Genomic DNA, 56,375 nt, shown 5'->3' with positions numbered 1-56,375 from the left:
AGCCGGTAACTGAGGGGCCGTACCTTTCGAGGTGCGGCCCCTCAGTGTTTTTCCGGGGGGTGCGCCTTTGTGCGCATGCGCGGGCCCGCTGTGGCTGATCGCGCAGTTCCCCGCGCCCCTGGAGGGCGCTTCACTTCCCGTTCGCAGAAACGTGTGGGATACACGAGTAACCGCTGGGCCGTAACGCGGCGCTGGGACGCTTCCCCGGTCTTCGTTCAAGATCGAGAGAGGAGTCCAGGCATGGCACAGCCTCAGTACAGGTCAGGGACGAGCCGGCGGACGTTCCTGCGCAACGTCGGTCTCACCGGCGGCGCCGGCACCATGCTCGCCACCATGGGAGCCCTCGGCCTCGCGCCCACCGCCCAGGCCGCCCAGGGCGAACAGCCCTTCCGGGCGCCCGGCGCAAGCGACTTCACCCTCACCGGGCGCGCCGCGGCCAGGGTCGTCATCCTCGGCGGCGGCATCGCCGGCCTCGCGACCGCGTACGAACTGGGCAAGGCCGGCTACGACTGTACGATCCTGGAGGCCCGGGACCGTACCGGCGGACGCAACTTCACCGTGCGCGGCGGCGACTCGACCACCGACCTCTACGGCCATACGCAGACCGCGCGGTTCGCCGACGGCCACTACATGAACGCCGGGCCGGCCCGCATACCGCAGTGGATGATCACCCTCGACTACTGCCGCGAACTCGGCGTCCCCATAGAGGTGTTCACGAACACCAACGCCGACGCGTACCTCTACAACGAGTCCGCCGGCATGACGAGGCCCGAGCGCTACCGCACCGCCAAGGCCGACGTGTACGGCTACGTCGCGGAGTTGCTCGCCAAGGCCACCGACAAGGGCGCCCTGGACAAGGAGTTGACGGCCACCGACCAGGAGCGGCTCGTCGAGTTCCTCAAGGACTGGGGCGAACTCGGCGACAAGCTGACGTACGAGGGCGGCGAGCGGCGCGGATACACGACCGTACCGGCCGCCGCCGGCACACCCGGCGTGCTTCTCGGCGATGTCCCGGCCGCCTCCGAGGTGTTCGCGAGCGGTGTCGGACGCTACTTCTCCTTCGAGTTCGGCTTCGACCAGGCGATGCTGATGTTCCAGCCGGTCGGCGGCATGGACCGGATACCCAAGGCGCTCACCCGCGCGATCGGCGCCCACCGAATCCGTACCGGAGCCGTCGTCTCCAGGATCACCGACAAGGGCGACGGCGTCACCGTGACCTACACCCAGGGCGGCCGTACCAAGGCCGTTGACGCCGACTACTGCGTGGCCGCCATGCCGCCCAACATCCTCGCCAAGGTGCCGCACAACCTGGGCTCCGGCGTGCAGAGCGCCCTGGCGGCCGTCACCCCGTCGTCCGCAGCCAAGATCGGCCTCGAATACCGCTCCCGCTGGTGGGAACTGGACCACCGCATCTACGGCGGCATCACCGAGACCGACCAGGACGTCACCCACATCTGGCACCCCTCGTACGGCTTCCACGGTGAACGAGGCGTCCTCATCGGCTACTACAACTACGACGACGACGCCGACTCCTATGCCAAGCTCACCCCGGCCCAGCGCGAACAGCGCGCCGTGGCCGCCGGCGTGAAGATCTACGGCGACAAGTACCGCACCGAACTGGCCTCCTCCTTCTCCCACCACTGGCGCCAGACCCCCCATCTGGAGGCCGCCTGGCACGACACCCCCGGCGGTCCCGACGACGTGCGCTACAAGCCGCTCAACGAGCCCACCGGCCGCGTCTACTTCGCCGGCGACTGGCTCAGCTACATGGACGCCTGGCAGCACGGCGCGTTCAGCTCCGCGCGAAAGGCGGTCACGGCACTGCACGCGCGCGTGCTGTCCGCGTAGGGCGCGACAGGGCGGTGCCCGCACGGGCACGGGGCCGCGTTCTTCGGCACGAGAAGAGCGGACTCCGGCATGAGAAGAAGGTGAGTGGTCGGTTCATCGGAGCGGCGGCGGGAATGCCCGCCGCCCCTGCCACGTTGTCCCGTACGAACACGAGGAGGAGCGGTCACAGTGCTTGATCCGCAGGGTTTGTACGCATGGGAGCCGAAGGGCCTCGCCGTGGTGGACATGGCGCTGGCCCAGGAGTCGGCCGGTCTTGTCATGCTCTACCACTTCGACGGATACATCGACGCGGGCGAGACCGGCGACCAGATCGTCGACCGGCTCCTCGACTCGCTGCCCCACCAGGTCGTCGCCCGCTTCGACCACGACCGGCTCGTGGACTACCGGGCCCGCCGCCCGCTGCTGACCTTCAAGCGGGACCGCTGGACCGAGTACGAGGAGCCGACCATCGAGGTCCGGCTGGTCCAGGACGCCACGGGCGCACCGTTCCTGTTGCTGTCCGGCCCCGAGCCGGACGTCGAGTGGGAGCGCTTCGCCGCGGCCGTACGGCAGATCGTGGAGCGGCTCGGTGTCCGGCTGTCCGTGGACTTCCACGGCATTCCCATGGGCGTTCCGCACACCCGTCCCGTCGGCCTCACACCGCACGGCAACCGCACCGACCTCGTCCCGGGCCACAGCAGCCCCTTCGACGAGGCCCAGGTGCCCGGCAGCGCCGCGTCGCTGCTCGAATACCGCCTCATGGAGTCCGGCCACGACGTCCTGGGCGTCGCCGCGCACGTCCCGCACTACATCGCCCGCTCCGCCTACCCCGACGCCGCCCTGACCGTCCTGGAGGCCATCACGGGCGCCACCGGTCTGGTGCTCCCGAGCATCGCGCACGCGCTGCGCACGGACGCGTACCGCACGCAGACGGAGATCGACCGCCAGATCCAGGAGGGCGACGAGGAACTCACCGCCCTGGTCCAGGGCCTTGAGCACCAGTACGACGCCGCCGCGGGCGCCGAGACCCGGGGCAACATGCTCGCCGAGCCGGTGGAGATCCCCTCGGCGGACGAGATCGGCCAGGAGTTCGAGCGCTTCCTCGCGGAGCGGGAGGGCGACAACTAATCCCCCTCCGGGACCTACACCGGGCCCGACGGGCCTTGAAGCAGTACCGGTTCGGTGGGGTCCGGGTCCGCTCGGCAGCAGGGCCGGTCGGGCCCGGTGTCGGTGGCAGGGCCTAAGCTTCGGGGCATGCTGAAAGTGGGCCTCACCGGCGGGATCGGCGCCGGCAAGAGCGAGGTGTCGCGGCTGCTCGTCGGGCACGGCGCGGTGCTGATCGACGCGGACCGCATCGCGCGTGAGGTCGTCGAGCCGGGAACCCCCGGTCTGGCGGCCGTCGTCGAGGCCTTCGGGCCGGACGTGCTCGCCGCCGACGGCACCCTGGACCGGCCGAAGCTGGGCTCGATCGTCTTCACCGACCCCGAGAAGCTCGCCGTACTGAACTCGATCGTGCACCCCCTGGTCGGGTCCCGCTCCCGCGAGCTGGAGAACACGGCCGCCACGGACGCGGTGGTGATCAACGACGTTCCGCTCCTCACGGAGAACGGCCTCGCGCCGTTCTACGACGTCGTGGTCGTCGTGGACGTCGCCCCCGAGACCCAGCTCGACCGGCTGACACGGCTGCGGGGAATGGCCGAGGAGGACGCACGCGCGCGCATGGCCGCGCAGGCGACGCGCGAGAAACGCCTGGAGATCGCGGACATCGTGATCGACAACGACGTACCCCTGGACGTACTCGAAGAGCGGGTCGCCCAGGTGTGGGCGGACCTCGTGCGCCGGGCGCGGGAGGGCGGTACGGATTGACGGTCACGCGTCTTCGAAATAGCGGGCACCCGTCCGGGCGTTGAACCGCTTCAGTGAGGGAAGGACTTTGCCGTGCCCGAGACCAGCGGTTCGACCGGACGTACTCCGGAGACGCATGTCATCGACTTCCGTGCCGCGGAGCAACTGCTCAACGCACGGGACCCACGGGGTGCGGTGAAACTGCTCGACGGAGTGATCGCCGCACACCCCGAGAACACCGCCGCCCGGCTGCTGCGCGCGCGAGCCTTCTTCGCCGCCGCGCAACTGCGCCCCGCCGAGCTGGAGTTCACCATCGTCCTGGAACGCGAGCCGGACAACGCGTTCGCGCACTTCGCGCTCGCCCGCACCTACCAACGCCAGGGCCGCGCCGACCTCGCGATACGCCACTTCCGGCTCGCGGCCGCCCTGGACCCCAACCCCGAGTACCTGAAGGCGGCCCGCTTCGACGACGCCGGGTGAGCGGACAACTCCCCAGGGCAGCCGGGTCCGACGACGCGAGACCGAATGCTCTCCAGGGCCGCCCGGTTCGTGGGCACGTGAGCCGTGTCCGCCCGAGGCCACCCCGTTTCGAGGGCGCGGGAGCGGATGTTCGGCTGAACCGCCCGGTTCGTGGGCGCGTGAGCGGATGATCAGCCGGCTCGCCCGAGTCGGCCACCCGTGAGCGGACGGCTGCTCACGGGTGGCGGTGCTGCGGCGGGCGCCGCAGTCGCCGCGGGCCGCTGTCCGCCGGCCGGTACGGCGGCACATCACGGCCCGGCTGATAGTGCGGGCCCTGCCTGATGTGCCTGAGGATCATGGTCATGTCGGCGGTGGCCACCAGCCACAGCACCCCACAGGCGGCCGCCCAGCCCGGACGGCCGACGAACGCGAACGCCGCCGTGCCGAAGATCGCCCAGGTCACGCCCCACACACTCAGCCACAACCGCGCCCGCAGCGCACTGCGCGCGGTCGCCGGTTCACTGCCCGTACGCATCATGGATCACCACTCCTCCTTGCAACGTACTCTTCGACCAGGACGTTCACCAAGGGGGACCCCGCCGTGCTGCCGGACGCCGACGACCTGCCCGACCTGCTCCTCGACCTCGCCGTGCCGCACGAGGACATCAACGAGGTGGTGGCCCTGCGGCGGACCGTGACCGCCGATCCCGGAGTGCTGCGGCTGCTCGCCGAATGCGCCGACGAGGTCACCGGCGCCACGGCCGCTCCGGCTGCCCCGGCGGGGGCCGACGGCCCGTCCGGGCTCGGCGAGCTCACCGCCACCGCTCCGGCCGCACTGGACGGCTACTTCCTGGTCTACGTCTTCCTCGCCGCACTGCCCCACGCCCACGCGTACCACCAGGCGCGGGGCATCCCCGCCGACGTGTCCCGGCGCACGCTCGCCGACCTGGGGCGCGGTATGACGCTGCACCGCAGGCGCTACGGCAGGGGAGGACTGTCGGCCCTCCAGGCGTCCTGGCTCATCCGCCACTTCCGCGGCGAGCTCTACCAGCTGGGCCGGCTGCAGTACGAGCGGGCCCGGCTCGGCGAGCGCACGGCACGGGCGGTCACGGCGACCGCGTCGGGCTCGTCCGGGTCCGTGGCTCCGGGGCAGCCCTGCCTGAACCTGCACATACCCGACTACCGCGGGCCGCTGACCCCCGGCGCCTGCGACCGCTCGCTGGCCCTGGCACGGGAGTTCTTCCCCCGGTACTTCCCCGAGGAGGAGTACGCGGTCGCGACCTGCCACTCCTGGCTGCTCGACCCACAGCTGAGGCGGTACCTGCGAGCGGACTCGAACATCGTCCGCTTCCAGGACCGGTTCCGGGCCGGGCACGAGGACACCGAACCGGTCGACACCACAGCGGTCCAGTTCGTCTTCGGCGCCCCGGACCTGCCGGTACAGGACCTGCCCCGGCGCACGTCGGTGGAGCGGGCGGTCGGCGACCACCTGCGGGCGGGCGGCCACTGGTACCTCGGACACGGATGGTTCCCCTGGAGAGAGTGACGCCACGGCGGGAACGCCCTTACGGGGGTGGGCCGTTGTCCGGGCATGACAGTTGAAATGCGGGAGGGGTACGAGGGGACAGGTCCCGGTGCCATCACTCCGGACGGCTGCGCGGTGGAGCTCTACTCGCGGCTGTCCGTCGGCAGCGAGCCGGACATCATCGAGGCGGCGGTCCCGGCCGGCGCCCACATCCTGGAACTGGGCAGTGGCGTGGGGCGGATGACCCACCCGCTCCTGGAGCGCGGGTTCACGGTCACGGCGGTGGACGAGTCGGCGGAGATGCTGGCGCGCGTCCGCGGAGCACGCACCGTACACAGCACCATCGAAGGGCTCGACCTGGGCGAGAAGTTCGACGTGGTGATACTCGCGTCGTTCCTGGTGAACACCGGGGACGCGGAGGTACGCCGGGGCATGCTGCGCACCTGCGTGGCACATGTGGCGGACGGCGGCTGCGTGCTCATCCAGCGGGAGGGCGCCGACTACCACTCGAAAGTGCCGAGGGAACGGGTCGACCCCAGCGGCTACACGGTACGGATCGCGTCCGTGGAGCCGGTCGGGGACGGGGTGAACTCGGTGCGCGCGGAGTACGAGTTCCCGGACGCGGCCTGGACACAGACGTTCCTGGCCCGGCCGCTCACCCAGGAACAGTTCGAGGAGGCGCTCACGGAAGCGGGACTGGAGGTGACCGAGTACCTGACCGAGGACGGGGTGTGGGTGAGGGCGGTACCGGCGCCCTAGCGAGAAGCGGCGGGCGGCCGGGAAATCCCGGCGGCGGTCGATGAGTTCTCCGGCGGCGACGGGTCTACCCCTGTGACAGCAACAGGGACCGCTTCCCCTAGGAGAACCCCATGGCCGAGCCCACCGCTTCCGCCTCCCTCGCCGCTTCCGCCGCTCTCACCGCCCCTGCCCCGGCACCGGCCCCCGTCGTCGCCGAGTCGGCGACGGCTCGGGGCCGCCGGGCCCGCCTGGCCCTGCGCACGGTGCAGGTGCTGCTCGCCCTCTTCTACGCCGTCGCGAGCGCGCTGCCCAAGCTGATCGCGCACCCGTCGGCTGTCGAGTCCTTCGACAGGATCGGCTGGGGCAGCCCGGGCATGTACACCATCGGCGCGCTCGAACTGGCCGGTGCCGTCGCCCTGTTGATACCGGTGCTGCAGTCGGTGGCGGCGGCGGCACTGAGTGCGCTCATGGTGGGCGCGTTCATCGTCCAGCTCACCGTCTTCGACGGCCAGTACGCGGCGACCCCGCTGATCCTGATCGTGCCGCTGGCCCTGATCGCCTGGGCCCGGCGCGGACAGAACGCAAGGCTGTGGGGACTGGTGCGACGACGGGCATGACACCCCGCATTCGCCGAACGAGAGCAGAGCCGGAACCCGACCTGGCCGAGCCCTGTGGAGTCAGCCCCGGTGGATCACCGTCCGCCGGGGCGTCCGCCGTCCGGTCGGCCCATTCCGCTCGTTCCGCCCGCGCCCCCCATTCCGCCGAGGCCGCGCAGGCGTTCCAGATCGCGGCGGTCGCGCTTGGTGGGGCGGCCGGTGCCGCGGTCGCGCAGGCCGATGGGGACGAAGGCCCCGCGGGGCGGGGGCGGCGGCGAGTTGTCGACGTAGCACTGGGCGGCCACCGGGGCGCCGACCCGCTTGCGGATCAGGCGCTTCACGATGACGATCCGCTCCCGCCCCTCCTGGCGCAGCCGCACCTCGTCGCCGACGCGCACGGAGTGGGCGGGCTTGACCCGTTCGCCGTTCACCTGGACGTGCCCGCCCCGGCAGGCGGTGGCTCCCATCGAGCGCGTCTTGATCAGGCGCACAGCCCAGATCCAGCTGTCGATCCGCACGTTCTCACCGGGAGCGGGCCCCGCGGCCTCGGCGGCGGCGACGGCCGCGGCGACGGCGGCGGGGTCGGAGTCGGGGGCCTGGACGGCAGGCGCTACGGTGCCTTCGGCAGGCCCGGCCGGGACGGGGTTTCCCGTCCCACCGCTCTCGCGCTCCCTGCTCTCGCCCGCGTCCTCAGAAGCCATGCCCCGACCTTAGCCCCCCGAGCCGAGAGAAACGGAGCCGATTTCCCGGACGCCCATGTGCCCCGCTCGCGTCGACCGGATCGATCCGGCGCGGCCCGGTCCGCCCGGCTCTACCGTTGACCTTGTGCCCCACCCCCCGCCCTCCCCTCCCCCTCCTCCCTCCCCGCCCACCCCCCTCGACCTCCTCGACCAGCGGGTCAGCGCCTGCCGGGCCTGCCCTCGCCTGGTCGCCTGGCGCGAGGAGGTGGCGCGTACCAAGCGCGCCGCGTTCGCCGAGTGGACGTACTGGGGCCGGCCCGTCCCCGGCTTCGGGCCGCCCGACGCCCCGCTGCTGATCATCGGCCTCGCCCCGGCCGCGCACGGCGGCAACCGCACCGGCCGGATGTTCACCGGCGACCGCTCCGGCGACGTGCTGTACCAGGCGCTGTACGACGTCGGGCTCGCCTCGCAGCCGACGTCGGAGCGCATGGACGACGGTCTGGAGCTGTACGGCGTGCGCATCACCGCGCCCGTGCACTGTGCCCCGCCCGACAACAAACCAACCCCCGAGGAGCGCGACACCTGCCGGTCCTGGCTGGTCGAGGAGCTGACGTTGCTGCGGCCGACGGCGCGCGCCGCCGTCGTGCTCGGCGCCTTCGGCTGGCAGGCCACGCTGCCCGCGTTGGCCGCGGCCGGCTGGAGAGTGCCCCGGCCCCGGCCGGCCTTCGCCCACGGCGCCCGGGTCGACCTCGACGGCCTGGACCTCTTCGGCTGCTTCCACGTCAGCCAGCGCAACACCTTCACCGGCCGCCTCACCCCCGAGATGCTCCGCGATGTGCTGGCGACGGCGGCGGAGGCGGCCGGGCTGCGGTGACGGGCGGGGGCGGCCGGGCTGCGGTGACGGGCTGCGGGCGGCGGGCGGCGGGCGGCGGGCTCAGACTATGCGGGCCGCCGCCACCGGGCGGTCGGTGACCGGGCGGGTGCCGGTGGACGCGGACGAGTTGACGCTCCAGCGGTAGCGGGAGAACGCGCCGGTGGCGTTGGCGGCGTAGAACATCATGTGGGCGATGCCGACGCCCTGGAAGCTCTCGCCGTCCACGTTGCTGACCATGCGGGTGTCGGGGTACTGCGGGTAGTTGCTCAGGCCGTACACGCCGTGCGGGTCGGACGTGCAGTCGATGATCTCGACGGCGTACTGGGTCTCGTCCGGGAAGTCGGCGACCCCGCTGAAGACCCCCTTGACCTCACGGACCACCACGATGTGTCCGGTGCTCTCGGTGACCTGCCCGTTGTAGTCGACCGCGATCAGATCGCCCGGCCGTAGGTCGGTGACCTTGCGGACGGGACGGAAACGCGGGCCGCCGGTGTCCTTCAGGAAGGCCGCGCAGTAGTTTGCGGCCTCCGGGCCCCGCTGCCGGAAGTACTGGAGGAAGTAGGCGTCGGTCGCCCAGCCGTAGGTGTGTCTGAGCAGCGCCGTGACGAAGGACGCACAGCGGGCCCGGGCCACCCAACTCGCCAGGTCGTCCGGGCGGCCCCAGCCGACGGTCGCCGTCGCGTTCGTCAGATAGACGTTGTTGGCGCGTGCCGTGGCGCCGCTGACCAGGGCGACCTCGGCGGCGCTCAGGGCGCGGCCGTAGGCGCGGACGTCGTCGATCGCGCCCTTGAAGCGGTTGACATAGCCGCCGTCCCAGCGGGCCCGGCCGATGCTGAAGCCCTCGGGCGCGGCCCAGGACAGGGTCGTGTCGGCGCTGCCTTCCAGTACGCCGTTCACATACAGCTGGACGCGGGTGCCGTCCCAGACACCCGTGAGGTGGGTCCAGACGCCCGTCCTGGTGACAGGCGTGGCGGCCAGTGCGGAGATCTTGGCGCTCTGGTCCTCGCTGCGCACCTTGAAGGCCCAGGTCCCGGCCACGGCGTCGTACTGGAGCAGGAAGCGGCTGACGCTGCCGCCGTCCTGGCTGACTGCCGTGTACGTGTGGGTCAGCACGGCGTCGTCGGCCAGCCGGACCCAGGCCGCGACCGTGAACGGAGCCGTGGTGTCCAGCACCGAGCCGGTGGCCGCGTGGGCACCGGAGGTGCCGTCGAAGCTCAGCTCACCGCCTGCCCGCAGAGTGGTCCAGCCCGCCCCGGAGCCCAGGGCGACGGGATGCTCCAGGCCGGAGCGGTCGGTGCCGGAGCCGTCCAGCGGCCAGTGCCCGGCCAGTCCCGTCGGCAGATGGCCGGCCGCCAGCATGCGCTGGTAGTGCACCAGTCGCTCGGCCTCGGCCAGATGCGGTACGGCGACCGGGGCGAACGGCGTGTCCAGCGGGGTGTCGGCCGCGGCGGTCCCCGCGCCCGCCGCCAGGCCGCCCACCCCGCCCATCCCCACGAGTGCGGCTCCGCTCGACAGCCCCCGACTGTTCACCATGGTCGTGCCTCCCCGTGTGATCCGATCGGACCCGTTCCGATCTTCACTGGTGATGAGAAATCTAGGAGATCTCCGTGCGAACTGGTGTTCCTGTGGACAACTCGACGCGAGGTCAGAGCCGCTGCTCGGTCTCCTCGCCGAAGAGGTGCCGTACCGTCGACCGGTAGTTGGCCTGGACGTGGCCGAGGGCGAGGGCGCGGGCGCGGTCCGGGTCGCCGGAGGCGATCGCGTCGTACAGCTCGCGGTGTTCGGTGAGCAGTTGCGGCCACTCCTCGTTCCGCCGGGTGAGCCAGCGCAGCCGGCCGTCGACCGGTTCCATCACCGAGATGAGCAGGCTGTTGCCGGCCAGGGCCAGGACCCGGTCGTGGAAACGGGTGTTGATGTCGGTGATCGTCTCGGCGTCCCCGGCCCGCGTCGCGGTGGCGGCCCGGTCGAGCAGATCCCGCAGCTCGGCCAGGGCCTGCGGGGTCGCCCGCGTCGCCGCCAGCCCGGCCGCGTACACCTCCAGCGCCTCGCGCAGTTCGAAGAGCTCCTTGACGTCGGTCGGGGTCAGTCGGCGTACGACGGTCCGGCGGGCCGACTCGAAGAGGACGAAGCCCTCGGCGACCAGGGCCCGGATCGCCTCCCGGACCGGCACCCGGGACACCCCGAACCGCTCGGCCAGCTCGCGCTCGACCAGCCGGTCGCCCGGGCCCAGACGCCCCGCGATGATGTCCTGCCGCAGGGTCGCGAGGACGCGCTCGCGCACCGCGCCCAGGGGTTCGATCTTCGTCGTGGGGGATCCCATGAGGCCATCTTCGCCGACCCGAGGGGGCTTTTACGGAGCCGTAACGGGACGGACATCGGTCGGAACGCTTGACGGGAGGACCATGACGACAGTTTGGTATACCAAACGCGCGCATCATCCGGCAGTCACCCTCCGCCCTCCCCGTCCCCGTAGCCCGTTGCCCCCGCGGTCCTCGTAGTCCCCGCGGTCCTCGTAGTCCTCGCGTTCCTCGTAGTCCCTGGAGGCCCCGTGTCCCTGGCCGACCGCGCCGAAGCCACCGGCGCACCCGCGTTCGTCCCCGACCCCCGGCTCACCAACGAAGACCTCGCCCCCGCCGAGAAGCGGAACTGGAAGGTCTTCGACCTCTTCGCCATGTGGATGTCCGACGTCCACAACCTGGGCAACTACACCTTCGCCGCCGGCCTGCTGGTCCTCGGTATGAACGTGTGGCAGGTCTTCACCTCCCTCCTCGTCGGCTTCGTGCTCATCTACGTCGGCATGAACTGGATGGGGCGGATCGGCCAGCGCCACGGCGTGCCGTTCCCGGTGGTCAGCCGGATCAGCTTCGGCGTCTGGGGCGCCAACATCCCGGCCCTGATCCGGGCCGTGATCGCCATCATGTGGTACGGCATCCAGACCTACCTGGCGTCCGTCGCCGTCAACGTGATGCTGCTGGCGGCCTGGCCCGGCCTGGAGCCCTGGACACACCACTCCTTCCTGGGCCTGGACGCGCTCGGCTGGATCTCCTTCGTCTCCCTCTGGCTGATCCAGGCGGCGATCATCAGCCGGGGCATGGAGACGATCCGCAAGTTCCAGGACTTCTGCGGCCCCGCGATCTGGCTGGTCATGATCGCACTCGCCGTCTGGATCCTCGCCAAGGCCCACTGGACCATCTCGCTCACCTCCACCCCGCACCCGGTGTCGACCGGCGAGCAGTGGCGGCAGTGGTTCGGCGCGATCGGCCTGATCCTCGCCACCTACGGCACGCTGATGCTCAACTTCTGCGACTTCTCCCGCTTCGCACCGGACTACCGCACCGTCCGCCGCGGCAACTTCTGGGGTCTGCCCGTCAACTCGACGGCCTTCGTGGTCGTCTCGGTGATCGTCACGGCCGGCTCGCTGGAGGTCTTCGGCGAGGCCATCACCGACCCCGCCGAGCTGGTCGCCAAGGTCGGCAACACCTGGGTCCTGGTCGTGGCCGCACTGACCTTCGCGGTCGCCACCATGGGCGTCAACATCGTCGCCAACTTCGTCTCACCGGCGTACGACCTGGCCAACGTCTGGCCGCAGAAGATCAGCTTCCGGGTCGGCGGCATGATCAGCACGGTCGCCGCGCTGGTCGTCACCCCCTGGAACCTCTTCTCCAACCCCACCGTCGTCAACTACTTCCTCGGCGGCCTCGGCGCCTTCCTGGGCCCGCTGTTCGGCGTGATCATGGTCGACTACTACTGGGTCAAGCGCGGCAAGGTGGACGTCGAGAAACTGTTCGACGCGACGCCGGGATCGCCGTACCACTACCGCAAGGGCGTCAACCCCAAGGCGCTGTGGGCGTTCCTGCCGTCGGCGGCGGTCGCGGCGGTGCTCGCGCTGGTGAAGACGTTCAGCGAGGTGGCGCCGTACTCCTGGTTCATCGGAACGGCGCTGGCCGCCGGACTGTACGCGGCGCTCTGCCGCACCGACCGAGCCGTCGCACCCCGGGAGGCCTGACGACCGTGCGGATCGTCGTCACCAACTGCAACACCACGCAGGAGATGACCGAGGAGATCGTGCGAGGTGCCCGGGCCGCCGCAGGCCCGGGCACCACCGTGACCGGGCTGACCCCGGACTGGGGGCCCGAGTCGGCGGAGGGCTGGCTCGACAGCTACCTCTCGGCCGCGGCCGTCATCGACACGCTGCGGACGTACGACGGCCCGCCGTACGACGCGGTGGTCATGGCCGGCTTCGGAGAGCACGGGCGGGAGGGCGTAAGGGAGTTGGTGGACGTACCGGTCGTGGACATCACCGAGGCGGCCGCGCATCTGGCGTGCCTGCTGGGACGCCGGTACGGCGTCGTCACGACCCTGGAGCGGTCGCGCGGACAGATCGAGGACAGCCTGGAGACGGCCGGCGTGGCCCGCAACTGTGCGGCCGTGACGGGCACCGGACTGGGCGTCCTCGACCTCGCCGGGGAGCCCGGGCGTACGGAGGCCGCGTTCCTCGCGGCGGCCGAACGCGCCCGGGACGCCGGCGCCGAGGTCCTGGTTCTCGGCTGTGCCGGGATGACCGGACTGCAGCGCGCGGTGGGGGAGAAGCTCGGGCTTCCGGTGGTCGACGGGGTCGGTGCGGCGGTGAAGCTGGCGGAGTCGCTGGTGGCGCTGGGTCTCACGACCAGCCGGGCGGGCAGTTACGCGAAGCCGTTGCCGAAGCGACGGGCCTGGGGAGCGGCCGGGTCCGCATAGCGGGGGCGGCGCAATGGACTCACACCCTTCGAAGCCACGGCACGGCACCGGCGGCAGGTCCGGTACGCGGGTTCAGGGCCGCCACACGTACCGCACATCCGGCTCCCGCTCCTCGTTCCCGCTGCCGTCGGTGTACTCGGCGGCGACGAAACCGTGCCGCTCGTAGAACCGGTGGGCGGGCTTGTTGACCTGGAACGTCCAGAGCGTGAGCCCCTGAGGGGAGCGCTCCTTGGCCAGCGAGACGAACCGGTCACCGACACCCCGCCCCCGCCACTCGGGGGCCAGGTACAACTGGGACAGCAGATCCCCCGCGAGCACCATCACGCCCACGACGCGACCGTGCGCCTCCGCGAGCCAGGTCTCCCGCTCCGGCACCACGACATCCCGGAAGTACGCGCGCACCTCGTCGTCGGAGCGCGCCCGGACGACGGTGGGCAGGGCAGCGGAGTACGACCGCAGCCAGACGTCGGCGACGGCACCGGCGTCCGGTCCGACCGCCCGGCGCAGCACGGCCTCCTCACCCGCGCTCACGCACGCGCCCCGTCGGGCACGACGGCCCTGGTCGTGACCCCCACCAGTTGACCGGTGTATCCGAGGCAGGCCGCACCGACGAGCTTCCCCTCGGCCTTCAGCAGAACGGAACCGGCCGGGGACCCGAGCTGTGTGCCGGCCTTGCCTACCGACACGTGAGAGCAGGCGCGCGACGGGAGGAGTGCCGAGGTGGCGGTGCGTTGGATCACTGGGTCTCCTGGAGTGTCCTGGATCAACGACGGACAGCCTGCCGATCGTCCTCCCTCGCACCAGCGGCCCGCACGCGAATTTCCCGGAGCGTGTCCCACGGGCAGGGCGGCCGTTCATGCTGGAGGAGTGCGTGGACCCGGAGGACCCGAGTTCCTGAAGAACGGCTCCGGTCACCACGTACCCGGCAGCCGGGCTCCCGCGCATGAGGAGGCGGACCGCATTCAGTTGCGGGACGTGTTGACGTGTTTCCCCCGCTCGAAAATACGTGGGAATAGGCCAGTTCCCGCTGCTACCGTCCTTCACGTGGCGAAACTCAATCAGATCATCGCGGTCGAGAAGGGCATCAAGTCCAAGGCTCATCAAGACCTGACGGCAGCTCATCACGGGTTGCAGAAACCCGCGTTGCTGGCCGGAATCTCGCGGACGTATCAGCCGAAGGACGAGGAGGGCGAGCAACTGCCGCCCGAGTCCACGCGGGTTCAGGTGAAGGCCGAGGACGTGTTGCGGGAGACCTCGGCCACGCTGACGCGGCTCTTCGACGTGACCGCCACCAAGGACTGGGCCAACTGCGAGGCCAGGGCCGACGTGAAGGTGGACGGGCGGGTGCTCGTCGCCGCCGTACCCGTGGCCTATCTGCTGTTCCTGGAGAAGCAGCTCGTCGATCTCAACACGTTCGTGCGGAAGCTGCCCGTGCTCGACGCCTCCGAGTCGTGGGTGCAGGATCCGTCCACCGACGCCTGGAAGACCGAGCCGGTGCGGACCCTGCGGACCAGGAAGGTGCCTCGCAACCATGTGAAGGCCGAAGCGACCGAGAAACACCCGGCACAGGTCGAGGTGTACTACGAGGACATTCCGGTCGGGTATTGGACCACCGTGAAGTTCTCGGGTGCCCTGCCCGCCCGCCGCATCAACGAACTCCTCGACCGGGTCGAGAAGTTGCAGCAGGCCGTCAAATTCGCCCGCGAAGAGGCGAACGGCGCCGACGTCGTCGACCAGCGGGTCGGGGACGCCGTGTTCGGATACCTCTTCGGGTGATCGAAGACGACTGAAACAGAAGACTCCCCGGTCCTTTGCGGCCGGGGTGCGCGAGGAGCGCAAAGCTGAAGCTGAGGCTTGTCGTGACGAGCGGTCGTACCCCACAGAACACGGGGCGGACCGCGTTGAATCTCAGACTCTCGCTCCAGACTCAGCATTCGCCGCCGATCGCCGGATCGAACGGGCCCGGGCCCCAGCACGTCGAAATGCAGGTTCAAGTCCTGCCCGCGCAGCTCGATGCGTGGTGGTCCAAAGGAAGGACGCGGCGACCTCACGACTGACCCGGGTTCTCAAGTGTGCCGGCGTGTGACGATGGGCGGCTCTCCAGGGCCCGGGGGCAGGCTACGCCCCCGGGCCCGTTCCCGTTCGTCGTGAAATTGCGTTCATAAAGAACACGGCTCTTCGCCCCACTTGTCACACCTCGGAAATACGAACGGGCCTTTCCTTACGGGAACACGATCTACGGTGGGAACACCGAAGCCGACAGCCCGGCCACCGTCGTCCGAAGGCACACCCCGCCCTCGCCCGGACAGGAGCCCCGTGTCACCTCGTATCGCCCTGCCGCCCTGGCTCGCCCACGCCCTGCGCGCCCAGCGCGGGCCCGTGCCCTGGAGCGCCGTGACGAGAGGGGCGCTGGCCGCCGGGCCGCTGCTGCTCACCGCGGTCGCACTCCACCACACCTCTCTCGGAGTCGTCGCCGCCATCGCCGCGATGCTCGCCGGGATCAACGACCGGCCGGGCAGCCGACGGGCCGCCGTACGCCGGCTCGGGGTGCCCGCGGCGGCCGGGGCCGTGGGGCTGCTCGCCGGGACCTACGGCGGCGAACACCTCACCGCCGTCCCCCTGACCCTGCTGCTCACCGGGCTCGGGCTGGTCGCCGGCGGGATGAGCGCCGTCGGGCCGGTCGCCTCCGGGGCCGGGACGCAGTTACTGGTCGCCGCCGCCATCGGCGCCGGGATGCCGGTCGTCGAAGCGGGCTGGCAGCGGGCCCTCGCCTTCCTCGCCGGAGCCGGCTGGCTGCTGGTGCTGCGGCTCGCCCTGCCCACCCCGGGCGCCCTCGCCGGCGACTACCGCTTCGACGGGGAACGGGACGCCGTCGCCGCCGTCTACGACGCTGTCGCCGACCTGCTCGACGCGGTCGGCGGCGAGGCCGCCCTCGGCCGGCGCAAGGCGCTGAGCACCGCGCTCGACCATGCCCAGGACGCGCTCACCGGGCCCCGGTTGCGGCGGTACGCCAGTTCCGCCGCCGAGCGCCGGCTGCACGCGCAGTACGCCGCCGCGCTGCCCCTCGCCGAGGCGGCCACCGCCCTCGCCTGGGCCGAGGAGCCGATATCCGAGCGGGCCGCCGAGGGGCCCCGGCGGCTCGCCGTCGCGGTCCGGGGGACCGGCGGCACCGGGCCGCTGCCCGCGCCGTCGCGGTCGGCACCCGCCCTGCGCGCCCTGGACGACGCGCTGCTGCGCGCCGCCGAGGCCTTCGACCGGGCCGAGGCCGAGGGCGCGGAGCACCGGCCGCCGGCCCGGCGCCGCAGCCCGAAGGAGGTCCTGCGGGCCGCGCTCGGCAGCGGCGGCCGGGAGTACGGGCTGCGGGTCGCCCTCTGCTTCGGGGCCAGCGCCGCCATCGCCCAGGCCCTGCACCAGGCCCGCTGGTACGGCGAGCACCAGCACTGGTACTGGCTGCCCGCCACCGCCGTCTTCCTCGTCAAGCCCGACCTCGGACCGCTCGCCTCCCGGGTGCTGTGCCGGGCTGCCGGGACCGTGCTCGGCGCCCTCGTCTTCGCGGGCTTCGCCGCCGTACTGCCCCGGCCCGAGGGGCTCATCGCGCTGGTCGCCGTCTGCGGAGCGGTCATCCCGGTGTCCACCCGGCACTTCGCCGCCCAGACCGCCGCCGCCACCGTGCTCGTGCTCGCCCTGGTCATGGTCGGCGGCGAACCGCAGGCCTCGCTCAGCCGCATCGGCGAAACCCTGCTGGCCTGCGCGATCGTGCTGATCGTGGGCCATCTGCCGATGGCCGGGAAGCGGGGCGGGGGAGTACGCGCCCGGCTGGCGGCTGCCGGGCGGGCCGCACACGCCTACCTCGACCACGTACTGAGCGAGTCCGACGACCGCGGCGAACGCTGGGCCCTGCGCCGCGAGGCCTACCGCACCCTCGCCGAGGCACGCACCACGATCGCCCTCGCCGCCGCCGAACTCCCCGCCCTCGCCCGGCACGCCGAGGGCACGGACGCGGTGGCGGCCGTACTCGAACGGCTCGTGGACACCACCACCGCGTGTGCCGTGCACCTCGACGAGACGGGGCGGCTCACCGCCCGGCACACCCGGCAACTCGAAGACCTGGCAGCCGAGTTGGAGCGTGGCGGGCAACGGCTCGGGCTCGCGGTGCCGCGGATGCCGGTCGCGGTGTAGTCGCGGTGTCGGGAACTTCGGCCGCGCCGTACGCGTCAGTCCTCGAACCGTGCCCACACCGGTGCGTGGTCCGACCCCGGTGCTCCGCGCCGCTCCGCCGGGTCCTCGCCCACCGACGGCAGGGACGGTGGTGCGGTGGTGCCGGGCAGGCCCGTGCCCGCCTCCGTCAGGCGGTGGACCAGGTGGTGGCTGAGGAGGATGTGGTCGATGAGCTCATGGCGGCCGGAGTCGACGCGGGAGTAGCGCTGCTCGGCCGGTATCCGCGGGGCTGTGTCCCACAGCCGTACCGCGTCGCCCTTGTCGGCGTGGTCGTAGCCGGTGGTGCCGATCTCGGAGCCGGGCGGGCCGAGCAGGATCTGGGTGGTGGCCGCCTGCACCTCGTCGTTGAGGTCGCCGAGCACCGCCACATCCCTGGACTTGCCCTGCCCGGCCAGCAGTTCGTCCGCCAGCGCCCGCAGGGCCGTCGCCTCGGCGGCGCGCCGGAAGAGGGCGTACGCCCCGTAGCGCGCCCGTTCGCCCTCGTCGTGCGGGTAGAAGCGGTCGCCGGGGTAGGTGAGCAGCTTGGACTTGAGGTGGGCCACCGCCGCCGTCAGCGGGCCGGCCGGGGTCTGGACCGTCACGGCCAGGAAGCCGCGCCCGGCCCCGGTGGCGGTTCCGTCCGAGTCGTCGGTCTGCACCGGGTCCAGCTGAGCCGGCAGGGCCGCCGTGTCGGACACCACCGTCAGCTCGGTGCGGGCCAGGAAGCCGACCCGGATACCCCGTCCGTCGGGATGCGTGGAGAGGGCGATGCGCCAGTTCCCGCCCAGCAGTTCGGCCAGGTCCGCCAGGGCGCCGGGGTCTCCGACCTCCTGGACGCCGAGCAGGGCCGGGTCGAGTGCGCCGATCACGGAGGTGAGGTCGGCGAGCTTCGCCTCGTACGGGGACTTGTCCTTGGGGCCGTAGGGGCTGCCGGGTCGGTAGAGGTTCTCAAGGTTCCAGGTGCCGAGGAGCATGCCCGGCTCCTTCCAGGAGGTGGTGCGGCCAGCGTGCTCGTCCGGGCCGGTACGCGACAGCGGCAGGACAGGATGCGCGGTTCGGCTCACACGGCCCGACGACCGTGCCCTACGTTGGGGCGATGAGCTCCGCTCCTGCCGATCGTGGTTCGTCGCCTGCCGACCGTGGCTCCGCTCCTGCCGATCGTGGTTCGTCGCCTGCCGACCGTGGCTCCGCTCCTGCCGACCGTGGCTCGTCGTCCGCCGATCGCGGTTCCGTCCCCGTCGATCGTGGCTCGTCGTGCGCTGATCGTGCTTCCGCTCCCGCCGATCTCGTCATCACCGGCTGTACTGCGCTCACCCACGACGAACAGGAACGGATCGTCTTTCTGGAGGACGCCTCGATCGTCGTGCGGGACGGAGTCGTGGAATCCGTGGGAACACAGGGCGAGACCGCCGCCTTGGAGCGGATCGACGCGCGCGGGCAGGTCGCCATGCCGGGGCTCGTCAACTGCCACACCCACGCACCGATGGTCGCGCTGCGCGGACTCGCCGAGGACCTGCCGACCGAGGCGTGGTTCAACGACGTCGTCTGGCCCGTCGAGGCCAACCTCACGGAGCGGGACGTGGAGTTGGGGGCGCGGCTCGCCTGCGCCGAGATGATCCTGGGCGGGGTCACCTGCTTCGCCGACCACTACTTCCACATGGACGCGGTCGCCGCCGTCGTCGCCGAGTGCGGGCTGCGGGCCCACCTGGGCGAGGCGTACTTCTCCTCGCAGGGGCCCGAAGGGCGGGAGCGGTCGGTGGAGTTCGCGCTACGGCACCGGGGCGGCGCGGACGGCCGTATCACCACCGCCCTCGCCCCGCACGCCCCGTACACCGTCACCGACGCGGACCTCGCCGCCACCGCCGAACTCGCCCGTGCCCACGGACTGCCCGTGCACCTGCACGCCGCCGAGAACCGCGACCAGACCGACACCAGCCTCGCCCGCCACGGCGCCACCCCCATCGAGATCCTGGACCGCGCCGGGCTCCTCGACACCGAGCTGCTCATCGCCCACGGCACCGGCATCCTCGACCGCGACCTGCCCCTGCTGGAGCGCACCGGTGGCCGCACCGCGGTGGCGACCGCGCCCCGCGGCTACCTGAAGTTCGGCTGGCCCACCACCACCCCGGTGCGGGCCCTGCGCGCCGCCGGCGTCCCGGTAGGCCTCGCCACCGACGGCGCCGCCTCCAACAACTCCCTGGACGTATGGGAGTCGATGGAGCTCACCTCGCTGATCCAGAAGTCCAGCGAGGGCGATCCGCGCTGGCTGACCTCCCGGCAGGCCCTGCACCACGCCACCCTGCAGAGCGCACGGGCCGTCGGGCTCGGCACCCGCATCGGCCGTCTCGCCCCCGGCCGCCGCGCCGACATCGTCCTCGTCGACCTCACCGGGCCGCACACCCAGCCCGTCCACGACCTCGCCGCCACGCTCGTGCATAGCGCCCGCGCAGCCGACGTCCGCACGACGATCGTCGACGGCCGTGTCCTGATGCGCGACCGCGAGCTGCTCACCCTCGATGTGCCCGCGATCGTCAGAGAGCTGGGGGAGCGACTCCCTGCCCTCGTCGACCGCAGTCAGGGCCGACGCATCCAGGAGTACGACACCTGACGGTGACGCCGAAAAAAATCTTTGACCGCGCCGATGAGTTCTCCTCCCGTCGGCGGTCACCACCCGGAACCGACCGTCGTACAGGAGGGCCCATGTCGCTTCCGGAGATCGTCTCGCGTGAGCGGTGGCGTGCCGCGCGTGAGGAGTTACTGCTCAAGGAAGAGGCGCTCACGCGCGCGCGGGACGTGCTCAACGCCGAGCGGCGCCGGCTCCCGATGGTCGAGGCGGACCCCGAGTACGTGTTCGAGGGCGGAGACGGCAAGGTCACCCTGCTCGACCTCTTCGACGGGCGGCCCCAACTGATCGTCTACCACTTCATGTTCGCTCCGGAGTGGGAGGCCGGCTGTCCCAACTGCTCCGCGTTCCTGGACCAGATCGGCCACCTCGCCCATCTGCGGGCGCGCGGCACCTCGTTCGCGGCGGTGTCCCGGGCGCCGTTCACCAGGATCCTGCCGTTCAAGGCGCGGATGGGCTGGACGCTGCCCTGGTACTCCTCGTACCACAGCGACTTCAACCGTGACTTCGGGGCGACCCTCCTGGTCGACGACGAACCGGTCGAACGGCCCGGCATCAGCTGCTTCCTGCGGGAACACGACCGGGTCTTCCACACCTACTCCGCCCACGACCGTGGCCTCGACGGACTCGGCTCGACCAGTTCCCTGCTCGACCTGACCGCGCTCGGCCGGGTACCCGCGGGCAGCGAGCGGGTTCGTTATCACGACGAGTACGAGGACTGACACAAGCGGTCACGAAGGTGGCCGAAAGTCAACGGACTCTCACCCTCCGCGCCGGTGACGTGTCGGCTATGTCTCAGTACCGTCACCGGGCGAGCCATTCGTGTTCTCCAGAGCGTTAACTCCTACAAGTACGACGCACTTCTGGAGGTGCAGGATGGTGAACGGGCGAACCGTGCTCGAACGCTTTCCCGCAGGCGGACCGCGAGGATCATGGCCGGCGGAGGAGTTCGCGCACGCGCGGCGACTCGAAGGCATGCCCGCAGAGGTCGTGATGGACCTGGCGACGGACACGTTCCTGGTCATCGTGCGCGGCGGCGACGGAGCCCAGGGCTAACCCGGGGCTAACCCACCTTCCGGGCGGGCACCTTGGCCGTGAACTGGTCCGCCTGGAGCGCGTACAACTCCGCGTAGACACCGCCGTTCGCCAGGAGCTCGTCGGGGGTCCCGGACTCCACGACCCGGCCCTGGTCGAGGACGTGCACCAGATCGGCGTGGCGGACCGACGCCAGTCGGTGGGTGATCAGTACGACGGTCTGCCCGCTGCCCGCCAGCGCGCGGATCTTCTCGAAGACCTCCAGTTCGGCCCGGGCGTCCAGGGCGGCGGTCGGCTCGTCCACGATCAGGATGCGCCCGCGCCGGTAGGCGGCCCGCGCGATGCCCAGCCGCTGCCACTGACCGCCGGACAACTCGTGCCCGCCGCTGAAGTTGCGGGCCAGCAGGGTGTCCAGGCCGCGCGGCAGGTCCTCGACCACCTCCTCCGCGCCCGCCTCCGAGACCGACCTGGTCAGCCGCTCCTCGGTGAGCGGCGCCGACGAGCGGCCGACGGCCACGTTGACCTTGGCGGTGAAGGGCCAGCGCTTGAAGTCCTGGGCCACCATCGCGATGCGCTCGGCGAGCCGGTGCCGGTCGGCGCGCGCCGCGTCGACCCCGTCCCACAGGATGCGGCCCCGGTCCGGCTGGTACAGCCCGGCCAGCAGCTTGACCAGGGTGGTCTTGCCGGAGCCGTTCTCGCCGACCAGGGCGACGATCCGGCCGAGCGGGAGTGCGAGGGTGACGTCGTCCAGGGCGGGTCGGGTGGCATCACCCGGATAGGTGAACGTGACGTTCTCGAAGCGGATCTCCCGCGGATCCTCCGGGAGCGGGTCGCCGCCGGTCGGGATGGCCCGCTCGGCCGCCTCGACGTACAGCCGCTCCAGGTCGCCGACGAACAGCGCCTCCTCGTGCAGCGTGTTGATCTCCAGCACCAGCGTGTTGAGGCTCGCCGAGCCGGTGCGGATCGCGATCACCGCCGTACCGGCCACCGACAGGGCCATCGCCCCGCTCAGCAGCAGCGCGCCCAGCGTCGCGTACGTGGCGACGGTCGCGAGGCCGGTCCAGGCCGCCGCGATCAGGCCGGTGCGGGCGGCGAGCCGGGCCAGCCGGGCCTGCTCCGCCTCCGCCGTCTCCGACATCGCCCGGAAGTGCCGTAGCAGGAAGGGACCGACGCCGTGCACCCGGATCTCCGGCGCCGCCTCCGGCTCGGTGAGCAGGGCGCTGATCAGGTGGCCGGCGCGGGCGTGCTGCACCCAGGTGTGGAACGACTCGTAGCGGCGCCGGGCGTTGGTCAGGGCGCCCCAGGCGCTCGGGATCGTCATGGTGATCAGCAGCGGCAGCAGGGCCGGGTGCAGCACGGTCAGCACACCGGCCGCCGCGATCAGCGAGATCATCGCGTTCACCACGCGCGTGCCGTACATGATCATGCGGCGGGCGGAGGAGGCGCCGTACTGCGCGGTGTCCAGCAGCTTGTGGAAGGCGTGGTCCTCGATCGCGGCGAGCTCGACGGCCGCCGCGCGCTCCAGGTACATCTCGGTCGCCACCCGCTCGACCTTGGGTTCCAGGCGGCCGGTCGCGTAGGTGGACGCGGCGCGCAGCAGGGCCGCCAGGAACATCACGGCGGCCATGATCACCAGGGCGGGGGCGGCGCCGCGCAGCCGGTCCTCGATGGTGCCGGTGCCGATCAGCCGGCCCAGCACGCTGTTCACGGCCAGCAGGCTCACGGCCTGGGTCACGCCGATGGTCACCTGCGCGGCCAGCACCACACGCGCGGCGCCGGCGTCCGCCTGGCGGGCCAGCCGCAGGCTGGACATGAGCATGCCGGGCAGACGGGTCAGCATCGCGCGGAGGTCCAGCTCCAGGAAGGCGTCCCCGTGCTGGTTCCATCCCATGTCGTAGCGGAGCGGCCCCCCGAACAGCAGCCGCTCCGACTCCGACACCTCGGACGCCGCCGTGTCCCGCCTCTTCGTCACCGAGTTCCTCCCCAGGGCCGTCGACGAACGGCCACTATCGCGGCCACGGCGCCCGCCGGGCAGGGCGTGCGACAGGGCTCGCGGGGCACGGGGGAGTGCGCCGGGGGTGCGGGGTGAGGATGGGGGTGGGCCGACGATGTGCCCGCCGGCCGTTACCCCCGTCGGTCTCGCGCCGCTGTCCGCCGAAGCCGCGCGGCGGTCACGCGCTGAGCGGGCGGGACCACTCCGGTGTCGTCCCCGTCACCCGGCACAGGGCGAGGTAGAGCGGTATCGGCGGGGTGTACGGCACCGTGCCCTCGGGGCGGTGGATCAGCCGGGCGGCGCCGGGGAGCGGGGCCCCCGGGCTGTAGTCGGCCGGAGCCGGCCAGCTGAGGGCGTAGTCGGAGTCGGAGGGGACGATCCACCACCAGCGCGTGCCGTCGGCATACACACAGCCCACCCGCGGCAGCCGGGGTACCACCAGCGGCCCGAGACGCGCCGGTACGGCAACGGCGTCGCAGCCCAGCGGGGTCGTCATGCCCTCGGGCACCGGGAGCCGTCGGGCATCGTCCGTCGCCGTCGGTCGCTGGCCGCGTTGCAGCCGGACCAGGGTGTCGAGGCCGAGCGACCGGCCGGCACCGGGGATGCCGTTCACGGTTGCCTCCGCCCGGGCACCGGGCGCAGCGCGGCCTCCGACTGCCCCTCTTCCCCGGAACCGGGCGAGGGACGGTGGACCGGGCTGTGCGCGGGCCCGTGCGACGGGTCGCGCGAGGGTCCGCGGGACGAGCCCGGGTCGGGGCGTGCGCCCCATCCCAGGTCGTTGCGGGGTTCGGCGGTGCCCTGGGCGGCATCGGTCTGGCGCCGCAGCTCCGCCCAGACCAGCAGCCCGGGACCGTGTTGCTGAGCCCCCCACGCCTGGCACAGCGCCTCGACGAGGAGCAACCCCCTCCCGTGCTCCTCCTCCGGACGCTGTGGGGACGGGTGGGGCTCATCCGGTGCACAGCCCTCGTCGTGCACGGCTATGCGCACCGTGTCGTCGTGGTCGTGCAACTCGCACACGACGCGACTGCTCGCGGTGTGCACGATCGCGTTGGTGACCAACTCGGATATGACGAGTACGGCGGTGTCACAGGTGTCCGCGCAGACCGACCAGCCGGTCAGCCGGGCACGCACCAGGCGTCTCGCCTGGGCGGGGGAACCCGGATGAGCGGCCAACTCGAACCGGAACCGGCGCTCGGCACCGCCCCCACCAGGGGCGACAACCGCGGCAGCGCCGAGACCGAGACGGTCTGCGGCGGCGTCTGTTCCTAAGGGCGGGGACGGAATCACGCTTGCCACTATCGCCCCGCCGTGAACACTTGGCAAGAGTCACTCTGAAAAATGCAGAGTGCTGTGTGACGCGGTCAGGGGCCGTGGCACACTGCTCGCAACAGCATGTCGAGCGGCGCCAGTTGGGATCAGTGAGGATCCGACGGACCGATCCGGCCAATGCGATCGATGCGACTGAACCGGAAGTTTCCGGTTTTTTCGGTCAATTCGGTCACCCTGTCCGGTCCGGTCGCCCCGTCAGATCTTCGAATGAGCCTTCGAATGGCGCCGCTGGGCCGTCAGCATGCCGCTGACACCTGTAGCCGGGTGACACCTGTATGTGGCGGCGACCGTGCCGCCGACGAGCGCAAGTGGCGTTCCGGCCAGGGAACTTCGTGGAGGTGGAGCGTGAGCGAGCCGCGGTCCGCGCCGACCGTGGGCCAGGTGGTCCTCGGTCGGCGCCTCCTTGACCTGCGTGAACGCGCCGGGCTCAAGCGTGAGGAGGCCGCCCGTGTACTCCGCGTGGCGCCTGCCACCGTCCGCCGTATGGAGATGGCCGAGGTCGCCCTCAAGATCCCGTACCTCCAACTGCTCCTGAAGGCATACGGGGTGACCGACGACGAGGCCGACGTCTTCGTCCGGCTCGCCGAGGAGGCCAACCAGCCCGGCTGGTGGCAACGGTTCCACGACATCCTGCCCGGCTGGTTCTCCATGTACGTCAGCCTGGAGGGCGCGGCGAGCCTGATCCGCTCCTACGAGCCGCACTTCGTACCCGGGCTGCTGCAGACCGAGGACTACGCGCGCGGGGTGCTGAAGTCGGGAGCCGTCGGCCAGACCCAGCCGGAGGAGATCGAGCGCCATGTCGCCCTGCGCATGCAACGCCAGGATCTGCTCACCCGTGATGACGCCCCCCGCTTCTGGGCCGTGATGGACGAGACCGCCCTGCGCCGCCCGGTCGGGGGCCCGGAGGTGATGCGCGCGCAGATCGACCGGCTGCTGGAGGTCACGAAGCTGCCCAATGTGACGCTCCAGGTCGCCCCGTTCACGAGCGGGCCGCACCCGGGGACGTACGGGCCCTTCGTGCTGTTCCGATTCGCCATGCCCGAACTGCCGGACATGGTCTACAGCGAGTACCTGACCGGCGCCGTCTACCTGGACGCGCGCACCGAGGTGGCAACCCACCTCGAGGTCATGGACCGCATGGCGGCGCAGGCCGCTACGGCACAACGCACGAAGGAGATCCTCCGGGATCTCCGCAAGGAGCTGTGAATGGATCGCATCAAGCCCCAGTCCGGGCCGCGGAACCGCACCGAGCGGATCTACAACGGCATGCCCGCCCGGGAACTGGGCAGCGAGGGCTGGCACAAGCCGTGGAGCGGCGGCAACGGCGGCAACTGCCTGGAGGCGATGAAGCTGGCCGACGGCCGGATCGCCCTCCGCCAGTCGACCGACCCCGACGGACCGGCGCTGATCTACACCACGGACGAGATGACGGCCTTCATCGAGGGCGCCAAAGCGGGGGAGGCCGACTTCCTGCTCTCCTGAAGCTGCTTGTTTTTTTCTTGTTCAACTTCTTTGTAATGGTGCTGAATTGATCATCGACCCTGTCGGACGCTTACGGAGTGCCTCGTGATCGACACCAGCAAGCCGCATCCCGCGCGGATGTACGACTGGTACCTCGGCGGCAAGGACAACTACCCGGTCGACGAGGAAATGGGCAGGCAGATGCTGGCCCTCGACCCCCGGGTGCCGGTGATGGCCCGGGTCAACCGCGCCTTCATGCACCGCACCACCCGGTGGCTGGCAGAGCAGGGCGTACGGCAGTTCCTGGACATCGGCACGGGCATCCCGACCGAGCCCAACCTGCACCAGATCGCGCAGGGCGTCGCACCCGACACCCGGGTCGTCTACTGCGACAACGACCCGATCGTGCTGGTCCACGCGGCCGCCCTGCTGCGCGGCACGCCCGAGGGTGCGACCGAGTACCTCCAGGCCGACGTGCGTGACCCGGCGGTGATCGTCGCCGGCGCGCGCGAGGTCCTGGACCTCGACCGCCCGGTCGCGCTGTCGCTCGTGGCCCTGCTGCACTTCGTCCCCGACGAGGACGGGGCGCACGAGCTGGTCGGCCGGCTGCTCGCCGAACTGCCGTCCGGCAGCTACCTGACGATGACCCATGCCACCGCCGACTTCACCCCGGAGGAGTCGGCGGCGGCCACCGCGAAACTCAAGGCGGCCGGAGTCACCCTGGCGCTGCGCTCCCGGGAGGAGTTCGGCCGCTTCTTCGACGGCCTGGACCTGGTCGACCCCGGCGTCTCGGTGGTCCACCACTGGCATCCGGAACTGGGCGAGCCGGTGCCGGGGCAGGACGACGGGGTGATTCCCGGCTACGGGGCGGTGGGGCGCAAGCCGTAACGGTCTCTTCGGCCCAGGTCAGAGCCACGACCACCGGCGCCGGGGCGCGTCCACCAGTCATCAACACCCTCCAGGACCGACCGCCGACAGGGGGACGCGCGGGGGTGGCCCTGCCTGACGGCGGAACGAAGGATGGGGGCGCCCCACGCCGACCCACTCCCGACCGACCGCGACACGCCTCCTACCGCCATCACCCCGTCGGCGTTGAACTCCAAGCCGCTCGCAGTCCACTTTCCGGCCCACCGCGAGGGGATTTCGTGAGCCGGGAGGAGAGCACGGCCCGGCGCTCCTCCTCCGGCAGTACTCCCCGCCTCCTCCACAGGACCGAGGACCCGCCGCCTTACGGCGGCCGTCCCACATCCCGCGCTCTCACCTACACGGTCATCGGCCGGTCGTACGGTGATATCGGCGCCGGCAGCTGCGAACTCCCCGTCAGATAGCGGTCGACGGCCGCCGCCACGGCCCGCCCCTCCGCGATCGCCCAGACGATGAGCGACTGCCCGCGCGCCGCGTCCCCGGCGGCGAAGACGCCGGGCACGTTCGTGGTGAACTCGGCGTCCCGGGCGATCGTCCCGCGCGGCTCCATCACCAGCCCCAGCTGGTCGATGAGCCCGTCCTCCCGGTCGGGGCCCGAGAACCCGAGCGCGAGCAGCACCATGTCGGCGGGCAGCGTCCGGCCGGTCCCGGGCACCGGCCGCCGCGCCGCGTCCACCTCCGCCAGGTGCAGTGACCGCACATGCCCGCTCCCGTCGCCGGTGAAGTGGAGCGTCGAGGCCGCGAACAACCGCGCGTCCGCATGCGCGTCGGGCGCCGTCTCCAGGTCCCGCGCCTCCTCGTGCGCCGCCGACAGCCGGTAGATCTTCGGATACGTCGGCCACGGCTCGACGTCCTCGTCCCGCTCCGCCCCCGGCTGCGCGTAGATGTCCAGCTGGGTCACCGACGCGGCCCGCTCCCGCACCGCCGTCCCCAGACAGTCCGCCCCCGTGTCACCCCCGCCCACGATCACCACGTGCCTACCGGCCGCCGACATCGGCGACCGGGCCAGATCCCCCTCGCCCACCCGGTTGGACAGCGGCAGATACTCCATCGCCTGGTGTATCCCGTCCAACTCCCGGCCCGGCACCGGAAGTTCCCGCCACGCCGTCGCCCCGGTCGCGATCACCACCGCGTCGTACCGCGTCCGCAGCTCCGCCGCCCCGATGTCCCGCCCCACCGTCACCGAAGTACGGAACTTCGTCCCCTCGGCCCGCATCTGCCCCAGCCGCCGCTCCAGATGGTGTTTCTCCATCTTGAACGAAGGGATGCCGTACCGCATGAGCCCGCCCAGCCGGTCGTCCTTCTCGTACACGGCGACGGTGTGGCCGGCCCGGGTCAGCTGCTGCGCCGCCGCGAGGCCGGTCGGACCGGACCCGATCACCGCCACGGTCCGCCCGGACAGCCGTTCCGGCGGCCGCGGCGAGGCGAACCCCTCCGCCCAGGCCCGGTCGGCGATGGCGCACTCGACGTTCTTGATCGTGACGGCCGGCTGGTTGATGGCGAGCACGCACCCCGCCTCGCACGGCGCCGGACACAGCCTCCCCGTGAACTCGGGGAAGTTGTTCGTCGCGTGCAGCCGGTCGCCCGCCGCCCGCCAGTCCTCTCGTGACACCAGGTCGTTCCACTCGGGGATCAGGTTGCCCAGCGGACACGCGTCGTGGCAGAACGGCACCCCGCAGTCCATGCAGCGGTCCGCCTGCTTGCTGATGATGGGCAGCAGCGCCCCGGGGACGTACACCTCGTCCCAGTCCCGGACCCGCTCCTCGACCGGCCGCCGCGGCCACTCCTCACGCGGCGTGGTCATGAAACCCTTGGGATCGGCCATGGTCGACTTCCTCGCGTGCGACTGCCCCAGGCCATGTGTCATCGGGCGGCACTCTTTCGGCCACGATACGTCCGCTCGGTCGTGCCCGCAGAGTGGCTGTCAGCGCCATCTGCCGGGGCTTCCCCAGCCGGAGGCCAGCTGACGGCCAGCCGGCGGCCAGTCGGGTGTCGGTTTTCTCCTATGCCTCCCTCAGGACAGGGCCAGTACATAGACGACCGCCGCCGCGGCCGACGCGAGGGTGCGCACATGGTTCCACCGCGTCCACTCGCGCACATACGCCGGCCAGTAGGAGGCGGCCTCCGGGGTGCCCGGCTCCAGCGAGGCCAGCGCCTCGTTCCGGGGCACGTTCGCCACCAGGGTCAGTCCGAACGAACCGGACAGATACAGCGCGCTGCCCAGCAGCAGCTCCGTCTTCCCCTCGTCCGGCCACACCACGAACGTCACCACCGCGATCATCGCGCACAGCACCGCCGACCCGGCGAACACCAGCATGAACGCGGGGGTCACCGCGGTCCGGTTGATCGCGTTCATCGCGCCGACCCCCTGTGCCGGTGGCAACGCGGCCAGCCCGCGCATCACGAAGGTCGAGAACGCGCAGAACACCCCCGCCACCAGCCCGGTCCCCAGTACTCCCAGCAGGACCAGTACGTAATACGGCCCGTCGATCACAACCACCACACTCACTCTCGCCCCTCGCCTCGGACACCGTCGCCATTCGAGTCATTGCCCACGCCCGTCCTGCCCGGCTACCTACCTGCTCACCTCCCGTGCCCGGCCGCTTCCGGCCGGCTGTTCCGCCCGGCGTCAGCCGGTGAGGCGGATCTCCACCCCGGCCTCCCATGCCCGCAGCACCACCTCCACCGTCCTCGCGATCCGCCGCCGCGCCTCGTACCGCGGCACCCCGCCCATCAGCAGCTGGTCGTACGACGTGTCCACATGCCGTACCCCCGCCACCACCGCCGAGACCACCGCCCCCTCCGTGAGCGCCCGCCCGGCCCTGGTCCGCCCCACTCGCCCGCTGCCCCGCACCGACGCGTGCGCCGCGATCGCGCGGGCCCGCTCCGTCGGGCAGCCCGGGAACAGGCGCAGGATCTCCGCCGCGAAGGCCTCCGTGAACCGCACGTCCTCCGCCGCCCGCCGCCTCGCGTCCCGCGCCCGGCGCCGCCGCCGCGCCTCGGCGTCGGCCAGACACCGCGCCTCGGCCCGGGCCAGTGCGGCCTCCTCGACGAGGACGCCCTGCCGTTCGTACCGGCTCTTGCGCCGGTTGAACCGCACCACCACCGCCGACAGCGTGCTCTCCTCCCGCGACCGCCGGGTCAGCGCGGTGTCCCCACGCGGAAGGAACACCAGATGCCCGAGATCGGCACACTCCAGGCACCGCGGCGCCCCGTCCTCCAGCACCAGCATCGACAACGGCCCCCGCCGGCAGGCCGCACACCGCTTGTGCCGAAGAGGCTGCACCACCAGAAGTCCACCGTGGTGAGGGGGAGTTGCGAGGCGCGTCATATGCGGTTCTTTCCCCTTCCGGGCCAGGGATCTCACGTCCGTACGGCGGCGGGCACACGACGTGCGGTTCGGTCAGGAGCGGGAGTACGACCCGGCCGCCCTCGGCCAGCCCCGCGGCTCGGGGCGCCGGGGCATCACGGCGAACCTCACCGGGGTGCCCCGGCCCCGGCACGGCCGCCGCCCGGGCCGCGCGGCATCATGACCCCGTGCGACTCGAAGCGATCACCTGGGACCGGCTCGCCGAGCGCCTCGCCGAGCGGCTGGCCGAGCTGAAGCCCGCCGACGGGGGCGCCTGGCCGCGTGTCGCTCTCGACGGCGCCCCGGCGGCCCGGCCCGGGGACCTCGCGGAGCGCGTCGCGGAGGCGTTGCGCCTGCGGGGCCGGCCTTCGCTCGTCGTGGGCGCCGAGGGCTTCCTGCGCCCCGCCTCGCTGCGTCTGGAGCACGGTCGCCGCGACGCGGAGTCGTACTACGGCGGCTGGTTCGACACCAACGCCCTGTGGCGGGAGGTCTTCGGCCCCCTCGACCCCGGCGGGACCGGACGTGTCCTGCCCGACCTGTGGGACCCGGCCACCGACCGAGCCACCCGCAGCCCCTACGTCCAACTCCCTCCCGGTGGCCTCCTGTTGCTGCATGGGCCGCTGCTGCTGCGGCACTGGTTCCCGTTCGACCTGACCGTCCACCTCCTGCTGTCTCCCGGCGCCCTGCGCCGCCGTACTCCCGAGTCCGAGCACTGGACCCTGCCCGCCTTCGAGCGTTACGAAGCCGAGACCGACCCCGCCGGCACGGCCGACGTCCTGGTCCGTGCCGACGACCCGCGGCATCCGGCGTGGAGCGGCTGAGCGTCCCGCGGCAGGCCCTGCCGCCCTGCTCGCATCGGCCGATTCGGCAAACCGCTTTTATATGTGCATGCATGTAACTAGTCTGGTCGCATGCCGACCTCCTCGAACCTCCCCGCCACTTTCGACGACTCCGTCCGGGCCCTCCTCGACGGCAAGAACTTCGCCAGCGTCGCCACCCTCGGCCCCGACGGTGCCCCGCAGAACTCGGTGGTCTGGATCAAACGCGAGGGCGACACCGTGCTGTTCTCCTCCACGGACGGTCGCCAGAAGGTGCGCAACCTCCGCCGTGACCCCCGCGTCAGCCTCACCGTCTTCGACCTGGCCGACCCCTACCGCTCGGCCGAGATCCGCGGCACCGCCGAGATCCTCCCGGACGAGGCCAAGCGGCTCCCGTCCGAGCTCTCCCACAAATACCTCGGCATCGACCCGCCCGCGGAGAAGGACGACGAGGTGCGCGTGATCATCAGGGTCGTCCCGCGCCGGGTCATCGCCTTCTCAGCCTGAAGCCGCCCAGGGGCCGTGGTCCCTGGTGCCGCCCGTCGTGGGGCTCAGAGCCAGCCGTTGCGCCGGAAGCCCCGGTACAGCACCAGACAGGCCAGGGATATGACGCCGATGACGAGCGGGTAGCCGAACCGCCAGTGCAGCTCCGGCATGTGATCGAAGTTCATGCCGTAGACCCCGCACACCATCGTGGGCACGGCGATCACCGCGGCCCACGCCGTGATCTTCCGCATGTCCTCGTTCTGGGCGACCGTCACCTGCGCCAGATGCGCCTGGAGAATGGAGTTGAGCAGTTCGTCGAAGGACGCGATCTGTTCCTTGGCCCGCATCAGATGGTCGAGCACGTCCCGGAAGTAGGCCTGTATCTCCGGGGCGATCACCCGTATCGGCCGGGTGGTCAGCTCCTCCATGGGCCTGCCCAGCGGCACCACCGCCCGCTTCAGCTCCAGGAGTTCACGCTTCATCTGGTAGATCCGCCCCGGGTCGGCTCGTGCGCCGTTCTCCGCGAACACGTCCGCCTCGACCTGGTCGATATCGGCCTGCACCGCGTCCGTGACGTTCAGATAGTCGTCGACCACATGGTCCGCGAGCGCGTGCAGCACCGCCGCGGGGCCCTTGGCGAGCTGGTTCGGGTTCGCCTCCAGTTCCTCGCGCAGCGGCCCCAGCGAACCGTGCCGGCCGTGCCGCACCGTGATCACGAAGTCCTCGCCGACGAACACCATGATCTCGCCCGTGTTCACCACCTCACTGGTTGCCGTCAGCTTCTCGTGCTCGACGTAGCAGACCGTCTTGAACACCGCGAAGAGCGTCTCGCCGTACCGCTCCACCTTGGGGCGCTGATGGGCCTCGACCGCGTCCTCCACGGCCAGCGGGTGCAGGTCGAACAACTCGGCGATGCCCGCGAACTCGCTGTCCGTCGGCTCGTGCAGCCCCAGCCAGACGAACCCCTCGCCCTTCTTGCGTACCCGCTCCACTGCCGAGTAGAGATCACTGCACTCGGGGACCCGCGCTCCGGCCTCGTACGTCACGCAGTTGACCACCGAGGAGCCCAGCGGGGACCGTGCGTGATGGTTGAGGTCGACGCGGGGCCGCCGCCGGGCCAGCCGCGCCACCTTGCGCAGGCCGCCGGCCCTGCCCAGCCCTGTGACCTTCCGCAGATTCCCTGCCATCGTCATCCGGATCTCCTTGCCTGGATCCCCTCGCGCAACGCTTTCGCGCCCTGCCGGGCAAGTCTGCCAGCCCGGTGTGAGACACGGGTAAGCCTGTGTGAGCAGCGAGTTCCGGTTGGTTCCCGCCTGTGGACAACTCGGCTCCCGAGGCCTGTTCCCGCCGGTGGCCACGAATTCCCCACGTCCGGCGGTCGTACTCCCTCCGTACGCGAGCGTCGGCCGTACCGAGCGTCGGCCGTGCCCGACAACCCGGGCAACGGGGATGATCCCTTCATGACACAAGCGGACGGATATCTCCTCGACAACCGCCAGAGCGAGGCTGCACAGCGCTTCGACGCCTTCGCCGCCCTCTTCGACCCCACCACCTTCCGGCACCTCGAGGCATTGGGTATCGGACCGGGCCGGCGCTGCTGGGAGGTCGGGGCCGGCGGCACTTCGGTGGTCTCCTGGCTGGCCGGGAAGGTCGGACCGACCGGCCAGGTCGTCGCCACCGACATCGACACCTCGCTGCTTGCCACGGCCGCCCACGCACCGGTCGAGGTCCGCACCCACGACGTCGGCACCGAGGAGCCGCCGGGGGAGGGCTTCGACCTGGTGCACGCCCGGCTCGTGCTGGTCCATGTCCCGGACCGGGAACATGCGTTGCGCTCCATGATCAAGGCCCTGCGCCCCGGCGGACGGCTGCTGATCGAGGACGCCGACCCCGCCCTCCAGCCGCTGACCTGCCCCTACGAGTACGGCCCCGAGCAGCGGCTCGCCAACCGCCTGCGCCAGGGCTTCCGCAAGCTCCTCGCCGAACGCGGCGCCGACCTGTCGTACGGGCGCAAACTCCCGCGGCTGCTCCGGGCGGCCGGGCTGCACCAGGTGGAGGCCGACGCCTACTTCCCCGTCGCCTCGCCCGCCTGCACCGCCCTGGAGTCCGCGACGGTCCGGCAGATCCGCGGCCGGCTCGTCACCGCGGGTCTGGCCACCGACGGGGAGATCGACCAGCACCTCGCCAACGTGGCGGCGGGGAGCATGGACCTCGCCACGGCCCCGATGATCTCGGCATGGGGCCACAAGGAGTAGGCCCACCGGACAGGGCGCCGGCCCTGCCGCTTCCGGCCCTGGTGTCGTGTCAGCCGTGGACGGGCGGTCTGGCGCCCACACGTTCCACCGCCCTCGCGCCCGCCCGGCAGCCCCGCGCCGCCGCTTCCCCGGGATCCGCGCCGGCTACCAGCGCGGCGAGGAACGCCCCGGTGAAGGCGTCACCGGCGCCCGTGGTGTCCCGGGGCGTCGCCGGTTCGGCCGGGACCCGCGCGAGGACGCCACCCGCCTCGGCGACCAGCGCGCCGTCAGCCCCCGCCTTGGCCACCACCAGCGGCACACGGCGGCTCAACTCGGCCGCCGCGTCGGCAGGATCGGTCAGCCCCGTCAGCAGACAGGCCTCGTCCCGGCTCGGCAGGAGGACGTCCACGCCTTCGACGAGCGCCAGGAAGCGGTCCACGCCCAGCGCCACGAGGAACCCGGCCGACGCCGGATCCAGGCTCACCGGCACGCCACGCGCGCGTGCCGACGCCAGGGCCACCGCCACCAGTGCCCGGCTCGGCTCGGAGAACAGCAGATAACCCGAAAGGTGCAGCCGGGCGACCCCGTCGAGCAACGCGTCCGACCAGTCGGCGGGCTCCAGCCGCAGCGACGCCCCGCTGTCCGTGAGAAAGGTGCGCTCGGCCGAGTCGCCGTTGTCGACCAGGCAGACGACCATCCCCGTTGCGGCCTCGGGGTCCACCACGAGCTGTGGCCGCACCCCGGCCGCGACCAGCTCCCGCCGGTGCCACTCTGCCGCGTCCGCACCGACCCGCCCCAGCAGCCGTACATCCGCACAGCCCGTACGGGCGGCCCAGCAGGCCACGTTGGCGCCCGCTCCGCCGGGCACGGTCCGGATCACGGCGGCCGTGTCCGTGCCGGCCGCGAGTGGTCCCCGGTGCCGCGCGACGACATCGGTGACGACGTCCCCGACGACCAGCAGCGCGCCCTCTCCGCCAGTCCTCACCTCCTGGTCCACGCCGACGCGATCCGCGCCGCCAGCCGTACGTTGCCACGCACGGCCGCCAGGTTGGCCTCCAGTGAGGCGCCGTCCGTGTGCCGGACCAGATAGTCGAGCAGGAACGGCGTGACCCCCTGACCGGTGATCCCCTCTTCGGCGCACGCCTGCAGCGCGTCGGCGAGCACACGCGCGTGCAGTGCGGGATCGAGCTGCTCCGCCTCCGGGACCGGATTCGCGACGATCAGGGACGTGTCCGCCGCGTCGAGCGCGTCCTGCGCCCGCATGACCTCCGCGACCTGTACCGGAGTCTCCAGCGTCCAGTCGACCGGGTAACCGGAGTCGGACAGATAGAAGCCCGGGAAGCGCTCCGTGCCGTAACCGGCCACCGCCACACCCAGGGTCTCCAGACGCTGCAGGGTCGCCGGCACGTCCAGGATCGACTTCACGCCCGCACATACCACCGTGATCCGGGTGCGCGCCAGCAGACCCAGATCGGCGGACTCGTCCTGGGTCACCGACCACTCCCGGTGCACCCCGCCGAGACCGCCCGTCGCGAACACCCGGATGCCGGCCAGCGCCGCCAGCTGCGCCGTCGCCGACACGGTGGTCGCCCCGCTCGCCCCCGCCGCCACGGCGAGCGGCAGGTCGCGGTGGCCCAGCTTGCGGATCCCGTCCTCGTTGGCGATCCGCTCCAACTGGTCCTTGGCCAGGCCGACATGGGGCTGCCCGTCCAGAACCGCGATGGTCGCGGGTACGGCACCCTCGTGCCGTACCGCCTCTTCCAGCTCCAGCGCCACCTGGAGGTTGCGCGGGCGCGGCAGCCCGTGCGCGATGATTGTGGACTCCAGGGCCACCACTGCCCGGCCCGCGCCGAGCGCCTCACGGACCTCTTCCGACACCACCAGCACCACGCGCCTGCCTCCTGTCCGTCGGTCTTCCCTCATCTCTGGCGGGCGGCACACCCGGATAAACGCTTTCCGCCCGTGCCGGACGCCACCAGCCTGAGCCGCATGACGAATCACACGGCACGTCTGGACCATGTCGTCCTCTGGGTCGCCGACCCGGTCGCCCGGCCGACTTCTACGAGCGGATGCTCGGCCTGGAGCCTTTGAAGGTCGCCGAGTTCACCGCGGGAGAGGTGTCCTTCCCCTCCGTACGTGTCGACGAGGAGACGATCTTCGACCTCGCACCGCATACCCTCGCCGCACGCATGCCGGTGCCCCCCGGCTCGGCCGGCCACCCGGCGAACCACATCTGTCTGTGCCTGCCGTCCGACGCGTTCGACGCCTTGCGCGCGCCTCGCCGAGCACGGCGTCCCCATGACCGACATCGGCCACGGCTCCTTCGGCGCCCGCGGGAAGGCCCAGCACGACTTCTGCTTCCACGACCTGGACGGCAACGTCGTCGAGGCCCGGCATTACGACCGACCGCCGCTCCTGCCCGGGCGCCTCAGAACAGCGGCTCGGGCAGGACGCCCTCGAGGGCGAGCAGCTTCCGCTTGGTCTCCAGACCGCCGCCGAACCCGCCGATGCCGCCGTCGCTCTCCACCACCCGGTGACACGGCACGACGACCGGCAGCGGATTGGCGCCCATCGCCGCGCCCACCGCCTGCGCCCCGCCGGGCTGCCCGACCCGCCCGGCCAGGTCGCCGTATCCGACCACGGTGCCGTAGGGGACACCGGCGGCCAGTTCGCGCAGCACCTGCCGGTTGAAGCCGGAGATCAGCGACCAGTCCAGCGGCAGGTCGAAGTCCTGCCGCTCGCCCGCGAAGTACGCCCGCAGCTGGCGTATCGCCTCGGCCAGCACCGGCGCCGCGGCATCCTCGACGGGCTCGGCGCCCAGCCGGGCCGCCAGCCGCTCCAGGGTCCGCTCCCGCACCGCGTCCGTGGCGTGGAACACCACGGTGACCAGGCCCTCGCGGGTCGCCGCCAGCAGCAGCGGACCGATGTCGGTGCCCGCGACGGCCCACACCACCCGCTGCTCGTACTGCCCTTCGCTGTCCATGCGACCCACCGTACGACCCGCCACTGACAACGCCGGCCCGTCCGGCCGCGCTCAGCTCGCGCGCAGTGCGGCCCGCACCACGTCCGGCTTGTTGGTGATGATCCCGTCGACGCCGTAGCCGACGGCCTTCCAGGTGGTGGCCGCGTCGTCCACCGTCCAGGTGAAGACGCGCAGCGGCGTGCCGTGCGGGCCCTCGAGCGAGTGCACGGAGGAGACATAACCGGTGGAGATCGACCCCACCGACGGGTTGATCAGGTCCGCAAAGCGCGCGTACCGCTGCAGGGCCGACACGGGCGGTGTGCCGAGGTAGCCGGTCGTCACGGCGGGCCTGAGACCGTGCACGATGCGCAGGCTGTCGGCGCTGAAGCTCTGCACGACGAACCGGCCGAGGTGCGGTCCGTCCAGCCAGCCCTCGTTTCCCAGCAGCTTGACGATCTGCTGCTCGATGCCCGGGTACAGCTCCGGGTTCTTGATCTCCAGGAGCAGTTTCTCGTGGTTGTGCTCGATCCTGCGCATGTACTGCGCCAGCGTGGGCACGCGCGTGCCCGTGTAGGAGGGGGAGAACCAGCTGCCCGCGTCCAGCCGGGAGATCTCGGCGGCGGTGAAGTCCTTCACCTTCCACGGCGCCCGGCCGGGGAAGACCTGTTCGACGTTCGTGGTGCGCGCAAGGCTGTCGTCGTGGAGAACCACCAGCCGGCCGTCCCTGGTGCGCTGGACGTCGTTCTCGACCCAGGTGAAGCCCAGTGCGGCCGCCTTGTCGACGGCGGCCAGCGTGTTCTCGGGTGCGTAGGCGCAGGCGCCCCGGTGCGCGAGCACCGTGGGCTCGCGTACGTCGCCGGCCCGGGCGGCGGGCACGGGGCTCAGCAGGGCGGCCGTGCCGAGCAGCGCGGTGGTCGTGGCGGCGACGGCACGCGCGTGCATGTGTGCTCCTCACGTCGGATGAATACGGACAGCACAAGACTGACAGCAAGGAGTCAACAGCAGCCGGGTGCGGGACGGCCACAGATTGAATGGAGTTACCCAACTCCGCTCACTGGTGCCGCACAACTGCGGCAAAGCCGTGTTTCTTTGCCGGAAAATCGTTCGACCATTCCGGTGCGGGTCATACTCTCTGCGTCAACCCTGACCGCTCGGGCGGTCCTGGGACGGGGGCGCATATCAAATATTCCGGGACGCAAAGGGTGAAGGGCAGCCACGTATGCAGGGCACGGTCGACGGATTCAGCTACGGGGTCGTCACCCCGCTGGTGGCCTATGTGATGGCCTGCCTCGGCGGTGCCCTCGGACTGCGCTGCACGACCCGGGCGATGCTGGTGGCCCAGTCCTGGCGGCCCGCCTGGCTCGCCCTGGGGTCGGCCGCGATCGGCTCCGGCATATGGACCATGCACTTCGTCGCCATGATGGGGTTCAGCGTCAGGGAGACGCCGGTCCACTACGACAAGACGATCACCTTTGCGAGCCTCGGCCTCGCCATCGTCATGGTGGGTGTCGGGATCTTCATAGTCGGCTACCGGGGTGCCACCGGAACCGCGCTCTTCACGGGCGGCACGATCACCGGTCTGGGCATCGCCTCGATGCACTACCTCGGCATGGCCGGCCTGCGCCTCAACGGGACCCTGGAGTACAACACGCTCACCGTGGGCGCGTCGGTCGTGATAGGTGTCGTGGCCGCCAGCTCGGCCTTGTGGGCGGCCGGGCAGATCCGCGGCTTCCTGTGGAGCGTCGGCGCGAGCCTCGTGATGGGACTCGCCGTCAGCGGCATGCACTACACCGGCATGGCCGCCATGACCGTGCACCTCCACAACACCGGTGCCACGCCCCCCGGCGACTCGCCCGCCTCCCTGCTCGCCCCCATGCTGATCGGCCCGCTGGCCTTCCTCTGCCTCGCCGCCGCCGTCGTGGTGTTCGACCCCATGATGATCATCGGCAGGCCGGACCCGCTCCGCGTGGAGCACAAGCCGGGCGTCCCGGCCGACGAGGTCACCCACCACCCGAGCCGCCGCCCGCAGCTGCGCATCGGCCGCCAGCAGAGCCACCACAGCTCCCGCACTCCGCAAAATCGCTGATCAGAACCGGTTGTCAGTGCGGGGTCGTACGGTGGAACCCATGCGGCCCGTTTCCCACATCGAACGCACGGTGGCGCCCTTCGAGGTCGTCAGCCCGTACCAGCCCAGCGGCGACCAGCCGGCGGCCATCGCCGAGCTGGCCAAGCGCGTCGAGGCCGGTGAGAAGGACGTCGTCCTCCTCGGCGCGACCGGCACCGGCAAGTCCGCCACCACCGCGTGGATGATCGAGAAGCTCCAGCGCCCCACCCTGGTGATGGCGCCGAACAAGACGCTGGCCGCCCAGCTGGCCAACGAGTTCCGCGAGCTCCTCCCGAACAACGCGGTCGAGTACTTCGTCTCGTACTACGACTACTACCAGCCCGAGGCGTACGTCCCGCAGTCGGACACCTACATCGAGAAGGACTCCTCGATCAACGAAGAGGTCGAGCGACTGCGCCACTCCGCCACCAACTCGCTGCTCACCCGCCGCGACGTCATCGTGGTCGCCTCCGTGTCCTGCATCTACGGCCTCGGTACACCGCAGGAGTACGTCGACCGGATGGTCCCGCTGCGGGTCGGCGACGAGATCGACCGCGACCTCCTGCTGCGCCGCTTCGTCGACATCCAGTACACGCGCAACGACGTGGCGTTCACCCGCGGCACCTTCCGCGTCCGGGGCGACACCATCGAGATCTTCCCGGTCTACGAGGAGCTCGCCGTCCGCATCGAGATGTTCGGCGACGAGATCGAGGCGCTGTCCACGCTGCACCCGCTCACCGGCGAGATCATCAGCGACGACCAGCAGCTGTACGTCTTCCCGGCCTCCCACTACATCGCGGGTCCCGAGCGGCTGGAGCGGGCCGTCAACGACATCGAGAAGGAGATGGCGGAGCGCCTCACGGAGCTGGAGAAGCAGGGCAAGCTCCTGGAGGCCCAGCGGCTGCGCATGCGCACCACGTACGACATCGAGATGCTCCGCCAGATCGGCACCTGCTCCGGCGTGGAGAACTACTCGATGCACTTCGACGGCCGCTCGCCCGGCTCTCCGCCCAACACCCTGCTCGACTACTTCCCGGACGACTTCCTCCTCGTCATCGACGAGTCGCATGTCACCGTGCCGCAGATCGGCGCCATGTACGAGGGCGACGCCTCCCGCAAGCGCACCCTCGTGGACCACGGCTTCCGGCTGCCCTCCGCCCTGGACAACCGCCCCCTGAAGTGGGAGGAGTTCCAGGAGCGCATCGGGCAGGCCGTGTATCTGTCGGCGACCCCGGGCACCTACGAGCTGTCCCGCGGGGACGGCGTCGTCGAGCAGATCATCCGCCCCACCGGCCTCGTCGACCCGGAGGTCGTCGTCAAGCCCACCGAGGGCCAGATCGACGACCTGGTGCACGAGATTCGCAAGCGCACCGAGAAGGACGAACGCGTCCTCGTCACCACCCTCACCAAGAAGATGGCCGAGGACCTCACCGACTACTTCCTGGAACTCGGCATCCAGGTGCGCTATCTGCACAGCGACGTCGACACCCTGCGCCGCGTCGAGCTGCTGCGCGAGCTGCGCTCCGGCGAGTATGACGTCCTGGTCGGCATCAACCTGCTGCGTGAGGGCCTCGACCTGCCCGAGGTGTCCCTGGTGGCCATCCTCGACGCCGACAAGGAGGGCTTCCTGCGCTCCGGCACCTCACTGATCCAGACCATCGGCCGCGCGGCGCGCAACGTCTCCGGCCAGGTCCACATGTACGCCGACAAGATCACCCCGGCGATGGAGCGGGCCATCGACGAGACCAACCGCCGCCGGGAGAAGCAGGTCGCCTACAACACGGCCAACGGCATCGATCCGCAGCCGCTGCGCAAGAAGATCAACGACATCGTCGCGCAGATCGCCCGCGAAGAGGTGGACACCGAGCAGCTGCTTGGCTCGGGCTACCGAAAGCAGAAGGACGGCAAGGCGGCCAAGGCCCCCGTTCCGGCCCTGGGCGACAAGGCGGCCAAGGGCGCGAAGGCCGGCAAGGCGGCCAAGGGCAAGGCGAAGGAAACGGTGCCGACCGACCGTCCGGCGGCCGAACTCGCCGAGCAGATCGAGGAGATGACGGAACGTATGCGTGCCGCCGCCGCGGATCTGCAGTTCGAGATCGCGGCCCGGCTGCGTGACGAGGTCTCCGAGATGAAGAAGGAACTGCGTCAGATGAGGGAGGCGGGCCTGGCCTGAACCCCGAGTCGCCGCCGGACCTCGGCAAGGGCGCGAAGTGTTGCAACACCGACACAAACCGCGGGCCGGGGTTCGGCACTGTCAGCGGCGCTGCATAGGGTTTTGGACAACCGCGCACTTCGCGGCAACCGGGGACATCCGACGAGGGGACAGCAGCCGTGACCGTCAACATGACCAAGGGTCAGGCCATCAGCCTGGAGAAGAAGGACGGCGGCTCCCTGAGCGCGGTCCGCATGGGTCTTGGTTGGAAGGCGGCACCCCGGCGCGGGCTGTTCGGCTCGCGCACCCGGGAGATCGACCTGGACGCCTCGGCGGTGCTGTTCGCCGACAAGCAGCCCGTCGACGTCGTCTTCTTCCGCCACCTGGTGAGTGACGACGGCTCGGTCCGGCACACGGGCGACAACCTCGTCGGCGGCGCGGGGCAGGGCGGCGACGACGAGGCCATCCTCGTCGACCTCGCGCGCGTCCCGGTCCACATCGACCAGATCGTCTTCACCGTCAACTCCTTCACCGGCCAGACCTTCCAGGAGGTGCAGAACGCCTTCTGTCGACTGGTCGACGAGACCAACGGCCAGGAACTCGCCCGCTACACGCTCGACGGCGGCGGTGAGTACACCGCACAGATCATGGCGAAGGTGCACCGCTCCGGCTCGGGCTGGACGCTGACGGCCCTGGGCGTGCCGGCCAAGGGCCGCACCTTCCAGGACCTGGTGCCCACGATCCTGCCGGTCCTCTAGGAGAAGCCCCGCGGCGCACGACGACACGACACACAGGGGGACATGGGCGATGGCGGCCGAGCTGAAGCGCGGGCAGAACCATCCGCTCTCGCGGAACCGGATCGAGATCCGGATCTCGGCCGATGTGCCGGTCGTGGCCGGGGCCACCCTCGCCGACGACGCCGGCCGGGTGCGGGACGCCGACCGGGTGGCCCATCCGGGCGCACCCACCCTGCCCGGGATCGAGGTCTCCCGGCAAGCGGCCGCCGAACACCGGCTCGCCGTCGACGTCGACGCCCTGCCCGAGGCCGTGCACCGGGTCAGCGTCCTGATCGCTCTGCCCGCAGCCCTCGGCGGCCCGTTCCGCTTCGGCGCGGTCGCCGCGCCGCGCGCCGCGGTCACCGGCCTCGACGGCACCGAGGTCGCGGGCTACACCCTCGCCGGCCTGGACGCCGAGTCGGCGGTCGTGGCCCTGGAGCTCTACCGCCGCCAGGGCGCCTGGAAGATCCGCGCGGTGGGCCAGGGCTACGCGGAGGGCCTCACCGCGCTCCTGACCGACCAGGGCCTGCCGCAGGCCGCCGAACTCGCCCGCGGGATCGAGGAGGCGGTGGCGCGCGGTGTGGCCCGGTCGGTCCCGGTGCACACGGACACCGGCCGCTCCCGTCGTACGGCCGCCTCCGTCGCCGGCCCCGATCCGTCCGGCACCAGTGCCGGGTCCCCGTACGACGTTCAGGCACCCGGCGACGGCAGCGACCAGCCGATCCCTTCCGGCGGACCTGGCGGACCTGGCGGACTCGGTGGATCAGAGTCGGCACTCGGTGACGGCCGGTCCCAGGTCTCTGAAGGACCCGCCGCGGCCGCCACGCCCGTCGGTGGCCCCATCGACTACACGCATCCCAGGCGCCGCCAGGCGTCCTCGCCCACGGCGTCGGCGGCCCCGGCGGCGCCCGCCCCGGCCGACGGGCCCGTGCCGCCCGTCGCCGGCGATGCGGTCGGCTGGTCCATGGACGAGCGGCTGTACAACCAGGTCTGGGGCATGTTCGAGGACCTGGCCCGCTCCACGGCCGCGTACCGCAGTGCCGTCGACTTCGCCGAGTCCCGTATGGAGAAGGAACTCGACCAGGTCCTCGCCGACCCGCGCAGCCGCCTGGGCTCCACGGGCGACGCCGCACGCGAGGCGGCCCGCGCCCGGCAGGCCCAGCTGGTCGACCAGGCCCAGACGGCCCTCGACCGCGACCTCGCCCAGCTCACCGCCGAGTCCGAGGTCGTCGAGCCCGCCCTGCCACCGGCGTACGCACGCTGGGACAACCCCGTCTGGCATGCCTACCAGGCACCGACGGAACCGCCGATGGCCGTGCGACTGGGCGACCTGCACCTTGCGGAGAGCGATCCGCTCCGCATCCCGATGCTGGTCCGGCTGCCGCTGGAGCGGGGCCTGTGGATCGACAGCGGCCTCACCTCGACTCCCGACGGTGGCTTTCCCGACGCCGATGACCTGCGGCACCTCGCCCTGCACACGGCGGTGGCGCTCGCGGCCCGGCTGCTCGCCGTACACCCGGCCGGGGAGTTCGGCGTACAGGTCATCGATCCGGCCGGTTCCGGTGCCTCCGCGCTCGCCCCACTGACGGGGGCCGGCGTACTGGCCGGGCCACCCGCGACCGGCGCGGCCGGTGTGGTGGAGGTACTGGGTCGACTGACCGAGCGCGTCGACCTGGTGCAGATGGCCGTACGCGGCGGCGCGGCGGATGCCCTGCCGCCCGGTCTGGACATCTCCCGGCAACTGCTGATCGTCAACGAGTTCCCGCACGGTTTCGACGACCGCGCCGTCACTCAGCTGCGCTATCTCGCGGACGAGGGCCCGGACGTCGGTGTCCATCTCCTGCTGGTCGCCGACCGCGAGGACGCCGCCGCCTATGGACCGTTGCTCGATCCGCTGTGGCGTTCACTGATGCGACTCACGCCGGTACCGGACGATCACCTGGCCGACCCGTGGGTGGGGCATGCCTGGACGTACGAGCCCTGCCTCGTGCCGGCCGGGAGCCAGGTGCTCCAGCAGGTGCTCAGCCAGGTCGCGATCGCGCGTACCAAGCGTATGTAAAGCCACCTGACCAGGCGGCTTGGTCTTTCTTTTACCAATCGCTTTACCTTTCCTTGGTGATTGGGGTACTGTTTTCCTCACGGAGGGGAGTACTCCCTATCTGCTGCGGCGTACCCGTCAATACGGATCCGACCGGATCCCGGGGCGTCGGCCCGTCTCGGGTGGAAGAGACCTCCGGCAGCGATGACGCTGGCCCTTTGCCATTCACAAACCGGAGGCGCAGTGGATGTGTCCGTGACCCTTTGGGTCCTCACCATCTTGGGTCTGGCCGCCCTCATCGCGGTCGACTTCTTCATCGGCCGCAAGCCGCATGACGTATCCGTCAAGGAAGCCGGAATCTGGACCGTCGTCTGGATCGCCCTGGCCGGACTCTTCGGCCTCGGCCTGCTCGTCTTCGGCGGCAGCCAGCCGGGCGGCGAGTTCTTCGCGGGCTTCATCACCGAGAAGTCGCTGAGCGTCGACAACCTCTTCGTCTTCGTCCTGATCATGGCGAAGTTCGCCGTGCCCTCGCAGTACCAGCAGCGGGTGCTGCTCGTCGGCGTCCTCATAGCCCTGGTCCTGCGGGCCGTCTTCATCGCCGCGGGCGCCGCGATCCTCGCCAACTTCTCCTGGGTGTTCTACCTCTTCGGCGCTTTCCTGATCTGGACCGCCTGGAAGCTGATCCAGGAGGCCCGGGCCGACGAGGAGGAAGAGGAGTTCGAGGAGAACAAGCTCCTCAAGGCCGCGGAACGCAGGTTCGGTGTGGCCGACCGCTACCACGGCACCAAGCTGTGGATCCAGCAGAACGGCAAGCGGGTCATGACCCCGATGCTGGTCGTGATGCTTGCGATCGGTACGACCGACGTCCTGTTCGCGCTGGACTCCATCCCCGCGATCTTCGGCCTGACGCAGGACCCGTACATCGTCTTCACGGCCAACGCCTTCGCGCTGATGGGTCTGAGGCAGCTGTACTTCCTCATCGGCGGTCTGCTGAGGAAGCTGGTCCACCTCTCCTACGGCCTGTCGATCATCCTCGGCTTCATCGGCGTCAAACTCGTGCTGCACGCCCTGCACGAGTCCGGCGTCCATGTCCCGGAGATCAGCATCCCGGTCTCGCTCGGCGTCATCTGCGCGGTCCTGATCGTCACCACGATCACCAGCCTGCGGGCCTCCGGGAAGCAGGCGGCGGCCGAGGCGGCGCAGGGCCGGAGCGAAGGCGCTCCGAAGGACAGCATCGACGTCTGACCGCGTCGGACGTAGGAACAACCACTCCGTGGAGCGGTGCGAAGCGCATTGCCGACCCGCCGCTCCCGGTGCTTCGTTGGGTGGCGGAGCGTCCCCGGTCGGGGGCGCCGCCACCCGGTGGAGGCAACCGTGACATTCGTCCAGATCATCGACTTCGAGACCGACCGCATCGACGAGATGAGGGCCCTCGCGGACGAGATGGGCAACCAGTTCGCCGGCGGTGAGAACAGCCCGACGCGCCGACTGATCCTCAGGGACCGGAGCCGGCCCGGCCACTACCTGGGCGTGATCGAGTTCAACTCCTACGAGGAGGCCATGCGCAACAGTGACGACCCCGAGACGAGCAAATTCGCCGAGCGGATGGCCGCCCTGTGCACCCGCCCGCCGTCCTTCGCCGACTGCGACGTCGTGGACATGACCGACTTCGCGTAACCGTTCGATCGACCGCACCCGTACGACCCCGGGGGCCGTCCCGCGCCGACGGCGAGCCCCCCGGGGGGGCCGAAAAGACTGGCATGCGAACCCTGTACGCCTCTGCCACCATCGCTGCATGATCACTCGGCTCAGGTCGCTCACCACTCAGTGGACGTTCCTCGTGCCGGTGCTCGCGGTCGTCCTGCTCCTGTTCACCTGGGGTCGTGATCTGCCCGGCGCGGTCGTCGCACTGGTGACCGTGGTCCTCGCCGGATCCGTGCTCGCCGCCGTCCACCACGCCGAGGTCGTCGCCCACCGGGTGGGCGAACCCTTCGGCTCCCTGGTCCTCGCCGTCGCCGTCACGATCATCGAGGTGGCCCTGATCGTCACCCTCATGGTCGACGGCGGCGACAAGAGTTCCACCCTTGCCCGGGACACCGTCTTCGCCGCTGTGATGATCACCTGCAACGGCATCGTCGGCGTCTGTCTCCTCGTCGCCTCCCTGCGCCACGGCACCGCGGTCTTCAACCCCGAGGGCACCGGCGCCGCCCTCGCGACCGTGGCCACCCTGGCTACCCTCAGCCTGGTCCTGCCGACCTTCACCACCAGCAGACCGGGCCCCGAGTTCTCCGGCGTCCAGCTGACCTTCGCGGCCCTTTCCTCACTGATCCTGTACGGCCTGTTCGTCGCCACCCAGACCGTGCGGCACCGCGACTACTTCCTGCCGATCACCCGGCAGGGCGAGGTGATCGCCGGCGACGACCACGCCGAGGCGCCCTCCGCGCGCACCGCCCGGATCAGCCTGGGCCTGCTGGGCCTCGCGCTCGTCGGCGTCGTCGGACTGGCCAAGGGCGTGTCGCCGACGATCGAGTCCGGCGTACAGGCGGCCGGACTGCACCAAGCCGTCGTCGGCGTGATCATCGCCCTGCTGGTGCTGCTTCCCGAGACCATCGCGGCCCTGCGCTCCGCCCGCCGCGACCGTGTGCAGACCAGCCTCAACCTGGCGCTCGGCTCGGCCATGGCCAGCATCGGGCTGACCATCCCCGCCGTCGCCCTGGCCTCCATCTGGCTCTCCGGCCCCCTGGTACTCGGCCTCGGCGCCACCCACATGCTGCTGCTCGCGCTCACCGTGGTGGTCAGCTCCCTCACGGTGGTGCCGGGCCGGGCCACACCGCTCCAGGGCGGCGTCCATCTGGTGCTGTTCGCCGCCTATCTGGAGCTGGCGATCAACCCCTAGCGCGCACTCGCCCGGTGACCGGATCACCCGATGACCGGCTCGGCCGCCGCTACCGGCATCGGGCGCGTCTCCGGCAGCAGTGCGAAGCAGCCGAGGCTCAGCAGCGCGATCGCCGTCAGATACGTCCCCACAGCCCACGGCACCCGTCCGCTGTGCTCCGCCAGCGCCGTCGCGACGATCGGGGTGAGCGCGCCTCCGAGGACCCCGCCGAGGTTGTAGCCGACGGCGGCGCCGGTGCAGCGCACCCGGGGCTCGTACAGCTCCGGCAGATAGGCGGCGACGACGGAGAACATGGCGATGAAGGAGACCAGCGCGCCCGTGAACCCGAGGAACATCAACAGGGGCTCACCGGTCGCCAGCAACGCGACCATCGGGAACATCCACAGCGCCGAGGCCGTGCACCCCGCAAGACACAGCGGTCGTCGCCCGTAGCGGTCGCCGAGCAGGGCCATCACCGGTGTGAGCGAGCCCTTCACCACCACGGCGGCCATGATGCAGACGAGCATGACGGTCCGGCTCACCCCGAGCCGGTCCGTCCCGTACGCCAGCGACCAGGTGGTCACCGCGTAGAACACCGCGTACCCGACCGCGAGCGCCCCCGCCGTCAGCAGCACCAGCCGCCAGTGATGCCGTACGACCTCGGCGATCGGCACGCGCGCGTGGTCGTCGAGTTCCAGGAACCGGGGGCTCTCGGCGAGCGACGAACGCAGCCACAGCCCGCTCAGCGCCAGCGCTCCCGCCGCCCAGAACGGCACCCGCCACCCCCACTGCGCGAACTGTGCTTCGGACAGCGACGCGGACAGGGCCAGCATCACGCCGTTGGCGAGCAGAAAGCCTACGGCCGGGCCGATCTGCGGAAAGCTCGACCACAGGGCGCGCCGCCCAGGGGGCGCGTGCTCCGCGGTCAGCAGCACTGCCCCGCCCCACTCCCCGCCGAGCCCCAGCCCCTGCAGAAAGCGCAGCACGAGCAGCAGCACGGGCGCGGCCACGCCGATCGTGCCGTACGTCGGCAGGCAGCCGACCGCGACCGTCGAGGCGCCGGTCAGCAGCAGGGACGCGACCAGGACCGGACGCCGGCCACGCCGGTCCCCGATGTGCCCGAACAGTACCGAGCCCAGCGGGCGGGCCACGAACCCCACACCGAACGTCCCGAACGCCGCCAGCGTGCCTGCGAGCGGCGAGAACGTCGGGAAGAACAGCGGCCCCAGGACGAGCGCCGCGGCCGTGCCGTAGACGAAGAAGTCGTAGAACTCGATGGCGGTCCCGGCGAGCGAGGCGGCCGCCAGCCTCAGCATCGAGGGAACCTTTACGGTGCGTACATCGTGCATGCCGCGTCAACTACCCACGGTGACCGTCCGTTACGGGGGCGCACGGCGCCCTTCACGGGCGCCTCGGCGCACCGTGATAAACCGGTCTGAGCCGCGGTCCACCCAGGGCCGCTCATCGTCCGAACGGACCGGAGGAAGTGTGCCCCGCACCCTGGCCAATGCCCCGATCATGATCCTCAACGGGCCCAACCTGAACCTGCTCGGCCAGCGCCAGCCCGAGATCTACGGCTCCGACACGCTCGCCGACGTCGAGGCCCTCTGCGTCAAGGCGGCGGCCGCGCACGGCGGCACCGTGGACTTCCGGCAGTCCAACCACGAGGGCGAACTGGTCGACTGGATCCACGAGGCGCGCCTCAGCCACTGCGGGATCGTCATCAACCCGGGCGCCTACTCGCACACCTCGGTCGCCATCCTGGATGCCCTCAACACCTGCGATGGGATGCCTGTGTTGGAGGTCCACATCTCCAACATCCACAAGCGCGAGTCGTTCCGGCACCACTCCTATGTCTCCCTGCGCGCCGACGGCGTGATCGCCGGATGCGGCGTGCAGGGCTATGTGTTCGGCGTGGAGCGGGTGGCGGCGCTGGCCGGCGCCGCCACGGCAGACGCCTGACGCCTCAGAGCCGTCCGGCCTCCACGATCCGCCGCAGGAAGCGCCGGGTGCGCTCCTGCTGCGGATCGCCGAACACCTGCTCGGCGGTGCCGTGTTCGAGTACGACGCCGCCGTCGAGGAAACAGACCTGGTCGGCGACGTCCCGGGCGAAGCCCATCTCGTGCGTCGCCAGCACCATGGTCATGCCCTCGTCCTTCAGACCGCGGACCACGGTGAGCACCTCGCCGACCAGCTCCGGGTCGAGGGCGGCGGTGATCTCGTCGAGCAGCAGCAGCCGGGGCCGTACCGCAAGGGCGCGCACGATCGCCACCCGCTGCTGCTGACCGCCGCTCAACCGGTCTGGGTAGGCGCCCGTCTTGTCACCCAGCCCGAGGCGTTCCAGGAGCTCCCGGGCCCGTTCCTCGGCCTCCGCGCGGGAGACGCCGTGCACCCGTCGCGGTGCCAGGGTGATGTTGTCCAGCACGGTCATGTGCGGGAAGAGGTTGTACGCCTGGAAGACCACGCCGATACGGCGGCGTACCGCGTCCTGGTCCGCGCGCGGGGCGGTGATCTCCTCGCCCTCCAGCCAGATCGCTCCGTCGTCGATCTCCTCGAGGAGGTTGGCACAGCGCAGCAGCGTCGACTTGCCGGAGCCGGACGCGCCGATCAGCGCGGTCACCGTGTGCGGGGCGACCGCCAGGTCCACGTCCCGCAGCACCACCGAGCCGCCGAAGGTCTTGCGGACGGACTCCATGCGCAGGACAGGTGCGTCGCTCATATGGATCCTCCCTGGGCCCGCTGCCGGTCCATCCGTGCCGTCACCCAGTCCGTGAAGCGGGTCATCGGGATGGTCAGCGCCACGAAGAGCAGCCCGGCGACGATGTACGGCGTGTAGTTGAGGCTGCGGCCCACGATGATGTCGGCCGCCCGTACGGCGTCGATCGCACCGCCGATCGACACGAGACCGGTGTCCTTCTGGAGCGACACCAGGTCGTTCAGCAGCGGCGGCACCTGGCGTCGTACAGCCTGTGGAAGGATCACATGGCGCAGGGCCTGCCGGTTGGTGAGGCCGAGCGAGCGGGCCGCCGCGCGCTGCGAAGGGTGGACCGACTCGATGCCGGCGCGGAACACCTCGGCCACGTAGGCGGAGTACGTCAGTGTCAGCGCGGTACCGCCCAGCAGCACCGGATCGACCGTCACGCCCTGCAGCCGCAGCGCCGGGACACCCAGGACCACGATCATCAGGTTGATGATCAGCGGCAGCCCGCGGAAGAAGTCGGTGTACGCCGCCGCGAGCGCCCGCAACGGGAAGAACACCGGCCCGCGCAGCGTGCGCGCGATGGCGATCAGCATGCCGAGGACCAGTACGGCGGCACCGCAGACGACCAGCAGCCGGACGTTCAGCCACAGCCCTTCGAGGACCTTCGGCAACGCCTCGCGCGCGTACTGCCCGTTGAAGAACGTCTCCTTGGTGCGCGGCCAGCCGGGCGCGTTCACGACGACCAGGTAGAGCACGACCGCTGTGACCAGCGTCGAGAGCGCGGCGATCGCGGTGGCGCGGCGGGCGCGGGCACGCCTGTAGCGCTCCCGTTCCAGCCGCCGTTCGGACGGGGTGTAGCCGTCGCCCCCGTGCGCGGCCATGTCACTCGTGCCGTCCGCGCCCTCCCGGCCGGACCCGTCCTTGGTGACGGTCACTTGAGCACCGGGGCGTCGACGGCGTCGGACAGCCACTGCTGCTCGATCTTGGCCAGTGTGCCGTCCTTGCGCAGCGCGTCGACGGCGTTCGTGACGCACGAGGTGAGCGCGCTGCCCTTGTCGAGGACCAGGCCGAACTGCTCGGGCGTGCCGCCCTGGTTCTCGAACTGGCCGACGATTTTCGCGTTCGTCACCTCGGCCGAGGTGATGTAGAAGGCGGTCGGCAGATCGACCACGATCGCGTCCACCTGGCCGTTCTTCAGCGCCGACTTGGCCTGGTCGTTCTTGGCGTACACGGCGGGCTGCTGCGACGGCTTCACCACGTCGGTGATGTAGTCGAGGCTGGTGGTGCCGACCTGGGCGCCCAGCTTGAGGCCCTTCAGATCCGCGATACCGGTCGCCTTCGCGGCCTTGCTGCCCTTGAGCGCGATGACCGCCTGGCGCACGTCGTAGTAACCCGAGGAGAAGTCCACGGCCTTCTTGCGCTCGGTGCTGATGGACACCTGGTTGATGTCGAAGTCGAAGGTCTTCACACCGGGCGCGAACGCCTTGTTGAACGGCACGCTCTGCCAGACGACCGCGCTCTTGTCGTACCCCAGTTGCTTCGCCACGGCGTACGCGACCGCCGACTCGAAGCCCTCGCCGTTGGCCGGCTTGTCGTCCTTGAACCACGGCTCGTACGCCGGTTCGTCCGTCGCGACCGTCAGCCTGCCGGACGTCTGGGTGGCCAGCTTGCCCTTGGCGCACGTGGTTCCGGCCGAAGAGGAAGACCCGCCGGAAGCCTTCTCCTCCGGCTGCGGAGCACAGCCGACAGCGGTGGCGAGCAGGGCTATGGTGGCGGCGGCGACAGCGCGACGCAGTGCGCTCGGGGCAGGGTGCATGGCGGGAGAGTGACAGCGAACGCCGCGTATGTCCAGGTCAAGGGGTTATCTGTCCGCATAGTGGGAACCGGTGTTGCGGTCTTGTGAACGTTGCCCGTCGCGGGTTGCGAAGCGACCATGCCGGGGCCGCCGGTCGAGGGCGGGGAATGGTGACCGGCGGCCCGTACCGCGCAGGAGCCGTCATCCTGTGCGGGGCTGACACCAGTTGACCGCGCAACGACGCGCAGGGGGAGCGTGCGCTGGACCCCGGCGCGTGCGAACTGTTCACACGGGGCGCGCGACGAGTCCGCGCGGGGCGTGTGCCGTAGTGCGCGCCGGGCGGGGGTGAAGAGGCGCGCGCCGGGCGCGAGTTGAGAATCACGCGCCGGGCGCGGACGGCTCACGCGGATGGCTCACGCCCACGGCTCACGCTCATGGCGTGCGTACCCGCCGGCGCTCACCACCCGCGCGCGTGCCACTCCGGCAGGTGCGGGCGCTCCGTGCCCAGTGTGGTGTCGTTGCCGTGCCCCGGGTACACCCAGGTCTCGTCCGGCAGCACGTCGAAGATCTTCGTCTCGACGTCGTGGATCAGGCTGGCGAAGGCCTTCGCGTTCTTGTGCGTGTTGCCCACCCCGCCGGGGAAGAGACAGTCCCCGGTGAAGACGTGCGGGTGGCCGTGCGGGTCGTCGTAGACCAGGGCGATGGAGCCGGGGGTGTGACCGACGAGGTGGCGGGCGGTCAGTTCGACCTGGCCGACCCGGATGACGTCGCCGTCGTCGACGGCGACGTCGGTGGTGACCGGGATGCCGGAGGCGTCCTCGCGGCCCGCGTACGTCCGTGCGCCGGTGGTGGCGACGACCTCAGCCAGCGCCTGCCAGTGGTCGCCGTGCTGGTGCGTGGTGACAACGGACGCGATGCCGTCGTCACCGATCATGCCAAGGAGCGTCTCGGCGTCGTTGGCCGCGTCGATCAGCAGTTGCTCGTCCGTGGCGCGGCAGCGCAGCAGATAGGCGTTGTTGTCCATGGGCCCGACCGCGATCTTGGTGATCATCAGGTCCTTGAGCTCGTGCACGTCCGCCGGTCCGCCGACCGTCACCTCTCCGCTGTACGTCATGGCGGTCAGCCTATAGCGGGGAGTGGCCCGCGAGGTGCCGTGCGCTACAGCGGCGGAAGCGCGGGCAGGGCGCCGCCCCGCACCGTCAGGGCCGAACCGTCACGGCGACCGGCGAGCCAGCCGAGCAGATCCGCGGCGCTTCCTTCGATGCCGACCGGGTCTCCGGGGGCGCCACCGCCCGTCGTCCAGACGCGGCCGCCGTCGGCACGCAGTCCGGTCGAGGGAACGTCCCGGTGGCCGCCGAAGCGTTCCGCCAGGAAGTCGATCTCGCGTTCCGTGAACTCCGCCGGGAGGTCTTCCAGCTCGTAGCCGATCCCGAGGTCGACGTGGTGCAGCTCGACCTCGCCCCAGCGCCGGAACGGGACCCGTGCCGCCGCGTCGGTGACCCCGTTGCGCAGCTCCACCGTGCGCGTCCAGTCCGCGGGCTCCGCCCCGCGGGCCCGGAACCGGGCGTCGCTTTCGCGCAGGTCGGCGAGGTGGGCGTCGAGCGGGCGCGGGGCGTCCCGCTCGATGTCGGCGTCCCGGGCCCCGCCGGAGACGTACATGGGACGCCCGTCGAGGACGTTCGTGAGCGCGTCCGCGTTGCGGGCGAGGTGGGCCAGGACGTGACCGACCGTCCAACCGGGCAGCCGTGACGGTCGCGCGACGGACGCGTTGTCCAGTTTGGCGACTGCGGTGAGGAGCCGGTCCGTCGCTTCCTGTACAGACGCCAGGTCATGAGCGTGATCAATCATGCGGCTGACAGTAGCCCCGCCACTCCTTCGGGTGAAGGTTTCGCACGAGGTCCGTAAATCGAATGCGCGTGCTATATCGTCGGTGGCGGCGTCGGGCATGCTGGATGGTCCGGGATTGTTTACGCATCCAGGAATCCAACCGGCGTTGTCAGTGGCTCCCCCTAGTCTGAAGAAGCACGGGGCCCTGCCCCTGTCACTTCTCTCAAGAAAGGTGCGGACCGGCTGTGGCCGACCGTCTCATCGTCCGTGGCGCGCGCGAGCACAATCTGAAGAATGTCTCGCTCGACCTGCCTCGTGACTCGCTCATCGTCTTCACGGGGCTGTCCGGGTCGGGCAAGTCCTCCCTGGCCTTCGACACGATCTTCGCCGAGGGCCAGCGGCGCTACGTGGAGTCGCTCTCCTCGTACGCGCGCCAGTTCCTCGGGCAGATGGACAAGCCGGACGTGGACTTCATCGAGGGCCTGTCCCCGGCGGTGTCCATCGACCAGAAGTCGACCTCGCGCAACCCGCGCTCGACGGTCGGCACCATCACCGAGGTCTACGACTACCTGCGTCTGCTCTTCGCGCGCATCGGTAAGCCGCACTGCCCCGAGTGCGGCCGACCGATCTCCCGCCAGTCGCCGCAGGCCATCGTCGACAAGGTGCTGGAGCTGCCCGAGGGGAGCCGCTTCCAGGTGCTTTCACCGCTGGTGCGCGAGCGCAAGGGCGAGTTCGCCGACCTCTTCGCCGACCTCCAGACCAAGGGCTACTCCCGCGCGCGCGTGGACGGCGAGACCGTTCAGCTCTCCGAACCGCCGACGCTGAAGAAGCAGGAGAAGCACACCATCGAGGTGGTCGTCGACCGCCTCACGGTGAAGGACACCGCCAAGCGCCGCCTCACGGACTCCGTGGAGACCGCGCTGGGCCTGTCCGGCGGCATGGTCGTGCTCGACTTCGTCGACCTCCCCGAGGACGACCCCGAGCGCGAGCGCATGTACTCGGAGCACCTGTACTGCCCGTACGACGATCTGTCCTTCGAGGAGCTGGAGCCCCGCTCCTTCTCCTTCAACTCGCCCTTCGGCGCCTGCCCCGAGTGCACCGGCATCGGCACGCGCATGGAGGTCGACCCGGAGCTGATCGTCCCCGACGAGGACAAGTCCCTCGACGAGGGTGCCATCCACCCCTGGTCGCACGGGCACACCAAGGACTACTTCGGCCGCCTGATCGGCGCCCTCGCGGACGCGCTGGGGTTCCGCACCGACATCCCCTTCGCCGGCCTGCCGCAGCGCGCCAGGAAGGCCCTGCTCTACGGCCACAAGACGCAGATCGAGGTCCGCTACCGCAACCGGTACGGACGCGAGCGCGTGTACACGACGCCCTTCGAGGGGGCGGTGCCCTTCGTCAAGCGCCGGCACAGTGAGTCCGAGAGCGACGCCAGCCGGGAGCGCTTCGAGGGCTACATGCGCGAGGTGCCCTGCCCGACCTGTCAGGGCACGCGCCTGAAGCCGATCGTCCTCGCGGTCACGATCATGGACAAGTCGATCGCCGAGGTCTCGGCGATGTCCATCAGCGACTGCGCGGAATTCCTCGGCGAGCTCAAGCTCAACGCGCGCGACAAGAAGATCGCCGAGCGCGTCCTGAAGGAGGTCAACGAGCGGCTGCGGTTCCTGGTCGACGTCGGTCTGGACTACCTCTCGCTGAACCGCGCGGCCGGCACGCTCTCCGGCGGCGAGGCGCAGCGGATCCGCCTGGCCACCCAGATCGGCTCCGGTCTGGTCGGTGTCCTGTACGTCCTCGACGAGCCGTCGATCGGCCTGCACCAGCGCGACAACCACCGGCTGATCGAGACCCTGGTCCGGCTCCGCGACATGGGCAACACGCTCATCGTCGTCGAGCACGACGAGGACACCATCAAGGTCGCCGACTGGGTAGTGGACATCGGCCCCGGCGCCGGCGAGCACGGTGGCAAGGTCGTACACAGCGGCTCCCTCAAGGAGCTGCTGGCCAACGAGGAGTCGCAGACCGGCCAGTACCTGTCCGGCAAGAAGGCGATCCCGCTGCCTGACATCCGCCGCCCGCAGGACCCGTCCCGTCGGCTCACGGTGCACGGCGCCCGCGAGAACAACCTCCAGGACATCGACGTGTCCTTCCCGCTGGGCGTGTTCACGGCCGTCACGGGTGTGTCCGGCTCCGGCAAGTCGACGCTGGTCAACGACATCCTGTACACGCATCTCGCGCGCGAGCTGAACGGTGCGCGGAACGTCCCCGGCAGACACACGCGGGTGGACGGCGACGACCTCGTCGACAAGGTCGTGCACGTCGACCAGTCGCCCATCGGCCGCACCCCGCGATCGAACCCGGCGACGTACACCGGTGTCTTCGATCACGTCCGCAAGCTGTTCGCCGAGACCACTGAGGCGAAGGTCCGTGGCTACCTGCCGGGCCGCTTCTCCTTCAACGTCAAGGGCGGCCGCTGCGAGAACTGTGCGGGCGACGGCACCATCAAGATCGAGATGAACTTCCTCCCGGACGTCTACGTCCCGTGCGAGGTCTGCCACGGAGCCCGGTACAACCGGGAGACGCTGGAGGTCCACTACAAGGGCAAGTCCATCTCCGAGGTCCTGAACATGCCCATCGAAGAAGCCATGCACTTCTTCGAGGCCGTCCCGGCGATCAACCGCCACCTCACGACGCTGAACGACGTCGGTCTCGGCTACGTCCGTCTCGGCCAGTCGGCGACCACTCTGTCCGGCGGTGAGGCACAGCGCGTGAAGCTCGCCAGCGAGCTGCAGAAGCGCTCCACCGGGCGTACGGTCTACGTCCTGGACGAGCCGACCACGGGTCTGCACTTCGAGGACATCAGCAAACTGCTGAAGGTCCTCGCCGGCCTCGTCGACAAGGGCAACACGGTCATCGTCATCGAGCACAACCTCGATGTGATCAAGACCGCGGACTGGGTCGTCGACATGGGTCCGGAAGGCGGTGCCGGCGGCGGACTCGTCGTCGCGGAGGGCACGCCCGAGGAGATCGCCGCCGTCCCGACCAGCCATACCGGCAAGTTCCTGCGCGAGATCCTCGGCGCCGACCGCATCAGCGATGCCAGCTCGGTGAAGGCCCCACGCAAGACGGTGGCGAAGAAGACGGTCGCGGCCAAGTCGGCGGCGAAGAAGACGGCGACCGTCACGGCCGCCGACAACACGGCCACGAAGAAGGCGGCCGGGGCCACGAGGAAGACGGCGCCCGCGAAGAAGACGACCCGGGCCCGCAAGGCCTGAGGTCCCCGGGCGGCCGGCTCGGACAAATCCAGAAAAGTGGGGGGGGGCGGCGGGGGGGCCCCGCCCGCGGGCCGGCGGGGCCGGCAACGCCCACCCGCGCCCGCCCGGGGCGGCGCACGAGCTCGCAGAAACTAAACCACACA

The 56,375-nt window shown here is 70.9% G+C and carries 54 protein-coding genes and 1 pseudogene; 31 read left to right on the top strand and 24 right to left on the bottom strand.

The genetic code is table 11. The features are described 5' to 3' along the window. Window positions 1–321 precede the first annotated feature (321 nt). The 4 genes from ACWGJB_RS12185 (at window position 322) to ACWGJB_RS12170 (ending at window position 4,152) form a co-directional block, all read left to right on the top strand. A complete protein-coding gene (locus ACWGJB_RS12185) occupies window positions 322–1,848 on the top strand; it encodes a flavin monoamine oxidase family protein (protein WP_453380281.1) in 1,527 nt (508 codons plus the stop codon). Between the two features lie 168 nt (window positions 1,849–2,016). Next, window positions 2,017–2,955: a PAC2 family protein gene (locus ACWGJB_RS12180; RefSeq protein WP_453380095.1), complete on the top strand. Its 939-nt coding sequence runs from the start codon at window positions 2,017–2,019 to the stop codon at window positions 2,953–2,955. A gap of 126 nt (window positions 2,956–3,081) precedes the next feature. Next, on the top strand, window positions 3,082–3,693 hold the full coding sequence (gene coaE, locus ACWGJB_RS12175) for a dephospho-CoA kinase (protein ID WP_453380094.1): 612 nt from the start codon (window positions 3,082–3,084) through the stop codon (window positions 3,691–3,693). 72 nt (window positions 3,694–3,765) lie between these two features. Next, entirely contained in the window at window positions 3,766–4,152 is a 387-nt protein-coding gene (locus tag ACWGJB_RS12170; RefSeq protein ID WP_351326380.1) for a tetratricopeptide repeat protein, read from the top strand. Window positions 4,153–4,366: 214 nt separating this feature from the next. Here the strand turns inward: ACWGJB_RS12170 and ACWGJB_RS12165 are convergent, their stop codons facing one another. Next, window positions 4,367–4,666 (bottom strand): DUF6343 family protein, encoded by a 300-nt coding sequence (locus ACWGJB_RS12165; protein WP_453380280.1) that lies wholly within the window; start codon window positions 4,664–4,666, stop codon window positions 4,367–4,369. Window positions 4,667–4,732: 66 nt separating this feature from the next. Here ACWGJB_RS12165 and ACWGJB_RS12160 point away from each other — a divergent pair, with 66 nt between their 5' ends. The 3 genes from ACWGJB_RS12160 to ACWGJB_RS12150 all read left to right on the top strand — a co-directional run bounded on the left by ACWGJB_RS12160 (window position 4,733) and on the right by ACWGJB_RS12150 (window position 7,011). Beyond that, window positions 4,733–5,677: an acyltransferase domain-containing protein gene (locus ACWGJB_RS12160; RefSeq protein WP_453380093.1), complete on the top strand. Its 945-nt coding sequence runs from the start codon at window positions 4,733–4,735 to the stop codon at window positions 5,675–5,677. A 57-nt stretch (window positions 5,678–5,734) separates the two neighbouring features. Then, entirely contained in the window at window positions 5,735–6,415 is a 681-nt protein-coding gene (locus ACWGJB_RS12155) for a class I SAM-dependent methyltransferase (RefSeq protein ID WP_453380279.1), read from the top strand. 110 nt (window positions 6,416–6,525) lie between these two features. Continuing rightward, window positions 6,526–7,011, top strand: coding sequence for a DoxX family protein (locus ACWGJB_RS12150; protein ID WP_453380092.1), 486 nt, complete (start codon window positions 6,526–6,528; stop codon window positions 7,009–7,011). A 74-nt stretch (window positions 7,012–7,085) separates the two neighbouring features. Here the strand turns inward: ACWGJB_RS12150 and ACWGJB_RS12145 are convergent, their stop codons facing one another. Further along, window positions 7,086–7,691, bottom strand: a complete 606-nt coding sequence (locus ACWGJB_RS12145; protein ID WP_453380091.1) for an RNA-binding S4 domain-containing protein — start codon at window positions 7,689–7,691, stop codon at window positions 7,086–7,088. Window positions 7,692–7,746: 55 nt separating this feature from the next. Between ACWGJB_RS12145 and ACWGJB_RS12140 the strand changes: the two genes are divergently transcribed. After that, entirely contained in the window at window positions 7,747–8,544 is a 798-nt protein-coding gene (locus tag ACWGJB_RS12140) for a uracil-DNA glycosylase (protein WP_453380090.1), read from the top strand. A gap of 60 nt (window positions 8,545–8,604) precedes the next feature. On the opposite strand, the gene ACWGJB_RS12135 is transcribed toward ACWGJB_RS12140, so the two are convergent. Both ACWGJB_RS12135 and ACWGJB_RS12130 read right to left on the bottom strand, forming a co-directional pair. Then, window positions 8,605–10,077: a LamG domain-containing protein gene (locus ACWGJB_RS12135; protein WP_453380089.1), complete on the bottom strand. Its 1,473-nt coding sequence runs from the start codon at window positions 10,075–10,077 to the stop codon at window positions 8,605–8,607. A gap of 112 nt (window positions 10,078–10,189) precedes the next feature. Then, window positions 10,190–10,864 (bottom strand): GntR family transcriptional regulator, encoded by a 675-nt coding sequence (locus tag ACWGJB_RS12130; RefSeq protein WP_453380088.1) that lies wholly within the window; start codon window positions 10,862–10,864, stop codon window positions 10,190–10,192. Window positions 10,865–11,092: 228 nt separating this feature from the next. On the opposite strand from ACWGJB_RS12130, the gene ACWGJB_RS12125 reads away from it, so the two are divergent. Both ACWGJB_RS12125 and ACWGJB_RS12120 read left to right on the top strand, forming a co-directional pair. Beyond that, the gene (locus tag ACWGJB_RS12125; protein ID WP_453380087.1) at window positions 11,093–12,550 is read left to right on the top strand and encodes an NCS1 family nucleobase:cation symporter-1; all 1,458 of its coding nucleotides are present in this window, start codon (window positions 11,093–11,095) and stop codon (window positions 12,548–12,550) included. Window positions 12,551–12,555: 5 nt separating this feature from the next. Continuing rightward, on the top strand, window positions 12,556–13,281 hold the full coding sequence (locus ACWGJB_RS12120; RefSeq protein WP_453380086.1) for an aspartate/glutamate racemase family protein: 726 nt from the start codon (window positions 12,556–12,558) through the stop codon (window positions 13,279–13,281). A gap of 72 nt (window positions 13,282–13,353) precedes the next feature. Here ACWGJB_RS12120 and ACWGJB_RS12115 read toward each other — a convergent pair whose 3' ends face one another. Then, complete coding sequence (locus tag ACWGJB_RS12115) at window positions 13,354–13,812, bottom strand: N-acetyltransferase family protein (protein WP_453380085.1); 459 nt, start codon at window positions 13,810–13,812, stop codon at window positions 13,354–13,356. Next, entirely contained in the window at window positions 13,809–14,021 is a 213-nt protein-coding gene (locus tag ACWGJB_RS12110; RefSeq protein ID WP_453380084.1) for a hypothetical protein, read from the bottom strand. Before ACWGJB_RS12110 ends, ACWGJB_RS12115 begins: the two co-directional genes overlap by 4 nt. Window positions 14,022–14,325: 304 nt before the next feature. Between ACWGJB_RS12110 and ACWGJB_RS12105 the strand changes: the two genes are divergently transcribed. Together ACWGJB_RS12105 and ACWGJB_RS12100 are read left to right on the top strand one after the other, a co-directional pair. Continuing rightward, on the top strand, window positions 14,326–15,057 hold the full coding sequence (locus ACWGJB_RS12105) for a DUF7873 family protein (protein WP_453380083.1): 732 nt from the start codon (window positions 14,326–14,328) through the stop codon (window positions 15,055–15,057). Window positions 15,058–15,597: 540 nt separating this feature from the next. Then, window positions 15,598–17,460, top strand: coding sequence for an FUSC family protein (locus ACWGJB_RS12100; RefSeq protein ID WP_453380082.1), 1,863 nt, complete (start codon window positions 15,598–15,600; stop codon window positions 17,458–17,460). Between the two features lie 35 nt (window positions 17,461–17,495). Here ACWGJB_RS12100 and ACWGJB_RS12095 read toward each other — a convergent pair whose 3' ends face one another. Continuing rightward, window positions 17,496–18,452 carry an endonuclease/exonuclease/phosphatase family protein gene (locus ACWGJB_RS12095; protein WP_453380081.1) on the bottom strand — a complete coding sequence of 319 codons (957 nt, stop codon included), beginning with the start codon at window positions 18,450–18,452 and terminating at the stop codon, window positions 17,496–17,498. A gap of 317 nt (window positions 18,453–18,769) precedes the next feature. Between ACWGJB_RS12095 and ACWGJB_RS12090 the strand changes: the two genes are divergently transcribed. The 3 genes from ACWGJB_RS12090 to ACWGJB_RS12080 all read left to right on the top strand — a co-directional run bounded on the left by ACWGJB_RS12090 (window position 18,770) and on the right by ACWGJB_RS12080 (window position 21,157). Beyond that, entirely contained in the window at window positions 18,770–20,086 is a 1,317-nt protein-coding gene (locus tag ACWGJB_RS12090) for an amidohydrolase (protein WP_453380278.1), read from the top strand. A 92-nt stretch (window positions 20,087–20,178) separates the two neighbouring features. Then, window positions 20,179–20,823, top strand: a complete 645-nt coding sequence (locus ACWGJB_RS12085) for a DUF899 domain-containing protein (RefSeq protein ID WP_453380080.1) — start codon at window positions 20,179–20,181, stop codon at window positions 20,821–20,823. Window positions 20,824–20,977: 154 nt separating this feature from the next. Then, window positions 20,978–21,157 carry a hypothetical protein gene (locus tag ACWGJB_RS12080; RefSeq protein WP_362721692.1) on the top strand — a complete coding sequence of 60 codons (180 nt, stop codon included), beginning with the start codon at window positions 20,978–20,980 and terminating at the stop codon, window positions 21,155–21,157. Window positions 21,158–21,164: 7 nt separating this feature from the next. Here ACWGJB_RS12080 and ACWGJB_RS12075 read toward each other — a convergent pair whose 3' ends face one another. The 3 genes from ACWGJB_RS12075 to ACWGJB_RS12065 all read right to left on the bottom strand — a co-directional run bounded on the left by ACWGJB_RS12075 (window position 21,165) and on the right by ACWGJB_RS12065 (window position 24,302). After that, the gene (locus tag ACWGJB_RS12075; RefSeq protein ID WP_453380277.1) at window positions 21,165–23,027 is read right to left on the bottom strand and encodes an ABC transporter ATP-binding protein; all 1,863 of its coding nucleotides are present in this window, start codon (window positions 23,025–23,027) and stop codon (window positions 21,165–21,167) included. Window positions 23,028–23,307: 280 nt separating this feature from the next. Beyond that, window positions 23,308–23,742, bottom strand: coding sequence for a hypothetical protein (locus ACWGJB_RS12070; RefSeq protein ID WP_453380079.1), 435 nt, complete (start codon window positions 23,740–23,742; stop codon window positions 23,308–23,310). After that, window positions 23,739–24,302 (bottom strand): ATP-binding protein, encoded by a 564-nt coding sequence (locus ACWGJB_RS12065; RefSeq protein WP_453380078.1) that lies wholly within the window; start codon window positions 24,300–24,302, stop codon window positions 23,739–23,741. The genes ACWGJB_RS12070 and ACWGJB_RS12065 overlap by 4 nt, the downstream gene beginning before the upstream one ends. Before the next feature lie 501 nt (window positions 24,303–24,803). On the opposite strand from ACWGJB_RS12065, the gene ACWGJB_RS12060 reads away from it, so the two are divergent. From ACWGJB_RS12060 to ACWGJB_RS12050, 3 genes are all read left to right on the top strand, one after another. Continuing rightward, on the top strand, window positions 24,804–25,664 hold the full coding sequence (locus ACWGJB_RS12060) for a helix-turn-helix domain-containing protein (protein WP_453380077.1): 861 nt from the start codon (window positions 24,804–24,806) through the stop codon (window positions 25,662–25,664). Then, window positions 25,665–25,940, top strand: coding sequence for a DUF397 domain-containing protein (locus tag ACWGJB_RS12055; protein WP_453380076.1), 276 nt, complete (start codon window positions 25,665–25,667; stop codon window positions 25,938–25,940). It begins immediately after the preceding gene. Window positions 25,941–26,024: 84 nt separating this feature from the next. Next, window positions 26,025–26,807 carry an SAM-dependent methyltransferase gene (locus ACWGJB_RS12050; RefSeq protein ID WP_453380075.1) on the top strand — a complete coding sequence of 261 codons (783 nt, stop codon included), beginning with the start codon at window positions 26,025–26,027 and terminating at the stop codon, window positions 26,805–26,807. A 373-nt stretch (window positions 26,808–27,180) separates the two neighbouring features. Here the strand turns inward: ACWGJB_RS12050 and ACWGJB_RS12045 are convergent, their stop codons facing one another. The 3 genes from ACWGJB_RS12045 to ACWGJB_RS12035 form a co-directional block, all read right to left on the bottom strand. Then, the gene (locus ACWGJB_RS12045; protein WP_453380074.1) at window positions 27,181–28,668 is read right to left on the bottom strand and encodes a glutamate synthase subunit beta; all 1,488 of its coding nucleotides are present in this window, start codon (window positions 28,666–28,668) and stop codon (window positions 27,181–27,183) included. Window positions 28,669–28,857: 189 nt separating this feature from the next. Continuing rightward, on the bottom strand, window positions 28,858–29,337 hold the full coding sequence (locus ACWGJB_RS12040) for an anthrone oxygenase family protein (protein WP_453380276.1): 480 nt from the start codon (window positions 29,335–29,337) through the stop codon (window positions 28,858–28,860). 135 nt (window positions 29,338–29,472) lie between these two features. Continuing rightward, window positions 29,473–30,174, bottom strand: a complete 702-nt coding sequence (locus tag ACWGJB_RS12035) for a DUF2293 domain-containing protein (RefSeq protein ID WP_453380073.1) — start codon at window positions 30,172–30,174, stop codon at window positions 29,473–29,475. Between the two features lie 206 nt (window positions 30,175–30,380). Between ACWGJB_RS12035 and ACWGJB_RS12030 the strand changes: the two genes are divergently transcribed. Then, on the top strand, window positions 30,381–31,013 hold the full coding sequence (locus tag ACWGJB_RS12030; RefSeq protein ID WP_453380072.1) for a uridine kinase: 633 nt from the start codon (window positions 30,381–30,383) through the stop codon (window positions 31,011–31,013). Between the two features lie 90 nt (window positions 31,014–31,103). Further along, entirely contained in the window at window positions 31,104–31,517 is a 414-nt protein-coding gene (locus ACWGJB_RS12025; RefSeq protein WP_453380071.1) for a PPOX class F420-dependent oxidoreductase, read from the top strand. Window positions 31,518–31,561: 44 nt separating this feature from the next. Here ACWGJB_RS12025 and corA read toward each other — a convergent pair whose 3' ends face one another. Next, entirely contained in the window at window positions 31,562–32,689 is a 1,128-nt protein-coding gene (gene corA / locus ACWGJB_RS12020; RefSeq protein WP_453380070.1) for a magnesium/cobalt transporter CorA, read from the bottom strand. A 267-nt stretch (window positions 32,690–32,956) separates the two neighbouring features. Between corA and ACWGJB_RS12015 the strand changes: the two genes are divergently transcribed. Further along, a complete protein-coding gene (locus ACWGJB_RS12015) occupies window positions 32,957–33,751 on the top strand; it encodes a methyltransferase domain-containing protein (protein ID WP_453380069.1) in 795 nt (264 codons plus the stop codon). A 49-nt stretch (window positions 33,752–33,800) separates the two neighbouring features. Here the strand turns inward: ACWGJB_RS12015 and ACWGJB_RS12010 are convergent, their stop codons facing one another. Beyond that, complete coding sequence (locus tag ACWGJB_RS12010; RefSeq protein ID WP_453380068.1) at window positions 33,801–34,715, bottom strand: carbohydrate kinase family protein; 915 nt, start codon at window positions 34,713–34,715, stop codon at window positions 33,801–33,803. Further along, window positions 34,712–35,620: a pseudouridine-5'-phosphate glycosidase gene (locus ACWGJB_RS12005; RefSeq protein ID WP_453380067.1), complete on the bottom strand. Its 909-nt coding sequence runs from the start codon at window positions 35,618–35,620 to the stop codon at window positions 34,712–34,714. Before ACWGJB_RS12005 ends, ACWGJB_RS12010 begins: the two co-directional genes overlap by 4 nt. Before the next feature lie 99 nt (window positions 35,621–35,719). Between ACWGJB_RS12005 and ACWGJB_RS12000 the strand changes: the two are divergent. Then, a pseudogene (locus ACWGJB_RS12000) lies at window positions 35,720–36,133 on the top strand (VOC family protein); the annotation flags it as partial. Window positions 36,134–36,158: 25 nt separating this feature from the next. Here ACWGJB_RS12000 and ACWGJB_RS11995 read toward each other — a convergent pair. Further along, complete coding sequence (locus tag ACWGJB_RS11995; RefSeq protein WP_453380066.1) at window positions 36,159–36,713, bottom strand: methylated-DNA--[protein]-cysteine S-methyltransferase; 555 nt, start codon at window positions 36,711–36,713, stop codon at window positions 36,159–36,161. A 51-nt stretch (window positions 36,714–36,764) separates the two neighbouring features. Further along, window positions 36,765–37,634: a glycerophosphodiester phosphodiesterase gene (locus tag ACWGJB_RS11990; protein WP_453380065.1), complete on the bottom strand. Its 870-nt coding sequence runs from the start codon at window positions 37,632–37,634 to the stop codon at window positions 36,765–36,767. A gap of 277 nt (window positions 37,635–37,911) precedes the next feature. Between ACWGJB_RS11990 and ACWGJB_RS11985 the strand changes: the two genes are divergently transcribed. From ACWGJB_RS11985 to ACWGJB_RS11955, 7 genes are all read left to right on the top strand, one after another. Next, a complete protein-coding gene (locus ACWGJB_RS11985) occupies window positions 37,912–38,778 on the top strand; it encodes an MHYT domain-containing protein (RefSeq protein ID WP_453380064.1) in 867 nt (288 codons plus the stop codon). Between the two features lie 40 nt (window positions 38,779–38,818). Next, window positions 38,819–40,966, top strand: a complete 2,148-nt coding sequence (gene uvrB / locus ACWGJB_RS11980) for an excinuclease ABC subunit UvrB (RefSeq protein ID WP_453380063.1) — start codon at window positions 38,819–38,821, stop codon at window positions 40,964–40,966. A 158-nt stretch (window positions 40,967–41,124) separates the two neighbouring features. Then, window positions 41,125–41,703 (top strand): TerD family protein, encoded by a 579-nt coding sequence (locus ACWGJB_RS11975; protein WP_352224595.1) that lies wholly within the window; start codon window positions 41,125–41,127, stop codon window positions 41,701–41,703. A gap of 49 nt (window positions 41,704–41,752) precedes the next feature. Beyond that, window positions 41,753–43,780, top strand: coding sequence for a TerD family protein (locus ACWGJB_RS11970; protein ID WP_453380062.1), 2,028 nt, complete (start codon window positions 41,753–41,755; stop codon window positions 43,778–43,780). Between the two features lie 222 nt (window positions 43,781–44,002). Next, on the top strand, window positions 44,003–45,004 hold the full coding sequence (locus ACWGJB_RS11965; RefSeq protein WP_453380061.1) for a TerC family protein: 1,002 nt from the start codon (window positions 44,003–44,005) through the stop codon (window positions 45,002–45,004). Window positions 45,005–45,133: 129 nt separating this feature from the next. Further along, entirely contained in the window at window positions 45,134–45,436 is a 303-nt protein-coding gene (locus tag ACWGJB_RS11960; RefSeq protein WP_453380060.1) for a hypothetical protein, read from the top strand. Window positions 45,437–45,554: 118 nt separating this feature from the next. Then, the gene (locus ACWGJB_RS11955; protein ID WP_453380059.1) at window positions 45,555–46,655 is read left to right on the top strand and encodes a calcium:proton antiporter; all 1,101 of its coding nucleotides are present in this window, start codon (window positions 45,555–45,557) and stop codon (window positions 46,653–46,655) included. A 23-nt stretch (window positions 46,656–46,678) separates the two neighbouring features. Here the strand turns inward: ACWGJB_RS11955 and ACWGJB_RS11950 are convergent, their stop codons facing one another. Further along, complete coding sequence (locus ACWGJB_RS11950) at window positions 46,679–47,950, bottom strand: MFS transporter (protein WP_453380058.1); 1,272 nt, start codon at window positions 47,948–47,950, stop codon at window positions 46,679–46,681. Window positions 47,951–48,122: 172 nt separating this feature from the next. Here ACWGJB_RS11950 and aroQ point away from each other — a divergent pair, with 172 nt between their 5' ends. Beyond that, a complete protein-coding gene (aroQ, locus tag ACWGJB_RS11945) occupies window positions 48,123–48,596 on the top strand; it encodes a type II 3-dehydroquinate dehydratase (RefSeq protein ID WP_453380057.1) in 474 nt (157 codons plus the stop codon). Between the two features lie 4 nt (window positions 48,597–48,600). On the opposite strand, the gene ACWGJB_RS11940 is transcribed toward aroQ, so the two are convergent. The 5 genes from ACWGJB_RS11940 to ACWGJB_RS11920 all read right to left on the bottom strand — a co-directional run bounded on the left by ACWGJB_RS11940 (window position 48,601) and on the right by ACWGJB_RS11920 (window position 52,978). Continuing rightward, entirely contained in the window at window positions 48,601–49,353 is a 753-nt protein-coding gene (locus ACWGJB_RS11940; protein ID WP_453380056.1) for an amino acid ABC transporter ATP-binding protein, read from the bottom strand. Beyond that, on the bottom strand, window positions 49,350–50,270 hold the full coding sequence (locus ACWGJB_RS11935) for an amino acid ABC transporter permease (protein ID WP_453380055.1): 921 nt from the start codon (window positions 50,268–50,270) through the stop codon (window positions 49,350–49,352). The genes ACWGJB_RS11940 and ACWGJB_RS11935 overlap by 4 nt, the downstream gene beginning before the upstream one ends. Next, window positions 50,267–51,151, bottom strand: a complete 885-nt coding sequence (locus ACWGJB_RS11930) for an ABC transporter substrate-binding protein (protein WP_453380054.1) — start codon at window positions 51,149–51,151, stop codon at window positions 50,267–50,269. The genes ACWGJB_RS11935 and ACWGJB_RS11930 overlap by 4 nt, the downstream gene beginning before the upstream one ends. Window positions 51,152–51,587: 436 nt before the next feature. Further along, a complete protein-coding gene (locus ACWGJB_RS11925; RefSeq protein WP_362568012.1) occupies window positions 51,588–52,244 on the bottom strand; it encodes an MBL fold metallo-hydrolase in 657 nt (218 codons plus the stop codon). A 44-nt stretch (window positions 52,245–52,288) separates the two neighbouring features. Next, a complete protein-coding gene (locus tag ACWGJB_RS11920) occupies window positions 52,289–52,978 on the bottom strand; it encodes a maleylpyruvate isomerase family mycothiol-dependent enzyme (protein WP_453380053.1) in 690 nt (229 codons plus the stop codon). Window positions 52,979–53,202: 224 nt separating this feature from the next. Between ACWGJB_RS11920 and uvrA the strand changes: the two genes are divergently transcribed. Beyond that, complete coding sequence (gene uvrA, locus ACWGJB_RS11915) at window positions 53,203–56,232, top strand: excinuclease ABC subunit UvrA (RefSeq protein WP_453380052.1); 3,030 nt, start codon at window positions 53,203–53,205, stop codon at window positions 56,230–56,232. Window positions 56,233–56,375 lie beyond the last annotated feature (143 nt).

This window comes from Streptomyces sp. NPDC054813 (genome assembly GCF_053611365.1).
This window is presented reverse-complemented; position numbering and strand designations above follow the sequence as displayed.

Excerpts from the sequence above, each read along its gene's own strand:
- ACWGJB_RS11995 (WP_453380066.1), bottom strand. The coding sequence starts at position 36,713 with ATGGACAGCGAAGGGCAGTACGAGCAGCGGGTGGTGTGGGCCGTCGCG.
- ACWGJB_RS12150 (WP_453380092.1), top strand. The coding sequence starts at position 6,526 with ATGGCCGAGCCCACCGCTTCCGCCTCCCTCGCCGCTTCCGCCGCTCTC.
- ACWGJB_RS12185 (WP_453380281.1), top strand. The coding sequence starts at position 322 with ATGCTCGCCACCATGGGAGCCCTCGGCCTCGCGCCCACCGCCCAGGCC.
- ACWGJB_RS12135 (WP_453380089.1), bottom strand. The coding sequence starts at position 10,077 with ATGGTGAACAGTCGGGGGCTGTCGAGCGGAGCCGCACTCGTGGGGATG.
- ACWGJB_RS12075 (WP_453380277.1), bottom strand. The coding sequence starts at position 23,027 with ATGGGATGGAACCAGCACGGGGACGCCTTCCTGGAGCTGGACCTCCGC.
- ACWGJB_RS11925 (WP_362568012.1), bottom strand. The coding sequence starts at position 52,244 with ATGACGTACAGCGGAGAGGTGACGGTCGGCGGACCGGCGGACGTGCAC.
- ACWGJB_RS12145 (WP_453380091.1), bottom strand. The coding sequence starts at position 7,691 with ATGGCTTCTGAGGACGCGGGCGAGAGCAGGGAGCGCGAGAGCGGTGGG.
- ACWGJB_RS12165 (WP_453380280.1), bottom strand. The coding sequence starts at position 4,666 with ATGCGTACGGGCAGTGAACCGGCGACCGCGCGCAGTGCGCTGCGGGCG.
- ACWGJB_RS11990 (WP_453380065.1), bottom strand. The coding sequence starts at position 37,634 with ATGCACGCGCGTGCCGTCGCCGCCACGACCACCGCGCTGCTCGGCACG.
- ACWGJB_RS12055 (WP_453380076.1), top strand. The coding sequence starts at position 25,665 with ATGGATCGCATCAAGCCCCAGTCCGGGCCGCGGAACCGCACCGAGCGG.
- ACWGJB_RS12035 (WP_453380073.1), bottom strand. The coding sequence starts at position 30,174 with ATGACGCGCCTCGCAACTCCCCCTCACCACGGTGGACTTCTGGTGGTG.
- ACWGJB_RS11930 (WP_453380054.1), bottom strand. The coding sequence starts at position 51,151 with ATGCACCCTGCCCCGAGCGCACTGCGTCGCGCTGTCGCCGCCGCCACC.
- ACWGJB_RS11985 (WP_453380064.1), top strand. The coding sequence starts at position 37,912 with ATGCAGGGCACGGTCGACGGATTCAGCTACGGGGTCGTCACCCCGCTG.
- ACWGJB_RS12155 (WP_453380279.1), top strand. The coding sequence starts at position 5,735 with ATGCGGGAGGGGTACGAGGGGACAGGTCCCGGTGCCATCACTCCGGAC.
- uvrB (WP_453380063.1), top strand. The coding sequence starts at position 38,819 with ATGCGGCCCGTTTCCCACATCGAACGCACGGTGGCGCCCTTCGAGGTC.
- corA (WP_453380070.1), bottom strand. The coding sequence starts at position 32,689 with ATGACGATGGCAGGGAATCTGCGGAAGGTCACAGGGCTGGGCAGGGCC.
- ACWGJB_RS12085 (WP_453380080.1), top strand. The coding sequence starts at position 20,179 with ATGTCGCTTCCGGAGATCGTCTCGCGTGAGCGGTGGCGTGCCGCGCGT.
- ACWGJB_RS11920 (WP_453380053.1), bottom strand. The coding sequence starts at position 52,978 with ATGATTGATCACGCTCATGACCTGGCGTCTGTACAGGAAGCGACGGAC.
- ACWGJB_RS11950 (WP_453380058.1), bottom strand. The coding sequence starts at position 47,950 with ATGCTGAGGCTGGCGGCCGCCTCGCTCGCCGGGACCGCCATCGAGTTC.
- ACWGJB_RS12045 (WP_453380074.1), bottom strand. The coding sequence starts at position 28,668 with ATGGCCGATCCCAAGGGTTTCATGACCACGCCGCGTGAGGAGTGGCCG.
- ACWGJB_RS12095 (WP_453380081.1), bottom strand. The coding sequence starts at position 18,452 with ATGCTCCTCGGCACCTGGAACCTTGAGAACCTCTACCGACCCGGCAGC.
- ACWGJB_RS12140 (WP_453380090.1), top strand. The coding sequence starts at position 7,747 with ATGTGCCCCGCTCGCGTCGACCGGATCGATCCGGCGCGGCCCGGTCCG.
- ACWGJB_RS12080 (WP_362721692.1), top strand. The coding sequence starts at position 20,978 with ATGGTGAACGGGCGAACCGTGCTCGAACGCTTTCCCGCAGGCGGACCG.
- ACWGJB_RS11970 (WP_453380062.1), top strand. The coding sequence starts at position 41,753 with ATGGCGGCCGAGCTGAAGCGCGGGCAGAACCATCCGCTCTCGCGGAAC.
- ACWGJB_RS11955 (WP_453380059.1), top strand. The coding sequence starts at position 45,555 with ATGATCACTCGGCTCAGGTCGCTCACCACTCAGTGGACGTTCCTCGTG.
- ACWGJB_RS12015 (WP_453380069.1), top strand. The coding sequence starts at position 32,957 with ATGACACAAGCGGACGGATATCTCCTCGACAACCGCCAGAGCGAGGCT.
- coaE (WP_453380094.1), top strand. The coding sequence starts at position 3,082 with ATGCTGAAAGTGGGCCTCACCGGCGGGATCGGCGCCGGCAAGAGCGAG.
- ACWGJB_RS12025 (WP_453380071.1), top strand. The coding sequence starts at position 31,104 with ATGCCGACCTCCTCGAACCTCCCCGCCACTTTCGACGACTCCGTCCGG.
- ACWGJB_RS11940 (WP_453380056.1), bottom strand. The coding sequence starts at position 49,353 with ATGAGCGACGCACCTGTCCTGCGCATGGAGTCCGTCCGCAAGACCTTC.
- ACWGJB_RS12130 (WP_453380088.1), bottom strand. The coding sequence starts at position 10,864 with ATGGGATCCCCCACGACGAAGATCGAACCCCTGGGCGCGGTGCGCGAG.